This is a genomic window from Halobacillus locisalis, assembly GCF_013694105.1.
Classification (GTDB): domain Bacteria; phylum Bacillota; class Bacilli; order Bacillales; family Halobacillaceae; genus Halobacillus; species Halobacillus locisalis.
The window spans coordinates 1,151,229-1,207,298 of sequence record NZ_JACEFG010000002.1; the positions used below are offsets into that span (position 1 = coordinate 1,151,229).

Annotated in this window: 61 protein-coding genes, 2 riboswitches and 1 other annotated feature (1 of these 64 cut by a window edge); of the genes, 36 read left to right on the forward strand and 25 right to left on the reverse strand. The window is 43.4% G+C overall.

Features of this window, described 5'->3' with window-relative positions; translation table 11 throughout:
• On the forward strand, positions 1 to 79 hold the 3' portion of the coding sequence (locus H0266_RS12680; RefSeq protein ID WP_181472739.1) for a methionine/alanine import family NSS transporter small subunit. It extends 20 nt beyond the left edge of the window; only the last 79 of its 99 coding nucleotides appear in the window; its start codon lies beyond the left edge, outside the window; the stop codon is at positions 77 to 79.
• 44 nt (positions 80 to 123) lie between these two features.
• Here the strand turns inward: H0266_RS12680 and H0266_RS12685 are convergent, their stop codons facing one another.
• On the reverse strand, positions 124 to 1,041 hold the full coding sequence (locus H0266_RS12685; protein WP_246363892.1) for a M23 family metallopeptidase: 918 nt from the start codon (positions 1,039 to 1,041) through the stop codon (positions 124 to 126).
• Positions 1,042 to 1,142: 101 nt separating this feature from the next.
• On the reverse strand, positions 1,143 to 1,739 hold the full coding sequence (locus H0266_RS12690) for a YhcN/YlaJ family sporulation lipoprotein (RefSeq protein WP_181472741.1): 597 nt from the start codon (positions 1,737 to 1,739) through the stop codon (positions 1,143 to 1,145).
• Positions 1,740 to 1,880: 141 nt separating this feature from the next.
• On the opposite strand from H0266_RS12690, the gene H0266_RS12695 reads away from it, so the two are divergent.
• Positions 1,881 to 2,156, forward strand: a complete 276-nt coding sequence (locus H0266_RS12695) for a YutD-like domain-containing protein (protein ID WP_181472867.1) — start codon at positions 1,881 to 1,883, stop codon at positions 2,154 to 2,156.
• A gap of 74 nt (positions 2,157 to 2,230) precedes the next feature.
• On the opposite strand, the gene H0266_RS12700 is transcribed toward H0266_RS12695, so the two are convergent.
• Positions 2,231 to 2,524 (reverse strand): cytosolic protein, encoded by a 294-nt coding sequence (locus H0266_RS12700; protein WP_181472742.1) that lies wholly within the window; start codon positions 2,522 to 2,524, stop codon positions 2,231 to 2,233.
• Positions 2,525 to 2,588: 64 nt separating this feature from the next.
• Positions 2,589 to 2,855 (reverse strand): DUF3055 domain-containing protein, encoded by a 267-nt coding sequence (locus H0266_RS12705; protein WP_181472743.1) that lies wholly within the window; start codon positions 2,853 to 2,855, stop codon positions 2,589 to 2,591.
• Between the two features lie 309 nt (positions 2,856 to 3,164).
• Here H0266_RS12705 and H0266_RS12710 point away from each other — a divergent pair, with 309 nt between their 5' ends.
• Positions 3,165 to 3,608 carry a DUF86 domain-containing protein gene (locus H0266_RS12710; RefSeq protein WP_181472744.1) on the forward strand — a complete coding sequence of 148 codons (444 nt, stop codon included), beginning with the start codon at positions 3,165 to 3,167 and terminating at the stop codon, positions 3,606 to 3,608.
• Positions 3,609 to 3,617: 9 nt separating this feature from the next.
• Positions 3,618 to 4,397, forward strand: coding sequence for a TIGR01457 family HAD-type hydrolase (locus H0266_RS12715; protein WP_181472745.1), 780 nt, complete (start codon positions 3,618 to 3,620; stop codon positions 4,395 to 4,397).
• Positions 4,398 to 4,503: 106 nt separating this feature from the next.
• Here H0266_RS12715 and H0266_RS12720 read toward each other — a convergent pair whose 3' ends face one another.
• Together H0266_RS12720 and H0266_RS12725 are read right to left on the reverse strand one after the other, a co-directional pair.
• Entirely contained in the window at positions 4,504 to 6,069 is a 1,566-nt protein-coding gene (locus tag H0266_RS12720) for a hypothetical protein (protein WP_181472746.1), read from the reverse strand.
• Positions 6,070 to 6,177: 108 nt separating this feature from the next.
• Positions 6,178 to 6,684 carry a phosphatidylglycerophosphatase A family protein gene (locus tag H0266_RS12725; RefSeq protein ID WP_181472747.1) on the reverse strand — a complete coding sequence of 169 codons (507 nt, stop codon included), beginning with the start codon at positions 6,682 to 6,684 and terminating at the stop codon, positions 6,178 to 6,180.
• A 155-nt stretch (positions 6,685 to 6,839) separates the two neighbouring features.
• Here H0266_RS12725 and H0266_RS12730 point away from each other — a divergent pair, with 155 nt between their 5' ends.
• On the forward strand, positions 6,840 to 7,811 hold the full coding sequence (locus H0266_RS12730) for an NAD(P)-dependent oxidoreductase (RefSeq protein WP_181472748.1): 972 nt from the start codon (positions 6,840 to 6,842) through the stop codon (positions 7,809 to 7,811).
• Positions 7,812 to 7,891: 80 nt separating this feature from the next.
• Here H0266_RS12730 and H0266_RS12735 read toward each other — a convergent pair whose 3' ends face one another.
• Entirely contained in the window at positions 7,892 to 8,113 is a 222-nt protein-coding gene (locus H0266_RS12735; protein WP_014644140.1) for a NifU family protein, read from the reverse strand.
• Between the two features lie 231 nt (positions 8,114 to 8,344).
• Here H0266_RS12735 and H0266_RS12740 point away from each other — a divergent pair, with 231 nt between their 5' ends.
• Positions 8,345 to 8,683: a YuzD family protein gene (locus tag H0266_RS12740; RefSeq protein WP_181472749.1), complete on the forward strand. Its 339-nt coding sequence runs from the start codon at positions 8,345 to 8,347 to the stop codon at positions 8,681 to 8,683.
• 73 nt (positions 8,684 to 8,756) lie between these two features.
• Positions 8,757 to 8,987, forward strand: coding sequence for a YuzB family protein (locus tag H0266_RS12745; RefSeq protein WP_181472750.1), 231 nt, complete (start codon positions 8,757 to 8,759; stop codon positions 8,985 to 8,987).
• Between the two features lie 13 nt (positions 8,988 to 9,000).
• Here the strand turns inward: H0266_RS12745 and H0266_RS12750 are convergent, their stop codons facing one another.
• Positions 9,001 to 9,711, reverse strand: a complete 711-nt coding sequence (locus tag H0266_RS12750; protein WP_181472751.1) for a DUF2225 domain-containing protein — start codon at positions 9,709 to 9,711, stop codon at positions 9,001 to 9,003.
• Between the two features lie 148 nt (positions 9,712 to 9,859).
• Here H0266_RS12750 and H0266_RS12755 point away from each other — a divergent pair, with 148 nt between their 5' ends.
• Positions 9,860 to 10,222: a HesB/IscA family protein gene (locus H0266_RS12755; RefSeq protein WP_181472752.1), complete on the forward strand. Its 363-nt coding sequence runs from the start codon at positions 9,860 to 9,862 to the stop codon at positions 10,220 to 10,222.
• 512 nt (positions 10,223 to 10,734) lie between these two features.
• Here H0266_RS12755 and H0266_RS12760 read toward each other — a convergent pair.
• Positions 10,735 to 11,724, reverse strand: coding sequence for an NAD(P)/FAD-dependent oxidoreductase (locus H0266_RS12760; RefSeq protein ID WP_181472753.1), 990 nt, complete (start codon positions 11,722 to 11,724; stop codon positions 10,735 to 10,737).
• A gap of 295 nt (positions 11,725 to 12,019) precedes the next feature.
• Between H0266_RS12760 and H0266_RS12765 the strand changes: the two genes are divergently transcribed.
• The 3 genes from H0266_RS12765 (at position 12,020) to H0266_RS12775 (ending at position 14,480) form a co-directional block, all read left to right on the forward strand.
• Positions 12,020 to 13,243 (forward strand): NAD(P)/FAD-dependent oxidoreductase, encoded by a 1,224-nt coding sequence (locus H0266_RS12765; RefSeq protein WP_181472754.1) that lies wholly within the window; start codon positions 12,020 to 12,022, stop codon positions 13,241 to 13,243.
• Between the two features lie 151 nt (positions 13,244 to 13,394).
• The gene (locus tag H0266_RS12770; protein ID WP_181472755.1) at positions 13,395 to 13,712 is read left to right on the forward strand and encodes a YuiB family protein; all 318 of its coding nucleotides are present in this window, start codon (positions 13,395 to 13,397) and stop codon (positions 13,710 to 13,712) included.
• 84 nt (positions 13,713 to 13,796) lie between these two features.
• Positions 13,797 to 14,480: a 3D domain-containing protein gene (locus H0266_RS12775; protein WP_181472756.1), complete on the forward strand. Its 684-nt coding sequence runs from the start codon at positions 13,797 to 13,799 to the stop codon at positions 14,478 to 14,480.
• A gap of 45 nt (positions 14,481 to 14,525) precedes the next feature.
• Here the strand turns inward: H0266_RS12775 and H0266_RS12780 are convergent, their stop codons facing one another.
• Positions 14,526 to 15,008 (reverse strand): divergent PAP2 family protein, encoded by a 483-nt coding sequence (locus H0266_RS12780; protein ID WP_181472757.1) that lies wholly within the window; start codon positions 15,006 to 15,008, stop codon positions 14,526 to 14,528.
• Positions 15,009 to 15,170: 162 nt separating this feature from the next.
• Here H0266_RS12780 and H0266_RS12785 point away from each other — a divergent pair, with 162 nt between their 5' ends.
• Positions 15,171 to 16,631: a leucyl aminopeptidase gene (locus H0266_RS12785; RefSeq protein WP_181472758.1), complete on the forward strand. Its 1,461-nt coding sequence runs from the start codon at positions 15,171 to 15,173 to the stop codon at positions 16,629 to 16,631.
• Positions 16,632 to 17,206: 575 nt separating this feature from the next.
• On the opposite strand, the gene deoD is transcribed toward H0266_RS12785, so the two are convergent.
• Complete coding sequence (deoD, locus tag H0266_RS12790) at positions 17,207 to 17,917, reverse strand: purine-nucleoside phosphorylase (protein WP_079478362.1); 711 nt, start codon at positions 17,915 to 17,917, stop codon at positions 17,207 to 17,209.
• A 129-nt stretch (positions 17,918 to 18,046) separates the two neighbouring features.
• Here deoD and H0266_RS12795 point away from each other — a divergent pair, with 129 nt between their 5' ends.
• From H0266_RS12795 to H0266_RS12805, 3 genes are read left to right on the forward strand one after another with little or no spacing between them, the layout of a single operon-like run.
• Positions 18,047 to 19,072, forward strand: a complete 1,026-nt coding sequence (locus tag H0266_RS12795; RefSeq protein ID WP_181472759.1) for an HD-GYP domain-containing protein — start codon at positions 18,047 to 18,049, stop codon at positions 19,070 to 19,072.
• A 39-nt stretch (positions 19,073 to 19,111) separates the two neighbouring features.
• A complete protein-coding gene (locus tag H0266_RS12800; RefSeq protein WP_181472760.1) occupies positions 19,112 to 19,600 on the forward strand; it encodes a cation:proton antiporter regulatory subunit in 489 nt (162 codons plus the stop codon).
• 6 nt (positions 19,601 to 19,606) lie between these two features.
• Positions 19,607 to 20,785 carry a cation:proton antiporter domain-containing protein gene (locus tag H0266_RS12805; protein WP_181472761.1) on the forward strand — a complete coding sequence of 393 codons (1,179 nt, stop codon included), beginning with the start codon at positions 19,607 to 19,609 and terminating at the stop codon, positions 20,783 to 20,785.
• A 68-nt stretch (positions 20,786 to 20,853) separates the two neighbouring features.
• Here H0266_RS12805 and kapB read toward each other — a convergent pair whose 3' ends face one another.
• Entirely contained in the window at positions 20,854 to 21,234 is a 381-nt protein-coding gene (kapB, locus tag H0266_RS12810) for a kinase-associated lipoprotein KapB (RefSeq protein ID WP_181472762.1), read from the reverse strand.
• A gap of 91 nt (positions 21,235 to 21,325) precedes the next feature.
• Between kapB and H0266_RS12815 the strand changes: the two genes are divergently transcribed.
• Both H0266_RS12815 and H0266_RS12820 read left to right on the forward strand, forming a co-directional pair.
• A complete protein-coding gene (locus tag H0266_RS12815; RefSeq protein ID WP_425484302.1) occupies positions 21,326 to 21,538 on the forward strand; it encodes a hypothetical protein in 213 nt (70 codons plus the stop codon).
• A gap of 92 nt (positions 21,539 to 21,630) precedes the next feature.
• Positions 21,631 to 22,200: a superoxide dismutase family protein gene (locus H0266_RS12820; RefSeq protein WP_181472763.1), complete on the forward strand. Its 570-nt coding sequence runs from the start codon at positions 21,631 to 21,633 to the stop codon at positions 22,198 to 22,200.
• Positions 22,201 to 22,721: 521 nt separating this feature from the next.
• On the opposite strand, the gene H0266_RS12825 is transcribed toward H0266_RS12820, so the two are convergent.
• Together H0266_RS12825 and H0266_RS12830 are read right to left on the reverse strand one after the other, a co-directional pair.
• Complete coding sequence (locus tag H0266_RS12825) at positions 22,722 to 23,894, reverse strand: MalY/PatB family protein (protein ID WP_181472764.1); 1,173 nt, start codon at positions 23,892 to 23,894, stop codon at positions 22,722 to 22,724.
• A 230-nt stretch (positions 23,895 to 24,124) separates the two neighbouring features.
• The gene (locus H0266_RS12830) at positions 24,125 to 24,481 is read right to left on the reverse strand and encodes a helix-turn-helix domain-containing protein (RefSeq protein WP_181472765.1); all 357 of its coding nucleotides are present in this window, start codon (positions 24,479 to 24,481) and stop codon (positions 24,125 to 24,127) included.
• Positions 24,482 to 24,685: 204 nt separating this feature from the next.
• Here H0266_RS12830 and yugI point away from each other — a divergent pair, with 204 nt between their 5' ends.
• Positions 24,686 to 25,075, forward strand: coding sequence for a S1 domain-containing post-transcriptional regulator GSP13 (gene yugI / locus H0266_RS12835; protein WP_181472766.1), 390 nt, complete (start codon positions 24,686 to 24,688; stop codon positions 25,073 to 25,075).
• A gap of 594 nt (positions 25,076 to 25,669) precedes the next feature.
• Here yugI and H0266_RS12840 read toward each other — a convergent pair.
• The gene (locus tag H0266_RS12840; RefSeq protein ID WP_181472767.1) at positions 25,670 to 25,909 is read right to left on the reverse strand and encodes a DUF378 domain-containing protein; all 240 of its coding nucleotides are present in this window, start codon (positions 25,907 to 25,909) and stop codon (positions 25,670 to 25,672) included.
• Positions 25,910 to 26,059: 150 nt separating this feature from the next.
• Here H0266_RS12840 and H0266_RS12845 point away from each other — a divergent pair, with 150 nt between their 5' ends.
• The 3 genes from H0266_RS12845 to H0266_RS12855 all read left to right on the forward strand — a co-directional run bounded on the left by H0266_RS12845 (position 26,060) and on the right by H0266_RS12855 (position 29,239).
• Positions 26,060 to 27,226: an iron-containing alcohol dehydrogenase gene (locus H0266_RS12845; RefSeq protein WP_181472768.1), complete on the forward strand. Its 1,167-nt coding sequence runs from the start codon at positions 26,060 to 26,062 to the stop codon at positions 27,224 to 27,226.
• Positions 27,227 to 27,375: 149 nt separating this feature from the next.
• Entirely contained in the window at positions 27,376 to 28,725 is a 1,350-nt protein-coding gene (locus H0266_RS12850; RefSeq protein ID WP_181472769.1) for a glucose-6-phosphate isomerase, read from the forward strand.
• 88 nt (positions 28,726 to 28,813) lie between these two features.
• Positions 28,814 to 29,239 carry a YugN-like family protein gene (locus H0266_RS12855; RefSeq protein ID WP_181472770.1) on the forward strand — a complete coding sequence of 142 codons (426 nt, stop codon included), beginning with the start codon at positions 28,814 to 28,816 and terminating at the stop codon, positions 29,237 to 29,239.
• Here the strand turns inward: H0266_RS12855 and H0266_RS12860 are convergent.
• Both H0266_RS12860 and H0266_RS12865 read right to left on the reverse strand, forming a co-directional pair.
• A complete protein-coding gene (locus H0266_RS12860) occupies positions 29,213 to 30,211 on the reverse strand; it encodes a potassium channel family protein (protein ID WP_181472771.1) in 999 nt (332 codons plus the stop codon). The two genes, H0266_RS12855 and H0266_RS12860, sit on opposite strands and share 27 nt — an antisense overlap.
• Positions 30,212 to 30,300: 89 nt before the next feature.
• Positions 30,301 to 30,852 carry a thioredoxin family protein gene (locus H0266_RS12865; protein WP_181472772.1) on the reverse strand — a complete coding sequence of 184 codons (552 nt, stop codon included), beginning with the start codon at positions 30,850 to 30,852 and terminating at the stop codon, positions 30,301 to 30,303.
• A 784-nt stretch (positions 30,853 to 31,636) separates the two neighbouring features.
• Between H0266_RS12865 and H0266_RS12870 the strand changes: the two genes are divergently transcribed.
• Complete coding sequence (locus H0266_RS12870; RefSeq protein WP_181472773.1) at positions 31,637 to 32,695, forward strand: M20/M25/M40 family metallo-hydrolase; 1,059 nt, start codon at positions 31,637 to 31,639, stop codon at positions 32,693 to 32,695.
• Positions 32,696 to 32,766: 71 nt separating this feature from the next.
• Positions 32,767 to 32,913, forward strand: a riboswitch (FMN riboswitch).
• A gap of 166 nt (positions 32,914 to 33,079) precedes the next feature.
• On the forward strand, positions 33,080 to 33,667 hold the full coding sequence (locus H0266_RS12875) for an ECF transporter S component (protein ID WP_181472774.1): 588 nt from the start codon (positions 33,080 to 33,082) through the stop codon (positions 33,665 to 33,667).
• 112 nt (positions 33,668 to 33,779) lie between these two features.
• Here the strand turns inward: H0266_RS12875 and H0266_RS12880 are convergent, their stop codons facing one another.
• The 3 genes from H0266_RS12880 to H0266_RS12890 all read right to left on the reverse strand — a co-directional run bounded on the left by H0266_RS12880 (position 33,780) and on the right by H0266_RS12890 (position 35,675).
• The gene (locus tag H0266_RS12880; RefSeq protein WP_181472775.1) at positions 33,780 to 34,154 is read right to left on the reverse strand and encodes a TraR/DksA C4-type zinc finger protein; all 375 of its coding nucleotides are present in this window, start codon (positions 34,152 to 34,154) and stop codon (positions 33,780 to 33,782) included.
• A gap of 27 nt (positions 34,155 to 34,181) precedes the next feature.
• Positions 34,182 to 34,574 (reverse strand): hotdog fold thioesterase, encoded by a 393-nt coding sequence (locus H0266_RS12885; RefSeq protein WP_425484303.1) that lies wholly within the window; start codon positions 34,572 to 34,574, stop codon positions 34,182 to 34,184.
• A gap of 156 nt (positions 34,575 to 34,730) precedes the next feature.
• Positions 34,731 to 35,675 carry a 1,4-dihydroxy-2-naphthoate polyprenyltransferase gene (locus H0266_RS12890; protein ID WP_181472776.1) on the reverse strand — a complete coding sequence of 315 codons (945 nt, stop codon included), beginning with the start codon at positions 35,673 to 35,675 and terminating at the stop codon, positions 34,731 to 34,733.
• Between the two features lie 314 nt (positions 35,676 to 35,989).
• On the opposite strand from H0266_RS12890, the gene H0266_RS12895 reads away from it, so the two are divergent.
• The 7 genes from H0266_RS12895 (at position 35,990) to H0266_RS12925 (ending at position 43,776) form a co-directional block, all read left to right on the forward strand.
• Entirely contained in the window at positions 35,990 to 37,381 is a 1,392-nt protein-coding gene (locus H0266_RS12895) for an isochorismate synthase (protein ID WP_181472777.1), read from the forward strand.
• Positions 37,381 to 39,117 carry a 2-succinyl-5-enolpyruvyl-6-hydroxy-3-cyclohexene-1-carboxylic-acid synthase gene (gene menD, locus H0266_RS12900; protein WP_181472778.1) on the forward strand — a complete coding sequence of 579 codons (1,737 nt, stop codon included), beginning with the start codon at positions 37,381 to 37,383 and terminating at the stop codon, positions 39,115 to 39,117. The genes H0266_RS12895 and menD overlap by 1 nt, the downstream gene beginning before the upstream one ends.
• Positions 39,077 to 39,907, forward strand: coding sequence for a 2-succinyl-6-hydroxy-2,4-cyclohexadiene-1-carboxylate synthase (gene menH, locus H0266_RS12905; protein WP_246363894.1), 831 nt, complete (start codon positions 39,077 to 39,079; stop codon positions 39,905 to 39,907). Before menD ends, menH begins: the two co-directional genes overlap by 41 nt.
• Positions 39,908 to 39,954: 47 nt before the next feature.
• Positions 39,955 to 40,773: a 1,4-dihydroxy-2-naphthoyl-CoA synthase gene (gene menB / locus H0266_RS12910; RefSeq protein WP_181472779.1), complete on the forward strand. Its 819-nt coding sequence runs from the start codon at positions 39,955 to 39,957 to the stop codon at positions 40,771 to 40,773.
• Positions 40,774 to 40,852: 79 nt separating this feature from the next.
• Positions 40,853 to 42,322 carry an o-succinylbenzoate--CoA ligase gene (locus tag H0266_RS12915; protein WP_181472780.1) on the forward strand — a complete coding sequence of 490 codons (1,470 nt, stop codon included), beginning with the start codon at positions 40,853 to 40,855 and terminating at the stop codon, positions 42,320 to 42,322.
• A complete protein-coding gene (gene menC / locus H0266_RS12920) occupies positions 42,312 to 43,412 on the forward strand; it encodes an o-succinylbenzoate synthase (protein ID WP_181472781.1) in 1,101 nt (366 codons plus the stop codon). Before H0266_RS12915 ends, menC begins: the two co-directional genes overlap by 11 nt.
• A gap of 52 nt (positions 43,413 to 43,464) precedes the next feature.
• Entirely contained in the window at positions 43,465 to 43,776 is a 312-nt protein-coding gene (locus H0266_RS12925; RefSeq protein WP_181472782.1) for a hydrolase, read from the forward strand.
• A gap of 554 nt (positions 43,777 to 44,330) precedes the next feature.
• On the opposite strand, the gene H0266_RS12930 is transcribed toward H0266_RS12925, so the two are convergent.
• The gene (locus H0266_RS12930) at positions 44,331 to 45,158 is read right to left on the reverse strand and encodes a DUF6612 family protein (RefSeq protein ID WP_181472783.1); all 828 of its coding nucleotides are present in this window, start codon (positions 45,156 to 45,158) and stop codon (positions 44,331 to 44,333) included.
• Positions 45,159 to 45,406: 248 nt separating this feature from the next.
• On the opposite strand from H0266_RS12930, the gene ytkD reads away from it, so the two are divergent.
• Entirely contained in the window at positions 45,407 to 45,880 is a 474-nt protein-coding gene (ytkD, locus tag H0266_RS12935) for an RNA deprotection pyrophosphohydrolase (RefSeq protein WP_181472784.1), read from the forward strand.
• Positions 45,881 to 45,950: 70 nt separating this feature from the next.
• Here ytkD and pckA read toward each other — a convergent pair whose 3' ends face one another.
• On the reverse strand, positions 45,951 to 47,540 hold the full coding sequence (pckA, locus tag H0266_RS12940; protein WP_181472785.1) for a phosphoenolpyruvate carboxykinase (ATP): 1,590 nt from the start codon (positions 47,538 to 47,540) through the stop codon (positions 45,951 to 45,953).
• Between the two features lie 329 nt (positions 47,541 to 47,869).
• Positions 47,870 to 47,984, forward strand: a riboswitch (SAM riboswitch).
• Positions 47,985 to 48,186: 202 nt separating this feature from the next.
• Here pckA and metK point away from each other — a divergent pair.
• Entirely contained in the window at positions 48,187 to 49,383 is a 1,197-nt protein-coding gene (metK, locus tag H0266_RS12945) for a methionine adenosyltransferase (protein WP_181472786.1), read from the forward strand.
• An 81-nt stretch (positions 49,384 to 49,464) separates the two neighbouring features.
• Here the strand turns inward: metK and H0266_RS12950 are convergent, their stop codons facing one another.
• Positions 49,465 to 49,977, reverse strand: coding sequence for a gamma carbonic anhydrase (locus tag H0266_RS12950; protein ID WP_181472787.1), 513 nt, complete (start codon positions 49,975 to 49,977; stop codon positions 49,465 to 49,467).
• A 58-nt stretch (positions 49,978 to 50,035) separates the two neighbouring features.
• Here H0266_RS12950 and H0266_RS12955 point away from each other — a divergent pair, with 58 nt between their 5' ends.
• Both H0266_RS12955 and H0266_RS12960 read left to right on the forward strand, forming a co-directional pair.
• On the forward strand, positions 50,036 to 50,809 hold the full coding sequence (locus H0266_RS12955; RefSeq protein WP_181472788.1) for an alpha/beta hydrolase: 774 nt from the start codon (positions 50,036 to 50,038) through the stop codon (positions 50,807 to 50,809).
• A 51-nt stretch (positions 50,810 to 50,860) separates the two neighbouring features.
• A complete protein-coding gene (locus H0266_RS12960) occupies positions 50,861 to 51,901 on the forward strand; it encodes a tetraprenyl-beta-curcumene synthase family protein (protein WP_181472871.1) in 1,041 nt (346 codons plus the stop codon).
• 10 nt (positions 51,902 to 51,911) lie between these two features.
• On the opposite strand, the gene mnmM is transcribed toward H0266_RS12960, so the two are convergent.
• The gene (mnmM, locus tag H0266_RS12965) at positions 51,912 to 52,484 is read right to left on the reverse strand and encodes a tRNA 5-(aminomethyl)-2-thiouridylate-methyltransferase MnmM (protein ID WP_181472789.1); all 573 of its coding nucleotides are present in this window, start codon (positions 52,482 to 52,484) and stop codon (positions 51,912 to 51,914) included.
• Between the two features lie 81 nt (positions 52,485 to 52,565).
• Entirely contained in the window at positions 52,566 to 52,697 is a 132-nt protein-coding gene (locus H0266_RS19620; RefSeq protein ID WP_281374317.1) for a hypothetical protein, read from the reverse strand.
• A 112-nt stretch (positions 52,698 to 52,809) separates the two neighbouring features.
• Positions 52,810 to 53,037, forward strand: a binding site (T-box leader).
• A gap of 53 nt (positions 53,038 to 53,090) precedes the next feature.
• Here H0266_RS19620 and leuS point away from each other — a divergent pair.
• Together leuS and H0266_RS12975 are read left to right on the forward strand one after the other, a co-directional pair.
• Entirely contained in the window at positions 53,091 to 55,505 is a 2,415-nt protein-coding gene (gene leuS, locus H0266_RS12970; protein WP_181472790.1) for a leucine--tRNA ligase, read from the forward strand.
• Positions 55,506 to 55,812: 307 nt separating this feature from the next.
• On the forward strand, positions 55,813 to 56,016 hold the full coding sequence (locus H0266_RS12975) for a hypothetical protein (protein WP_181472791.1): 204 nt from the start codon (positions 55,813 to 55,815) through the stop codon (positions 56,014 to 56,016).
• The last annotated feature ends 54 nt before the right edge of the window (positions 56,017 to 56,070 follow it).

The window sequence follows — 56,070 nt, forward strand, 5'->3', positions numbered from 1 at the left end:
TATGATGCTTATCGGAATCGTGATTATTTGGGGAGGCCTTGCCGCAAGTATCGGCAATGCAGTGAAAAAATCCAAATAATCTATATGGTAAAAAAGCGTCGCTTCTTTCAAGCGACGCTTTTCTTATTTGTTCTTTTCCATTCGCTCCCAACGCTTCAAGTAAGGATATGGATCAAAAGACCATTCATTATTTCCGTTATCCTGATACATTCCATAGTGTAAGTGAGGAGGGAACTTACCGGAGGTTCCAGGAGGACCGTAACCGGAAGCTCCTACACCACCAATCACATCACCAGGTTGAACGACATCACCGACTTTCAAATCTTCAGAGAAGTTCTGAAGATGAGCGTAATAGTGGTAAATGTTATAAATGTCTCGAATACCGACACGCCATCCTCCGTATCGATTCCACCCTTTCATTTCAATTACGCCATAAGTGGTCGATTTAACAGGTACACCGTAATTGGCGAAGATATCCGTTCCTTCATGAATTCTACGGCCACCGAATCCTCTTGCATCCCCCCACGTTGTCCGATAGCTATAATTGGCCTCAATAGGAACAGGGAAAGATCGATCCGTCAGCGAGACGGTTTGAAACTTCTGAAATACTTTAGCTGTGTTCATAATCGTTTGAACCGTTAAATCACGCTTGTAGTAATTCCATAATGCAATCTTAATATCCTCTTTAGTAGTCCCGTAACTATTGATATATTGCCCCAGAGACCAGAGAACATCTTCATCATTATTGATGTCTGTCTTGCCGTCTCCGTTTCCATCCCCTCCCCAACCTTCAGGGAAGAAATCAGTCGGCATTTCTCCAGCAGTTCCGGTCCAGAACATAGGGTCTGCTTCCAAAGCTGTGAGTCGTCCTTCTTTAGGGTTGTCATGAATCTGTCTCTCATATTGGTCAACAGCTGCCAAGTACTCCCATGGAATACCTGTCACAGCTTCCGTTTTTTGATATAACGCCATACGGGCTTGACTGTCATCCTTTTTCTCTGCGTAAACCGGATGGCTTACTCCGAGTAATACGGATAACATAACTAGCATCACACGAATCATTTTCATCTTATCACCTACAAGGATTTGATACCTTTAGGATGAGCACTGTAGATAAGGTTATGTTTGGGAATCAAAGGGAATTAAGATCCAGTACTCATTCCATGGTCGCCCATTTGGTCATCATTTTGCTGAACTTTACCTTGAGGTGCTTCTTTCATTTTGTTAATGATACTATCAATCACTTCGCGGTATTGATCGTCGTACACGGTTGAAGTACTTACGCTCTGGATATCGGTGAAAGCGGCTGACTTATCAGAAGTATAGACGCGATAAAAAGCGGGTACCATCGAGTAGGCTGTCTTTTGAACCATATCGGCTGCTTCTTCACGATCGTGATTTTCCGGCGCCTGGTAGGCAACAAGAACTTCATAATCCGTAACTAGCGTTGCGACATCTTCAAACCCATCGTAGCGTAGAATCATGCGTGAAATCATATCCGCCATCTGTTCCTTATTTACTTTAATCTGACGTTTCTGCTCAACCTCTTGGTCCAATTGATCTTTCTTGAATCGGACATAACCTACTTGTCCATCTAACGGTTCCTCATTATAACTATCCATGGCATTCCCGTTCAACGTGTCTTCATTTTTACTTGTTTCTTGTTTATTCTCGTTTTCCATGCATCCAGCCATCATGATTAAAACGATAAACAAGGGAATGAACAACGATTTGTACATCGTATTTTCCTCCTTTTAACGTATAGTTTTTTCATATTTAGTTTTGTCTGTTTTATGAGATTCATTCGACATTTAGTTACTTGGCATTCATTGTCAGGATGAAAATATGGTACACTATGTAGAAGAGTAGAGGTGATGAAGGTGATCGAATTTTTCGGGAAAACATATGAGATCGTTGAAGATTATCGTGAAGGTTTTCAGCAAGAAGATGTGGAAAGCCGCTTCAGCGATATTTTAAGCAAGTATGATTTTATCGTAGGCGATTGGGGATATGGCCAGCTTCGTCTGAAAGGGTTCTATGATGATCAAAATTCTAAATCAAGCTTTGATACGAAGATCAGTACGTTAGAGGATTACTTATACGAATATTGTAACTTTGGGTGCGCTTATTTCGTCATGAAAAAAGTGCAGAAATAAAACCGGTGTGCTTTCACTAAAGCACACCGGTTTTTTAGTAGAAACAAGCGCCATTTCATGATGAGGCAACTTATTTATTCCATTTCTTCTTCATTAGGTTTCACATCTTCGCCTGGTTCATCATGCGTTGGATGTGCTCCGTCCTCTTGCCTGGGGAGGTCCTGGTGTAAAGTTTTGTACTCATAATTGAACGCACTGTAATAACGCTGTTTTTTTGTCCATGGAGCACTCTTTTCATTGGAAACGGGCTTCTCTTTGTTGCGTGGTGAACCATAAGCTCCTTCTGGGAGTTGCTCAGGAGTTAAATAGTTCCTTTGTGCCTCCACATTGGCAAAATCGGAATAATTCTTCTTATCTTTTGACCCCATAACGAAACCTCCTTTAGCTTCTGACAATGAGAAATCATGGTGGCATGTTGAGGAATGATGGATGTTACAAAAGGTCCGGTAGATAGTTCCTTAATTCCTCTGCTTCCATAGCGCTCAACTGAAATAAATGCTCTAAGTGGCCATCTTGGTTAATCGTGTCATGGTCAAGCAATGCTTGTCTGTTCTTTGGCAAATTAATGACCATGGTTTGATTGTTGAAGCGCTCTGCTTTCATTAAAGCTAGTTCAAAGCGATGACTCCCAGCTGTAAAGGACACGAATCGTGTACGTGTTTCAAGTGTATGGTCCTCTAAAAGTGGACGTTCTCCCATTTCAGTATCATCTCCTTTTCTAAATGATTTGTAGCCGTATGATGAATTTCGTTAAATCTACACGCTCAGAATGGGAACACACTTATTGTTTCCTATCTTGTGTGTATTAGTCTTATTTTTGCAGTTTTTAATCATGTTTTGACACTCGAGTGGGGTGATGTCTTAAAATTGTGATCTTCAGTAGAGCGTGATACATTATTGCATACGCTTTGACCACATAATATGTCGCGTCAGCTGAGTCTAGATTTGGTTGAATTATGTTATCATTATGGTTAGATTTATGTAATAACGTCCTTTGGAGGGTGAACAATGTATTTTGTAAATCGAGAAAAGATGGAAGAGATCTTAAACTATATGGAAACGGTTATGGATGAGCTGAATAAACATTCGTATCAATCTTTTGCTGATCAATTATTATTGGAGCGCTTGATTCATGTCAGTATTGAATGCATCCTTGATGTTGGAAATATGATGATTGATGGATTTATTATGCGTGACCCTGGCAGTTATGATGATATTATCGATATACTGACTGATGAGCGTGTGCTTCCTGAAGAGGAACAGGAAGGGTATAAAGAATTTGTCCGATTACGTAAGTCAGTCGTTCAACAATACACTATTATTAACCACGAACATTTAGTAGCGGTTTGGAACAAAGAAAAGTCTTCACTAAAACAATTCCCAGTCAAGGTTCGTACATACCTTGAACAAGAATTGGGGCCAGTGTCTGCTTTTTCCAGAAAAGATGAGTAGGGTGAACAAATGAAGGAATATAAAGGATATTTAATTGATTTAGATGGAACGATGTATAGAGGTGAAGTCGAAATTGAGGGAGCAGCCTCCTTTGTTCACTACTTAAAGAAGCAACACCTTCCTTACTTATTTTTGACTAATAATTCCTCCAAAACAGCAAATCAAATTGCAGAGAAGCTTGTTGGTTTAGGCATACCGGCAGATGAGAAGCAAGTCTTCACCAGCAGTATGGCCACCACCTCCTATATAAGTGATCGAAATGAGAAGGCAAGGGTATTCGCTATCGGAGAGTATGGACTGATCGATGCCCTGGAAGAAGAAGGACACACGTTGGTAGAGGAAGACGCTGATTATGTCGTGATGGGCATTGACCGTGACATTTCGTATGAAAAATTGACGAAAGCTTGCTTGAATGTGAGAGCGGGAGCTACGCTCATCAGTACGAACGGGGATATTGCCATCCCGACTGAACGTGGGATGGTCCCTGGAAATGGAGCACTTACTTCTGTTGTTTCCGTCAGTACAGGTGTTGAGCCGATTTTTATCGGAAAGCCCGAGCCCGTTATCATGAGTCAAGCGCTTGAGGCAATAGGAATGGATAAGGAAGACGTGCTGATGGTGGGAGATAATTATCTTACAGACATTACGGCAGGTATGAAGGCGGGACTTGATACGTTAATGGTTGAAACAGGGGTCAGTACCTTCGAGGGGATCAAAGGCTACAACCATCAACCAACGTATACGTATAATAACCTCACCGATGTCATAGCAGCATTAAAAAGCGAATAGACCACTTAATAAGTAAAAAAAACAAACCGTCCTGGTCATATATGGACGGTTTGTTTTGATTTTTATTGGATTAATGAACATTTCAAATGAGATTTTTTATGAAAACCTATAGAAGATAAGGCCCGAAGAAAATGGTGATACATATGACATGTATGCCGATAAAGTAGGTCAACTGAATCGAAGGGGACCATTTTCTGATGGATAACCCTGCCTTTAATATGGCGTAAGACAATAGAGCAAAACCGAGCAAGTAAATGAAAGCACTTCCTGTAAAGTTCAGGTATGCTGGAGCATTTAACATACCTCGGCTAGAGAACATGAGGTCGTTCAATATGACAGCCGCACCAATATAAATCAATGCACCGATATAAAATACCCACGACCGGTCCTGATCCATAGCCCGACTGTTGGTGAACATGACGACACAAAGAAATAGAAGCGGCCAAATAAACCAGAGTAGCGATATTACGACGGCAAACATTCCTGTAGAAAGCATACCCATAGTCTTCCCTAGCGATTGCAAGAATGCTGGCATCGTGAGTTGTTTGGCTTCTGCAATAATAGTTGAGTTACTTGATGAAACGAGTACTCGGTGTTCTTCACTATTGCCTCGATCAATCCATAGGACGGTGTTCGGGTTGATCCAATTAGGTTCGACTGACGAGCTTGGGGTATTGCTTAGTCGCTTTACATCCAAGGGTCCTGACGACGAGAGAGTCGCGGTGTAGATGTTGAACTGTAAGGGTTCACGAAAACGGGTGTTGGTCGACCCGAAAGCTTTAAATAGGATGCTTGCTCCTTGTTCAGTCCACTGCATCTCTACATCAGAAATCTCTTGAAGAGCCATACCTCCATGTGGATCTTGGAATTGAATCCTTTGCAGATCAGGTGCATCTCCTAAAGTGGCTTCTGAATAGTAATATTGATTCGATACTTTACCAGACATGCTCTGCTTTTGTAGCGTTTTTACGAGTAAAGCATAGGAATTGTCATCTAAGGCAAACTGTATATCCTGTACTTCCTCTGTTCCGGTCAAAGTGAAAACGGCTGCTCCTTTCTCAGTAGCCTCGTTTCCAGACACTGTATAAAAGGTTAAGTGGTTGCCGGTTTGGTCAATAGTGTTAGTTAAAATATGAGTTTCTTCATTTTTCTGTTCGATGATGACTTCAGTGTTTTCACTATCCACTGTCAAAATTTGTTCTGACCCAAGCGTCGAAGGATCTAAATGATAAATGACATTATCCTTCCGGTAGTAGGCTGTATCTGCTAAAGGGTAAAACTTTTGAATATCCGTAATTTCTTCACTGTTATCCCCGTTATACAAAGCGTAGTAATCACTATAAATGAACGCATCCTCACCAAGAAATATTTGGGTGTACTGATTGACGGGAATGTCAAAGCTTGTTTCACTTATTTGTTCGAACTGTCGGTCATATGTATGCTGCCTGACACCATCCTCTGTAATATAAGCGATGGACCAGTTTCCTGAATCATCTGCTGATAGATAAGGCTCGCTTACATTCGGTGTCATACCCACTTGTAATTCTCGACTCCATCCATCTGATGGAGGCTCTGTCACTTGTGCGTAATTCTCCATAAAGAGAATGCCTATTCCGATGAGAATGATGATAACAGGGGCAAGCCACACGGAACTCTTCTTCAATTGCTTCAATCCATCCAACTCCTTCCATTTAACTAGTCTATCTTATGTACGAATAAAAAAGAAGAAGGATTCAAAATAATAAAAAAAGCCACTATAATAGTGACTTTTCGGCTTTCGTCAGTCTTCCGTGTCTCCTGCTGCGCTGTGCGCAAGGCGACTGGAAGCGGCAGCGGCAATAGCTCCGACAATATCGTCTAAAAACGTATGGCACGCTCCGGATGATTTATCATTTAGTTTTTCAAGGATACCTGGTTTCTGCTTATCGATGTATCCGTAGTTTGTAAAGCCGATGGAACCATATACGTTTACGATGGAGAAGGCGATAATTTCATCTACACCATATAAACTCTCATCCACTTCAATGGTGGATTGCAGTGGTTCAGCTAGCTGTTTATCTTCAGCTAATTTGTCTAACTGAATACCAGTAAGGATAGCGTTTTGAACTTCACGTTTCTGAAGGACTTTGTTTACATTATGTCGGCAATCCTCCATCGTCAACTCCTCATGATATTTAGATTGTAAGTAATGAACGAGCTCAGCTATGTCCTCAATGGTAACGCCGCGCTCAATCAACCATTCTCTTGCCACTTTTTCGAGTGCTGTCACTTTATGTTCTTTTGCCATGTACGTAACCTCCTTCTTCAACTACCTTCTCTCCCTATTCCCGTCTTTATTATTTCACAAACGATAGGGCTTACTCCCATTATACCAGAACCATAGTAAAACGTTACAAAAGCACGCGTGTGGTACACTGAAAAAAAGACTGAGGAGGGAAGATCGTGACAAAGCCGAGGATATATATTACGCGTCGATTACCAGAGGACGTTGTCGCACCTTATCGTAAAGATTTGGACATTGAAATGTGGAGCGAAACAGACGTTCCAGTAGATCACACGCATTTACAAAAGGAAGCGGTGACAGCGGACGGATTAGTAACGATGCTCACTGAGAATGTGGATGAAGAACTCTTGGGCAAAGCTGAAAACTTGAAAATTGTTGCCAACTTGGCTGTAGGTTACGACAACATTGACGTACAAGCGGCTAAGCGTCGTGATATACAAGTCACCAACACACCGGATGTTTTGACAGATACGACAGCCGATTTGATCTTTGGATTAGTATTGGCTACCGCGCGCCGTTTAACTGAAGCAGAGCGTTATATAAAAGAAGGAAAGTGGGAGAACTGGTCGCCTTTATTGATGGCGGGTACAGATGTTCATCATAAAACGATGGGAATCGTCGGAATGGGGCGAATAGGTAAAATGATCGCCAAAAGAGCGAGGGGTTTTGATATGAACGTCTTGTATCACAATCGTTCTAGGGATGAGGAAGCAGAGGATCAATTCAATGCTTCTTATGCGACGTTTGATGATCTCTTAACTAAAGCCGATTATGTCGTATGTATGGTGCCTTTGACGAGGGAAACAGAAGGCATGTTTAATAAGAACACGTTTAGAAAAATGAAAAACACAGCCATCTTCATCAATGGTTCTAGAGGACAGACTGTCATTGAAGCGGATTTATATGAGGCTTTGATTCATGAAGACATTGCTGGTGCAGGACTTGATGTATTTGCAGAGGAGCCGATTTCTAAAGACCACCCGCTCTTACAGTTGGATCAAGTCGTGGCTCTTCCGCATATTGGTTCTGCTTCTAAAGAAACACGCTATAAGATGATGGATTTATGCTTGGAGAATATTGATCGGTACTTTAAAGGGAAGAGTGTGAAAACCCCTGTCAGCAATCGATGAAAAAGCACTCAAACAGATAAAAAGAGCTGTACGTTACGTCTATAATAGACATCCCGTACAGCTCTGTTGGAGTTTATAATCTAAAATACCTGCTCTACCTCGTAAATGCCAGGTACTTCTTGAGCTAAAGCGCGCTCAATACCGGCTTTAAGTGTGATCGTTGAACTTGGGCAGTTCCCGCAAGCTCCCATCAGTCGAAGTCGTACGATGCCATCTTCTACATCAACGAGTTCAACGTCTCCTCCGTCACGAAGTAAAAATGGGCGAAGTTTATTAAGTACTTCTTGAACTTGTTCATTCATGTTCAATCGTCCCCTTTCTATATTCTTTATTATAAAACGAATACCAGAAAAAATCTATACTATATCTTACCTTCAACAAAGCGTTATAGCACTGTTCCCTACGCGAAGCCTTTGTCATCAAGCGGCTAAAGCCTCTTTTAAAGTGATTGAGAACTATTTTCATTTTATCTTTTTTAGGATCTTTTGTAAAATGAAATAAAGAATAAATATGGGGAAGGTGGAGGGTGTTGTATGGCATCTCAAACAATTCATTTAACGGTCTACGGGGCAGAAGTGAAATGTGCAAGCTGCGTAAATGCTCCTGGTGCTAAAGAGACGTATGAATGGTTGCAAGCAGCCATTGCGAGAAAGTATGACGACCAGCAAGTAACTTATCAGTACGTAGATATTCATTCCCCCGAAAACAAGGAGGGGGCAGATGAAGGCATCCTTCAGCAACTGCTGGATGATGAGCTTTTCTATCCTTTAGTGACGATCCAGGGAGAAATAGTGGCAGAAGGAAACCCACGATTAAAGACGATCTATAAAGCTTTAGAATCAAAAGGGTTGCCTTTAGCAGAAGGGGCATAATCATATTCTTCTTGTTCGTGTTATGATAAAATAACGGTGATTAGGGTTTCATCCAGTAAATGAGGTGAGACGGATGAATCCATTGATTGAATTCTGTGTAAACAATTTAATAAACGGTTCCCAAGAAGCGTTTGAAACACTTGATAAAGACCCAGATTTAGATGTAGTAGACTATGGCTGTCTTCGTAATTGCGGTCTCTGTTCACAAATGCTTTATGCACTGGTTGATGGTGAACGCATAATCGCTGATACCCCGAAGGAACTTGTAGATAATATATATGATCATCTGGACGAAACCCTATAACGAATGAAAGACTTCACGACATGGTGAAGTCTTTTTTCATTTCTGTTCGGATATTCTGCCATTGATCGCGTGCCATCTCAACAATTTTCGGGTCGAATACAGCGTTCTTCTTCTCCACGACTTTTGCAAAATTTTTAAGGGCATTGTTCTGATCACCCAAGCGATGATACAACGCTCCAATTAAGTACAATACTTTTAGCGGAGTCATATCGGGTTGATCCAGTCGGTCTTCAATATACGCTTTTTCGTATTGTTCAACAGCTAAGCGCATGAACCGTTCTTCTTGGTCTTTCCGGTCCATATGTTGATACAACCATAGCGTACGTATATACAGCCCAGCTAAGACGACCGGTTTCTCTTCCTTTAATGTGGCTGTGTAGATGCAGAGCTTTAATGAACGGACCGCATCCGAATAAGTTCGCACACCTGTTAAATCTTGTCCAGACCATTTATTGGTCAGATTCTTCTCAATTTCATGTTTTGTGTGCGGAGGAAAGCTTGTGGAGAATTGATCATTGAAGGAATAACCGCATTCAGGGCAGACGTGGACGTGATAAAGCAGAGGATTACATGAATCATCCTCGTAGGTTGTATAAAAAAGGGAGTCGGTTGTTACTGGCTTCACGAAACGGGACCGGACTTTTGTCGTGGTGTAAGAATGATGGCAGAAGGTACATTGAGTCTTTTTGCTGAAAGTAGGTTCGATATTTGTATTCATTCCCATGTTCACCTCCTATATAACTACTACCATTATCCTATAAGGGTTCATGGAATTCAACAATAATGGATTGAGAAAGAAGCTGTCCTGAAAGTTGATTATCGAAAACAAGGTGAGTATACTGAAAATAGGAAGAAGAAAGGAGAGGCTCGGGATGATTCTGAATATTACAGAAGCCGCTAGTCACCAAATTAAAGAAATGATGAAGGAAGAAGAGTCTGAAGGTATTCGTCTGCGCTTCGGTGTTAAAGGTGGGGGCTGTAGTGGATTATCTTATGCTATGGGCTTCGAGGAAGACATTAATGAAGAATTAGATTTGACAGAGGAATCAAACGGTATTCCTGTTGTGATCCATAGACAAGATGCTCCTATTATAGAAGGTACGACTATAGACTTTAAACAAAACATGATGGGCGGAGGATTTACGATCGATAACCCAAACGCCATAGTATCCTGCGGTTGTGGTTCTTCGTTCAAAACAGCGACAAATGCTGGAACGCCTGATCCAAACTGCTAATAGACGACAGAATAACTCTCCACCTAGTGGAGGGTTATTTTTTACCTATTGATAGTGGTTATACTAGGTCCTCCTCGAAGTAAAGACTAGGGTGTGGTGGGAAATAACTCGCTTTCCTGTGGGGGAACCGCCGAGCCTCCTCGGTCGTTGACACTCCCTGTGGGGTCTCGCCTGAGTCCTTCTCCCACGGGAGTCTCGCCATTTCCCACCACACCCATCAAAATGTAGATTGTCGGACCATTTTTTTCAGAAGAATGTAGTCTGCCTGCTGATGGAGTGTTGATGTCCGGAAAAGCGTGCAATCTGTCCGAATCGGCTGAATAGATGTCCGATTTATTGCATTTCTTGTCCGATATAGAAGGTCGCTTGTCCGAATTGAGCAAATGGATGTCTGATATAGTGCATCAGTTGTCCGGATTCAGTTCCGTTCATCCAACATCGAACTGCTTTTTTTCTCTCCCATAGATCTCAGGTAGACAAAATAAGGAAGGAGCTGGGTAGCTCCTTCCTTATTAATTATCAAACATGCTTGTGGAATGTTTCGGTTGAACTCGAGCATCTGGATCAATATAGGCTTTAGCATTGTTGACAGCGGTTGGACCTTCGCCGAAGCCTGAGGCGATGAGTTTGACTTTACCAGGATATGTGCAAATATCTCCTGCAGCGTAAATGCCTTCAATATTCGTCTCCATTTTAGAGTTGACGACGATACTGTTCTTGTCGATTTCCAGCTCCCAGTCTTTAATAGGTCCAAGAGATGAAATGAAGCCGTAATTAATGATTACATCGTCCACTTCAATCAATTCTTCTTTATCCCCTTTAACCTCATTGATTCTAACTTGCTCAATGCGTTCTTCTCCAATAAGTTCTTCTGGGGCATAAGGAGTGTACACGTTCACAGTAGAATTTCTTAGTTGTTCGACGCTGTGCTCATGGGCTCTGAATTTACCGCGACGGTGAACGATTGAAACTTGTTTGGCTATCGGTTCCAACATTAAAGCCCAGTCCACAGCCGAGTCTCCTCCACCTGCGATCAAGACGTTCTTATCTTTGAATTGGTCCATGTCGCTCACATGATAATGAAGGTTAGTATCTTCAAATTTTTCTGTGTTGTCGATTTTCAGCTTTCTCGGTGCAAAGGCACCGTTCCCAGCTGTAATGACCATTGTTCTTGTATAATGCACATCTTTATTCGTCGTTAGTTTAAGTACATTGTCCTCGACTCGTTCTACATGCTTCACTTCTTCTTGAAGTGCGACGGTCGGGTCAAAAGCCATTGCTTGTTCTTCAAGGCTGTCTACAAGTTCTTGAGCACGTACTTTAGGGAATCCAGCTACATCGTAAATGAATTTTTCTGGATACAATGCGCTCAGTTGGCCACCTAAATGAGGAAGACTTTCAATTATTTTTACACTTGCTTGACGCATGCCACCGTAGAAAGCGGTGAACAACCCTACAGGACCAGCACCAATAACGGTTATATCATATATTTTGTCACTCATAATGAACCTCCTGTTGAAAAATGTCACTAAACAACATTCTATCATAAAATTTTTCTAGATGGGAATTCTACGTGATGTAAGCATTTTCAAAAAGCGTAATTATTCCATTATTTCGATAACTGTTTTATGGGTTGAAAATATTAATCAAAAGGTCTAAGATGGGACTAGATAACTTATTACGAAATTGTGACAACTTCTTCTATAAGTCGTCAGGCTTTTTTTTATTTCATAATGTGAAAGTAGTCACAAACAATAGTCTTCGGATAAAAATACTACGAGATGGAAGTGATTGATCATGAAAAACCCTAACATCGTCATCCTTGGTGCTGGTTACGGAGGAATTATGACCGCTGTTAAGCTACAAAAAAGTTTAGGTGCCAATGATGCTAAGATTACTTTGGTGAACAAGCACGATTACCATTACCAAACGACTTGGCTACACGAAAACGCAGCAGGTACCCTACACCACGATCGTACACGCATTCAGATCAAAGATGTTGTCAATACGAGCCGAGTGAACTTTGTTCAAGACACTGTGACTGAAATCAAGCCTGATGAGAAAAAAGTCATCCTTGAAAACGGAGATCTTTCTTACGACTATTTAGTCATTGCTTTAGGCTTTGAAGCAGCGACATTCGGAATCCCTGGATTAGAAGAGCACGCTTATACGATTAACAACATTAACAGCTCCCGTTTGATTCGTCAGCATATTGAATACAACTTTGCTAAGTACAACAACGAAGCCGAAACAAAACAAGAGCGCTTGAATATCGTTGTCGGTGGTGCTGGTTTCACTGGAATCGAATTTGTCGGTGAACTTGCGAATCGTATTCCAGAACTATGTAAAGAATACGACGTCCCACGTGAGAACGTTCGAATCATCAACGTCGAAGCTGCGCCGACGGCCCTACCTGGATTTGACCCTGCTCTTGTGGAGTATGCAATGAACTCTCTTGAAGCGAGAGGTGTTGAATTCAAAATCGGCGCGATGATCAAAGAAGTAACAGCGGACAAGCTTGTGTTCGAAAAAGACGAAGAGCGTGAGGAAATCCCGACAAACACAGTCGTTTGGGCTGCTGGTGTACGTGGTAATTCACTAGTCGAAAATGCTGGCTTCGAATCGAACCGTGGTCGTACGCCTGTAAGCGATGAACTGCGTCCAAAAGGATACGATGATGTATTCATCGTAGGTGATTGTGCCTTGATCATGAATGAAGAGACAGGCCGTCCTTATCCTCCAACTGCGCAAATCGCCATTCAGCAAGCGGAACAGCTAGCGGCTAACCTGAAGAGCATTATTCGTGGCGAAGGTCATGTGGAGCCGTTTGAACCGAACATTCAAGGTACAGTTGCATCACTAGGTGATGACGATGCGATTGGTGTCATCTTTGATGGCAAGAAGCTATTCGGTTGGCAAGCGACTGCCATGAAGAAGATCATTGATAACCGTTACCTTCTGAAACTTGGTGGCGTTCCACTTGTACTGAAAAAAGGAAAATTGAATTTCTTTAACTTCTAATATCTTTTAAAAAGCAAAGGCCCCATGCCTTTGCTTTTTTTTGCGAGCGCTTGGAAGGAAAAGAGTCCAGGCCTCAATTCTCACTAGCTTGCGATTTTGAGTAAACAGATATAAAATGTGTTTTGGTGATGTTTTTTTAGGGGGAAATGTGTTGAATATCGTACAGTTTATTGTATCTATGTTACTATTTTTCGTGTTGTTTTTCGGTATTTCTTTTCTTTTAAATATGATTTTGCGTTCATCCTGGATCATGTCCATCGTTTATCCAATCATAGTGTTGTTCATCGTTGACGATTTTCCATGGACAGATTACTTCTCACAACCAGGGGAAGCCTTTCCGGTGGTGTTTGAACAAATAGGCAATTTGAAAATCGTTGATATCATCATTTTGGCAAGTGGGTTTGCTGGAACAATTGTGGCTGGACTCGTTATACGATGGTTAAGAAAAAATGGATATCAAATGTTCTAATACATACGCTGTCGCCTATTGGTGATGGCGTTTTTCTATGAATAAATTCACAACGTTTGGACATGATGACACCTAGAGGTGATTATGATGAACAACCGTTACTGGAACATCGGTTTAGGACTCTTATTCGTATTCGCTCTTTATAGTACGATCAGTAATATATCGAACCTATCGCTGTCTGATTTCGATGAGTGGATCGCTTCAAAGTTTGAAGAAACAACATTCGAAGGGACTCCTGTAGATAGAAGTCTGGTGGATTTGAATGACAAATCATTGAACGTGAAGAATGCTCAACAGACATATGTTTCAACTTCCGCGATAGAAGCGGTCAAAACACTAGAGGAAGCGATTGACGTAAGCCACTACCCAAGCCATACCGTTGTAGCCACTGGATACACAGCAGGAATCGAATCGACTGGGAAAACTCCGGATCATCCAGAGTATGGCATAACGTTTTCTGGTGTGGAGGTGAAACGGGATCTTTATTCGACAATTGCCGCTGACTTGGATGTCTTTCCTCTTGGAACGGTTCTGTTTATCCCTGGCTACGGTTACGGGGTAGTTGCAGACAAGGGAAGCGCAATCAAAGGAGACAAGCTGGACTTGTATTTTTCTACGGTGGATGATGTGTATGAACAATGGGGTAAAAAGACAGTGGATGTTTATGTAGTTGAAGAAGGAAACGGACAACTGACGGAAGATGAGCTGAAGGCTTTGAATGAGACCGAGGCATTACAGGTTTTTCGTTCACAAATGTTAGAGCAGTAAAAACAAAAGATCACCTTCCCTAAATGGACAGGTGATCTTTTGTTTTTAATAAATAAGTGTGTGTAATAAGAAGGTGAGAAGGATTCCGGTCAGACCTCCAAAGAATACTTCAATGGGCTGGTGACCTAGGAGTTCTTTCAATTCCTCTTTCTTCTGGTATTCTTCTTTATTGCCCCAATCCCTGGCTTCATGGACAATGCGGTTGAAGTCTTTAACTAAGATATTAAGCATAATGGCTTGTTCACCTGTTTGGCGACGCACTCCAGTAGAGTCGAACATGACGATAATGGTGAAGACACAAGCAACAGCAAAAATAGATGAGTCGAATCCTTGCTCAATTCCTACGCCTGTAGCAAGGGCTGTGACCGCAGCAGAGTGACTGCTGGGCATGCCACCTGTACTAAAGGCTAAGGTCGGATTGAAATGACGTGAGGCGATGAATTGGATCGGTACCTTCACTGCTTGAGCGAAAAAAATGGAGGCGATCGACGCCCATAAGGGGAAGTTATGTAGTAAATCGAACAACATGGTGACATCCTTTCCGGCTACATGAGGTTGATGAATGGTTCTTTTTTGTGTATTTTATCCAAGCAAGAACAAGGCTATTATATCATAATTCATAGAAACTTGATCCTCTTCACAAGGCAAAGATTACATTTTTTTGTATACTGAGGAAGGAGGTGCTTGATCATGTTTACCATTCAATCGATTAATCAGAGCGTTACAAAAACCGTATTGGTCGGTTTATTTGAAGACGAAAAGGAAGTTAGGCTCTCATTTGAAGTAGGTGAGGAGCTACATACGTATGTGAACAGAGGTGATGTTTCGGCAAAATTCAAAGCCGTTACGCCCATTTTGCTTGCGAATGAACAGTCCCTTGAGCAGATTTATGTAGTCGGGTTAGGGAAAAAGGAACATATCACAAGTGACCGGTTTAGAAAAGTGCTTGGTCATGCGTTTCAACGTGTCCAAAAAGATGGCATTCAAGAATTGACCGTCGATTTGGACGGGTTCATCGGTCATCTTGATTTTGAAACAAGCGTCCCGCAATTGGCTGAATCATTCGTGGTGTCCACGTATGCATTGCCAACATTGAAGTCAAAAGAGGCCAAGTCTAACAAGATTGAGAAACTGCATGTGAGAACAGAGCGCGAGAGTGGAGATGTGTTATCTCTTTTAGAAAAAGGGGATGCATTTGCTAGAGGCGTGAACGCGGCGAGGAACCTTGTTCACCTGCCAGCCAATATCGTGACAGCAACAAAACTTGCTGAACATGCAAAGCAACTGGCTGCGAAGTACGGGATGGATGTTCAAATCCTTGATAAGAAAGAAATGGAAGACTTAGGTATGGGGGCATTACTAGCCGTGAATCAAGGCTCTACAGAACCCCCGAAAATGATCGTCCTGAAATATCAAGGTCTTGAGGAATGGTCGGATGTAACCGCATTTGTCGGAAAAGGCATTACGTATGATACAGGAGGCTACTCCATTAAACCGAAAACCGGCATGCCTGGAATGAAAGGTGACATGGGAGGAGCGGCCGCTGTTCTTGGTGCCATGGAAACCATTGGTATGCAAAAGCCGAAGAAGAATGTGATTGCCGTCATCCCGTCTTCTGATAATATGATTTCAGGGGATGCCTTCAAGCCAGACGATGTGATTACGTCTATGAGTGGCCAGACAATCGAAGTGTTGAATACAGATGCTGAAGGTCGCTTAGCCTTAGCAGACGGTGTGACCTATGCGAAAGAAGAGGGAGCGGAACGCATCATAAACGTTGCTACCCTGACTGGAGGTGTGGTCACTGCCTTGGGTTCATGGATGACGGGAGCTATGACTAATGATGCGCCGCTTTACTCTGACCTTGAGGAAAGAGCTTCTTTGATGGGAGAGCCGATTTGGCAGCTTCCTTATAATGAGGATTACAAGGCGCAAGTGAGGAAGAGTGACATTGCTGATTTAAATAATTCTCCGACAAGGAAGGCGCACGCGATCATGGGTGGGGCCTTCGTCGGAGCTTTTGTAGGCAAAACGCCGTGGGTACACTTAGATATCGCCGGAACGTCGGTAGCAGAAGGACCTCATGAACTAGGTCCAAAAGGTCCAACAGGAGTCATGTCTAAGACATTAGCGAGCTATATCATCAGATAAATGAAATCCCTGAGTGCTGAAGACACTCAGGGATTTTTTGTGTGGCCATTTTCTTCAAGGAACGGATAAAGCCCGCGGGTATTTCGGACACAGGGCTATAATTCGGACAAATGAAATGTTAATCCGGACATCGGCTAGTGTGATTCGGACACAGTCTCGCGTATTCCGGACATTTGGCAATGATTCGGACATAAGAAAGTCTATACCGGACATCGGTTCGTGTAATTCGGACAAAGCTGACCGTAATTCGGACACCACAATTTCATCCTGATTTAGTGAAAAACACGAACAAAGCCTAAACAAAAAAAGTAAGAGGTGTATAAGATATAGGAAGTCTATCGGAGGGGCGGATGAGTATGTCCCACTTTTTGTATCCATCATCTCGGCTTGCGGATAGGTTGGGTACCTATATCAATGCCGGTACACATGAATATTCGGTCCTTGGAGTGTTGTATGGCTGGGATGATTCAGTGATTTATATCCAGGTCGGAGATCGAGTGATTTGGCTCGATTTGGGGGAGGTAATAAGTATTGAGTAAAAGACACCCCCTACCGAGTAGAGGGTGTCTAGGTGATTAATCTTGAATAGCAGCTTCTAGTGCAACTTCAATCATATCATTGAACGTGGTTTGACGTTCTTCGGCAGTCGTTTCTTCACCAGTCAGAATATGATCGCTGACGGTTAAGACCGATAGAGCCTGACGATTATATTTCGCTGCCAATGTGTACAATGCTGTTGTTTCCATTTCTACAGCTAACACATTGTATTTAGCTAATAGGTTGAACATGTCCATCGCGTTATCCCGGTAGAAACTATCACTCGTGAATACGTTACCGACGCGTAGATTCAAGCCTTTTGCTTCACCAGCATCGTAAGCATTTTTGAGTAGACCGAAGTCTGCTGTTGGAGCAAAATCGATTCCGCCGAATACCATGCGGTTCATTTGGGAATCTGTTGTAGACGTAGAAGCAAGAATGACGTCACGGACTTTTACATCACTTTGAAGTGCGCCGCATGACCCAACTCGGATCAATTTCTTAACATCAAAGCCTTCAATGAGTTCATTCACATAAATAGAGATAGATGGAACGCCCATTCCTGTACCTTGAACGGAAATACGTTCTCCTTTGTAAGTACCTGTATAGCCGTACATGCCACGTACTTCGTTATAGCATGTCACGTCTTCTAGGAAGTTTTCAGCAATATATTTTGCGCGTAGTGGATCACCTGGTAGAAGGATTTTATCTGCAATATCTCCAGGATTTGCACCGATGTGTGTTGTCATGGGTATGACCTCCTCCGTATCTTTAGACTATTTTAAAGTACCACACAGAATCTTAGAAGACAAATGATGTTGTATTCATGTGTGGGGCTGATAAAATAGGATTACAGAACAATGCTGGGAGAGGGACTTATGCGCTATGCTTCGATTGAAAATATCAAACAAAATGATCAACTAGGAAAAAATATATACGCCAACGACGGACGCGTACTTTTAAGTAAAGGTGTGACGTTCACTGTCGGCTTAATCTCTCGTCTCAAAAATATGGGGGTCGAAGCTGTTTACTTAATGGATGGGGAAGGAATAGTAGAACAGGAAGAAGATTCCTTCGATGAGCAAACAAAACGCGAAGTGATGGCGAATTTGTCGAGTTCGTTCGATTATATTCAATCGGGCAAAGACTTTAACCCTCAAAGAATCGGGAAATCCGCTCAAAAAATCATGGAAGAGCTCATGTCTTCGAAAGATGTATTGCTTCACCTCAGTGATATACGGACGAAAGGGAATCAACTCTTCGTCCATTCTACACACGTCGCGATTATGTCTGTATTGATTGGCATGAAGCTCGGTTATCCTCCTCGAGATTTGCAAGAATTAGGTACAGGGGCATTGCTTCATGATGTAGGTAAGTCACTGCCTCGTCAGCCCGGAAAAGAGCAGCACCACACATGGAGAGGTTTCAATGTACTTCGTCAGAGTAGAGAGCTGAGTACGTTAGTGGCTCACGTGGCTTTCCAGCATCATGAACGATTGGATGGGAGTGGCGAGCCAAGGGGGATTACGAAAGAGAAGCTACATCCCTATGCGAAGATTGTGAGCATTGCCAATGACTTTGACAATCTTGTGGCTCCGGTAGATGGATCGGAAGCGTTAATGCCTTATGAAGCCTGTGAAAAGATACTTAGTTTAACAGGAACCTGGTATGAACATGATATGGTGTGGCAATTCTTAAGAAGTATTGCCATCTATCCGAATGGTTCGAATGTCCGGCTGTCCAATGGGAAGTATGGAACCATTACAGCTCAAAACAAAGGATTACCTCAAAGGCCGGTTGTCCGTGCTTTTGCCAATAATGAGCTCATGAATGACTATGATGTAGAAATTATCGATTTATCGAAACACACAACCGTATTCATCACCAAAATGATGAATGATTAAGCTTCTAATTTCAAGGAGCGAGTAAGGAGTGCAGAGAACGTGAATATTTCCATTTCAAAATTACCTGGAATCGGACAGAAAATCTCTTTGAAAACAGGTGAAGATAGCATGCTGGTTCTCATCGTTCATCATACAGGGAAGCGAGAGCTTTACTTTTTTGATGATGCGGATAGTGAGGAAGCGGACTTTGCTATGGACTTGACTTCAGATGAAACGAGAGAGCTTGGTGCTCAGTTATTAGGGGCGACGTATCAACCTGTTGATGCTGATAAGTTGAAAGTCTTCCAAAATCAAATCGTCATTGATTGGGTAGAGTTGCTAGAGAAGTCCAGCCTTGCCTATAAGACGATTGAAGAATCTGAAGTGAGGAATAAAACAGGGGCCACGATTATAGGAATCGTAAAAGGGGATGAAACGATCGCCATTCCGGAAGCAGATACGAAGTTACAACCAGGAGATGTCATCATGACCATAGGAAAACAAGATCAAATCGATACCTTGTCTGACTTGTGTAAAGGAGAGGAATGATGACTGGTGCATAATGAATTCCCAGCCTTGCTTGGGGCGGGGCTTATTTTGCTATTTATTTTTTACTTAGGATATTTAGCAATCAAAATCAAACTCCCCAACGTCATTCTATATATCATACTTGGAATTATTCTTGCCGATGTCGTGCATGATAGTGAATTGCTTCATTTTGCAAGTGAAATAGGAATCGTTCTATTGTTCTTCTTATTGGGGCTGGAGTTCAACATTGACAGACTCGGTGGAATCGCTAAACGCATTTGGCCGTCAGGTTTACTGGATGTATTTCTAAGTCTTGGGGTCACGACGGGTATTGCTCTTTTATTTGGCTTGGACCTCTTCTCCAGCTTCTTAGTGGGAGGAATTGTCTATGCGACGAGTTCATCTATTACCGCAAAGTTATTGGATGATCGTGGTCGGATGGCCAATACGGAAACCGAATTCATTCTTGCCATTCTCATTTTTGAGGATTTAGTCGCTCCGATTGTTGTGGCTATCCTGTTTGGCGTAAGCTCAGGGGAAAGTTTCACGTCAGTCAATTTTCTCATCCTAGTCGGAAAAATTGTCGGACTTACTGGATTTGCGATTATTCTTGGGAAAACGTTGTTCAAACGGTTTGAGAAGTTTCTCGACAAGATTGATGATGAGGACTTTAAGATTGCCTTACTGATTGGAATTGCCTTGTCTTATGGAGGACTAGCTTTATTCTTAGGGCTGTCAGAAGTGCTGGGTGCTTTTCTTGCTGGCATGATGCTTGCTGAGATCGGCAAGATTGAAAAAGTAGAGCAAACGGTTTATCCCGTTCGTGACTTGATGTTGCCTACATTCTTTATTTACTTCGGGACAACCATCAACCTAGGAGATGGTGTACCGATGGCAGGTCTGCTGGTCACCATCATTGTATGGTCTGTCTTTTCGAAGGTGTTACTGGGTATCATTGGTGGTCCGCTATATGGTTTGTCCAAACGGGCATCGATGAGAGCAGGTTTTTCTTTATGCGCCAGGGGCGAATTCTCTGTTGTTATCGCAAGTGTCGCTACGGGGATGTTGAAGATTTTTAGTGGTTTATACATCGTTATTGCTGCTTTTGTGGGGATGTTGCTCTTTGAGCAAGCGGGTAAGATTGCCAATAAAGTTTACGGTAAGCCTGTGAAGAAGAAAAAGAATTTAAAAGTACCAGGAAGTTAGGCGATGTGGTAGACCTTTTAGATAGTAAGAGGACGCAGTGCAGTATAGCCCTGCGTCTCTTCATGGATTCAGCTAAAGTATTGCTTTTCTAAATCTTCCAGCTGTTGCTTGGCATTTACGTTGAATTCTGTTTCCCGTCGTTCCAATTTTTTTCGTAATTGCTCCACCGATTGTTTAAGCGACTCCGTATAATCGGGGATGGATTCTTCATAGGGGTGGACAGCCTCTTTTTGGATATTGGCCTTTTCCAAGTAACTCAGGGCTTTCCGTTGATGAAAGAACACGTTTTCGGTTTTGCCTGGGTTATGCAAGTCCCCTTGCATCGGGTGCTTTTCTACGGCTAAGATTTGGACAAGATAAAAGCGGTCACGGTCTTCTATGACTTTGCCTACATAGATGCCAGTTTTATAATGAGCTTTAACGATATCACCAGAATTAAATTCTTCCATGATCATCCTCCTCTTAGAACAGTGTATCAAAGAATCTAATTGTGAAGAAATCGTGAAGAGGATGCTTGATGGGCAAAAAATTTGCTATACTATGAGAAGCAAAGAAAGGAATGATGCGTGTATGATGGAGTTCCTGTACTTCCCGGAAGACAAGTCTGAATATATTCCTGCTATCATTACGTTGTTATTTTTTATCGTCCTTGCCTGTGTAGCGATGATATTCATAATAAAAGCTTCTCGAAAAGAAGAAGAGAAAACCGATCATGCCCATTCACAAATTGAACAACATGAGAAGGAATATTGACCAAAGCCGTGCCAATGAGCACGGCTTTGTTATATTTTTCATGAAAAAAGGAGAGACTAACCGTAGGAAACTAGGATGAACGGAGGTTCGTTATGTTGAAATGGATAGGTATATTCGTTCTTGCTACAGTCGTGTTAAGTGGTTGCATGGACGAGAAAAGATCTCCTTTGGAAACATCAATCTATAATACAAACGATGATAAAATAGGGACAGCAACATTCAAAGAGCGCCCAGAGGGTATTGAAGTGGCACTGAAAGTAGAAGGACTGGAACCGGGTCCACATGGGGTTCACATTCATGAATTTGCTAAGTGTGACACTCCTGATTTTAAATCGGCAGGCAATCACTTCAACCCGATGTCTAAAGATCACGGACTTATGAATTCAGAGGGTGCCCATGCTGGAGATATGCCGAATGTTGAAGCGGATGGAAGCGGATTAGTCGATACAGAGCTGATGCTTCCGGAGGCTACGTTGAAAGAAGGACAAAAATCGTTGCTTCGTAAAGAAGGGACTTCGATTGTGATTCATAGTGGTCCGGATGACGGAATGACGCAGCCTGCAGGGGATTCAGGGGATCGGATTGCCTGCGGGGAAATCACACTAAAAGCTGACGATGATGAAACGAGTGATCCAACAGAACCGGATAAGAAACAAGAATAAACAAGCAGGCTTCTCAGAAATGAGAAGCCTGCTTGTTTAGGCTGTTGAAGAAGTCAGTTGAACGGTTCTGTTAGATCATATAAGAATACCGTGGGATGGAAAACGACTCGCTTTCCTGCGGGGGAGCCGGCAAGCCTCCTCGGTCGTTGACACTCCCTGTGGGGTCTCGCCTAGGTCCTTCTCCCGCGGGAGTCTCCCCGTTTTCCATCCCACTATGCTCAAATCAGCTGAAACAGAACCTACCAAGTATTGTGCTGTCATCAGTAGAGCCCCACATTGTAGTTGAATCTCTAGAGGTTCAGCCTTCCTGTAGTAAGGTGGCGTGGAAACGGCGACACACCTTCAGTCCTGAGGCTTGGGTGAGATCCCGCAGAGCGCGAAGCGGCCTGAGAAGCTCACCGCCTCCTGCGGAAAGGGAGTCGTTTCCACGCCACCGGCCCCTTTTCATCTTGAAGAACCGAAAGTGACTTTCGCGGGTACTCTAAAAAAGCAGGCCTCTCGGAAATAAAAAGCCTGTTTTTTTACAATTGATGCACGGCGTTGATGATACGCGTGACACCTTCCTCTACAATCGAGAAGGGCGCGGCGATGTTGATGCGCATGAATCCTTCTCCTTCATCACCAAAGGAAGCGCCGTCATTCAGTCCCACCTTCGCTTTTTCTTGCATAAAGGTTTTCAAATCTTCATGAGCCATTCCGAGGTCACGACAATCCAACCAAAGCAAATACGTGCCTTCTGCGTGAATCACTTGAACGGTATCCGTCTCTTCATGGAAGCGTGCTTCCACATAGTCTCTGTTCGTCTCTAAGGTTTCTAAAAGTTCATCCAACCAATCAGCGCCGCATTTGTAAGCGGACTCTAAGGCTGTCAAACCCAGAGTGTTCAACATCATCATTCCTTGGTTATGGAACTGTTTGTCCAATTTCTTCCGCATCTCCTCATTAGATGTAATGACGTAGGATGCTTGTAAGCCAGCCAAATTGAACGTTTTTGTTGGGGAGAGGCATGTGATTGTCTGGTTGTTCGCTTCTTCAGACAAGGAAGCCATAGGGATGTGTTTATGATTTTTATATACTAAATCCGCGTGTATTTCATCTGCCACAATCAATACATCATGGGCTACACAAATATCTTTCATCTTAGTAAGCTCATCCTGGGTCCACACTCTACCGACAGGGTTGTGTGGATTACATAGGATGAACATTTTCACATCGTTCTCTTTTATTTTCTCCTCGAAATCCTCAAAATCAATGGTGTACTGTCCATTAGAGAATTGTAGTGGATTCTTTACGATATGACGACCGTGATCTTTGACTACACTGTAAAAAGGGGGGTAAACGGGTGTTTGAATTAAGACATGATCGGCAATGTCAGTCAATGATTGGACGATCATATGCAGGGAAGGGATGACTCCTGGGCTATATGTAATCCAAGAGGGTTGTACTTCCCAATCATGGCGCTTCTGAATCCAATCTTTAATCTGAGCTTTCACATCTTCATCTGGCCATGTATATCCGAAAATACCATGCTCCACGCGTTTGCTGATCGCCTCTGTGACAGCTTCAGGTGTTTTAAAGTCCATATCCGCTACCCACATAGGGAGAACCTCTTCATCTTTGTACATATATTTCAGCAAGTCCCATTTTACAGATCTCGTTCCTTTTCTTGGTGTCACTTGTTCAAACCGATTCAACTTTATCCCTCCATCGCATTTTATATAGGTTTATCTTAACCGATTCTGAAGAATGGATGAAAATAATATGTACTCAGCACTAGGAAAAATAATTGTTCATGGATTAAGTTAATATAAAATAAGACAAAAAAAAGCAAAGCGAACGTTCGCTTTGCTTACACAGGGGGAATACGAGAAAGTCTTACGTTAATCAGTATAACCTCATTTCATAGTTTCTAAACCTTCTATTTTTATTTTTTTTGCTGATTTAATTCGTATAGCAGATTCATGGCTTTCAACACGTCTTGTTCAGAGAAGTCTCTGGCCTTCTTCAGTATTAATTTGGAACTTTTTGAACCTATCTCTTTTATCAAGGCTTCAAGTTCCTCGTCTATTTTGGCATCATCAACATCCTTATATTCTAATAGTTCAGATGCTGGGATATCGAGTACAGTCGATAGCTTTAAAGCGGTATCGAGTTCGGGGGCTCGTTCATCGGATTCATAGCTCTCAAGTGTGTGGACGCCGATCCGTGCTTTTAAAGCTAACTCCTCTTTCGTTAACTGCTTAAGTTCACGATAATTGCGAATGTTCTTTCCAACAGACATAACGACTCCTCCTTACACTTTTATCTTATTATACCATGTGGAGGGGACGTGGTAGGGCCCGAAATACCGACATTCTGTTGACAAAATGCGATCAGATACAACATTACATCGCAATAAGGGGTTTTGCTAAATCGGCTGAACTGTGGTAGAATCATTAATTGCGTGAAAAGAAGCGAATAATATAAATATCAGGAGTTGTATAGCATGTCAGAGAAGTTTCAAGAAGGTCAAGTATTAGAAGGTAAAGTCACAGGAATTCAGCCTTATGGTGCGTTCGTCGCTCTAGACGAAAAAGTACAAGGGTTGGTACACATTTCAGAAGTGACTCACGGATATGTGAAAGACATCAACGAGCACCTTTCAGAAGGCGACGAAGTTCAAGTTAAAATTTTGAACATCGACGAAGCGAAGAATAAGTACTCTCTTTCTATTCGTGCGACACAAGAAGCACCGAAAGCTCGTCGTCCACGTAAACAAGCTGCAGCTGCACCAAAGCAACAGCAAGAAGATGCGCAAGCTGGTTTCAATACGTTAAAAGACAAATTGGAAGACTGGATCAAGCAGTCTGACGATCGTGAAAAATTCCGTAAATAATCGGAGTTTTCATAAACCCGGCTATGCCGGGTTTTTTTATTGCCTGAAATTCTCTCTTATCAGAAAACTCCACGTATGTAGAACACAAAAACGGACTCATTAAGTAGTCCGTTTTTTTTCAGGCTGTTGAAGAAGGTTCTGTTAGATCATATAAGAATGCAGTGGGATGGAAAACGACTCGCTTTCCTGCGGGGGAGCCGGCAAGCCTCCTCGTTCGTTGACACTCCCTGTGGGGTCTCGCCTAGGTCCATCTCCCGCGGGAGTCTCCCCGTTTTCCATCCCACTATGCGATAAACAGTGGGAACAGAACCTTGCCAAGAATGGTGCTGTCGGCAGTAAAGGTCCTCATTGTAGTTGAATCTCTAAAGGTTCAGCCTTCCTTTGTTGAGGTGGCGTGGAAACGGCGACACTCCTGCAGGATCCTGAGGATTGGGTGAGATCCCGCAGGTCGCGAAGCGATCCGAGGAAGCTCACCGCCTCCTGCGGAAAGGGAGTCGTTTCCACGCCACCGGTGCCTTCTCATCTTGGAAGAACCGAAAGTGGCTTTCGAGGGCACACTGAAAAAAACGGACTCATTTACGAGTCCGTTTTTTTTTAAGCTTCAGGCGCTTTTTCGGTTGTATCGCTATATTCTGCTGCTGGGGAGAAGTATAGGGAGATGGCAATAAGTCCACTGATCCCAACCAACGAATAAATAACGCGTGCAAATGCTCCGCTCTGCTCACCACCACCGAATAAACCTGCAACAAGGTCATACTGGAAAAGCCCAATCAAGCCCCAGTTGATTGCTCCGACGATGATCAGTAAAAGAGCTGTACGTTGAATCCAACTCATGATGATTCCCCTCCTGTCTGTATGTTTTTTTACTTTCGGTTATAGCTTGAACGTTGAAGAGGATAATATGCATGGTGCATATTCTTTGAGAAATGAATCTGAATTAGAGATAATATGAACCGTTAGTCAAAAAAAGGAGGAGTTTTAGAAATGGATGCATTTACGTTTTATAACCCTACAAAATTAATTTTTGGTAAGGACCAAATTCAACAATTGCCTGACCAACTTCCTGCTGATACAAAGAAAGTACTGATGGTGTACGGAGGAGGAAGTATTAAGAAGAACGGAGTCTATGACCAAGTCATGGAACAACTGAATAAGGCTGGCGTTGAAGTGCTGGAACTTTCTGGCGTTGAGCCGAACCCTAAATTGACAACTGTTCACGAAGGTGTACAGATTTGCAAAGAACAAAATGTAGACTTTCTATTAGCTGTCGGAGGCGGTAGTGTCATTGACTGCACAAAAACGATTGCAGCTGGTGCTAAATACGATGGTGATGCTTGGGACCTTGTAACGAGACAAGCGACTCCTACAGATGCAGTTCCATTCGGGACGGTTCTCACGTTAGCGGCGACAGGATCAGAAATGAACGCTGGAGCGGTTATCACGAACTGGGAAACGAATGAAAAGTATGGATGGGGATACCCTCCATTCACGAACCCGAATTTCTCTATTCTAGATCCGCAATACACGATGACAGTCCCTCGTGACCAGACGATTTACGGGATTGTAGATATGATGACACATTTATTTGAACAATACTTCCACAACCCTACAGCTTCACCTGTCCAAGATGAGATGGTGGAAGGAGTATTGCGTACTGTAATCGATACTGCGCCTAAGCTGCTTGACGATATGGAATCCTTTGAACACCGAGAAACGATTCTGTATTCTGGTACGGTTGCGTTGAATGGTATGCTTCAAATGGGGTACCGTGGGGATTGGGCGAGTCACAACATCGAGCATGCCGTTTCAGCTGTTTATGATATCCCTCATGCGGGTGGACTAGCTATTTTGTTCCCGAACTGGATGCGTCATAACCTTCATGTCAATGAAGAACGGTTTGTTCAATTAGCAACGAAAGTGTTTGGTGTTGATCCAGAAGGCAAGTCTAATGAAGATGTTGCCATCGAAGGGATTGAAGCATTGCGTTCCTTCTGGTCATCCTTAGGTGCTCCGGAAACACTTCGTTACTACGATATTTCCGATGAGAAGTTCGATACGATTGTCGACCGTGCCATGAAGCGTGGTCCATTCGGAAACTTCAACAAGTTGCATGAAGAAGATGTGCAAAAAATTCTAGAAATGTCAAAGTAAGTCACATGTTATAAAGAGAGCCCGAGAATTTTCTCGGCTCTTTTTTTAGTTGTATCCGTTTACAATTGTAGGATTGCTTGATTTGATGGTGTGGTTTCGATAAAGTGAAAATGGTCTAAGTAAAAAATAAAGCAATGGAGGTCGAAATTATGACGCACGTTCGTTTTGATTATGAGAAGGCGTTGCCGTTCTTTAGTGAACATGAACTTGATTATATGCAAGACTCTGTTTCTCTTGCCCATAAAGCGTTACATGAGAAAACAGGTGCTGGGAATGAATTCTTAGGTTGGTTGGACCTTCCTGAGAATTATGACCGTGAAGAATTCGGTCGCATTAAACAATCAGCTGAAAAAATCAAATCCGATTCAGATGTCCTGTTAGTCGTCGGAATTGGTGGATCATACTTAGGAGCGCGTGCTGCGCTAGAAATGTTGAATCACAGCTTTTATAATGAGCTCTCTTCTGGTGATCGCAATACTCCACAAGTTTTCTTTGTAGGGAATAGTATAAGTGCACCATATATGAATGAGTTGTTTGACGTATTGAAAGATAAAGATGTATCCATCAATGTCATTTCTAAAAGTGGAACGACGACGGAACCGGCTATTGCCTTCCGTTTATTCCGTAAGTTCTTAGAAGACAAATATGGCGTTGAAGAAGCGAAGGGGCGCATTTATGCAACAACGGATAAGGAAAAAGGTGCACTTAAAACTCTAGCTTCTGAACAAGGATATGAAACGTTCGTCGTCCCGGATGATGTCGGTGGACGATTCTCTGTTCTGACAGCAGTTGGACTTCTTCCGATTGCAGCGAGCGGCATTGATATCGATCAGATGATGGAAGGTGCTTACGCGGCACAAAAGGAGCTCTCTTCTGACCAATTGTCCGATAACCCTGCTTACCAATATGCAGCGGTTCGTAACGTTCTTTACAACAAGGGGAAAACAATCGAGATGTTAGTGAACTATGAACCATCCTTGCAGTATTTCTCTGAGTGGTGGAAGCAGCTATTTGGTGAGAGTGAAGGAAAGGACCAGAAAGGTATTTTCCCTGCCTCTGCGAACTTCTCGACAGATCTTCACTCACTAGGTCAGTATGTTCAAGATGGTCGCAGAGACTTATTTGAAACCGTTCTGAACGTGGAGACTCCTGATTCTGACATTACCATCGAAGAAGATGAACAGAACTTGGATGGGTTAAACTACTTGGCAGGAAAAACGGTCGACCAAGTGAACGAAAAAGCGTATCTGGGTACGATGCTTGCTCATACAGACGGACAAGTTCCAAACTTGATTGTTCATTTGCCAAAACGTGATGCATATACATTTGGTTATCTTGTGTACTTTTTCGAAAAAGCGTGTGCGATCAGCGGCTACTTACTTGGGGTCAATCCATTTGACCAACCAGGCGTAGAAGCGTATAAGAAGAACATGTTTGCTCTTCTGGGTAAGCCAGGATTCGAAAAAGAGAAAGAAGAATTAGAAAACCGATTGAAATAAAATGAAAGAAACCTCTGCTCTCCAAAAAATGGATGAGCAGAGGTTTTTTTATTGGGCATAGTAAGAAAAAGAAAGGAGTGGAGCAGCGATGATACCATTATCTTCTGCCATTACAGAACAACAGTTTACTTTAGAAGAGGTAGAACAAGGATTAACTCCAATCGGGTTTAAATTATCTGATAACTGGGATTATGAGCATGGTTACTTTGACTATAAAATAGATGATCATGTAGGGTATCAGTTTCTTCGTTTACCGTTTGTTGTCATTTCGGGCTCTTTAGATTCTCCTAGTGATTATGCTACCGTTCAGATGAAGGAACCATTTTTGCTCTCTCATAAATATAACCCTGGACTTGATGACAATGTGAAAGAGGGAAACTTCCGTGCGATTTTCGACCAGTTTCAGGAACCTGTCGACAAAGATGCATCATTTCCTGAAGAGCATATCGGCACCGGGAGAGAAATTCTTGCTCAAGCAGAACAACAATTACTGGCGCAGAGGGGAAAAGAGTAACAAGTCATCCCCCTCCTCCAGTTTGACATCTGCATGCAAATCAAAAGAAATTCTCTCATCCTTACGTATTCCGATCACTTGGCAATTCTGCTTAAGAAAATATTCCAGTGCTTTTATTATGGGCTCATTGATGAATCGGACAGGGACTTTTTCTTCGTGGAATTGTCTTGCAGTCAGTAACTCCAAGAGTAACTCGAACGGCTGTACGGGGTCATTTCGATAAAGTTCATGAAAGAATAAGCTGCTCATGAAATCATTGGAACGAATGACTGTATTGGCGCCCGCACGCTCGGCATTGATCCGCTGGCGGTCGGTCAAAACTTCAGCGATGATAAACAAATCAGGTTGGTGTCCTTTTAAAGCAACAATCTGATGAATGACGGATTGATCTGACTGTGCTTCGCTTTTCGACGGATCAGCAGTAATGACAGCCATGCGTGCCTCGCAGACATTGGCTTTCATTAAGGTTTCTTCTTCCGTTGCATCTCCCTTAATGAAATGAACAGTAGATAACCTTTGATAAAAGCTGTTCATCGTTCGGTCGATTAGAACCATCCTATCTTGGAGTTGTTGTTGGCCCATCATATCTATTAATTGTCTCGTCCGCTCATTCCATCCAATAAAAATGAAGTGGTTGTTTCCGCGGAAGTCGACTTTGCCCTCAGTGAGTGCTTCTTCGTGTTTTACGGTTGATGCTGATAACATGGCCATATAAAAGGTAACGAGTCCACCACCTGTTAAGATCAGAATAATTGCCGTAACCTTGCCCCATAAACTTAATGGTACATAATCGCCATACCCGACAGTAGCTCCTGTCACAAAGGCCCACCAAATACCGTCAAAGACGGTGGGGAAACTTTGCGGTTCAATGCTATGGATAATCATCCCGAACAAACTCATCATGATGAGGACTGTTCCGAGAAGCCGGAGAAACAAAGGTACTTGAAAATACAGGCGAATCCAGTGTTGCATAGTGTACGCCCCTTTTTATTCTCATTATGTCTTAACGACTAACAATTCAAACATAAAAAACTTGCCTCAGGGGCAAGTTTTTTTAGAGATTATTTCAATGTTTCCTTCAAATCCACATACACATGGTTCCAAAAATCTTGATGATCACGATAGGCTTTTGTAATGAAGGTTAACATCTGTCTTTGTTTATCCGTATAATCTGGAGCCTCTTTACTAGGTAAATTAGCTAAGGAGTCGTCGAGGAATTGTTGGATTTCGGGAGCTCGTGGTCCCCACGTACCAATTTCATCTCCGTTTGAAGCAAGAAATATAATTTTTGGAATGGATCTTGATTCTCCATTTGTTAAGTATTGGTCCATCAACTCAAGGTTTTCATCTCTTCTTAAGAAGTGAGTTTGAATGTGTGCGGCTTCGGCAAATCGTAAGTAGATGGGGATGTTAAGCATCGCATCACCACACCAGTCTTCCGTCAGAATAATGGCTCTTAGATCTCTTTTTTGTAGGGATTCAAAAAAAGGATAATCATCTGTTGCTATAGAGAAATTCTCATATATATAAATAAGGTTTTCTTGATGTGTCTCCATTGAGTCGACGTATTCTTGTGCTGTCATGCCCTTGTGGAACCACTCGTCTAAATTCATCGTAATCCTCCTCATTAACGTCGTACATGGGCATGTTCCCTAATCAATCATGTATTAAGCGTCATTTCCCAAAACTCTTGAATTCTTTTTATTCTATAATAGGGCAGTAACCTTGAACACTCGATTTCGAGATTTTTGTAGTGAGGAAGAGGGAGATGGGGAACGAGTCTCTTTCCGTGGGGCGGGCGCTGATCCTCCTCGAGCTAAAAGAGCGTGCGCCTGCGTCTGCTCGTATCGCTCTGTAGCAAGCTTTCTCGACGCAAGGGAGCAAGGAAGTATATTCAAGTAGTCCCCTCTCTATGGGGTCTCAGCTGTCCCACTTAATCCCACAGGAGTCTCCCCGTTCCCCATCTCCCCTTGCCAAAATAGTCTCTCGAAATCACACCCCGAAAAGTGGGGACGTTAACAATGCGACTCCAGCGGGATGTATTGGATGAACACATCCCAATTCGGACATTTACTCAGCCTATTCAGACAGACGTGCTTCTTTTCATCAATGAATGGTCCGACCAACTATTTGGGATGGGTGTGGTGGGAAATGGCGAGACTCCCGCGGGAGAAGGACTCAGGCGAGACCCCACAGGGAGTGTCAACGACCGAGGAGGCTTGCCGGTTCCCCCGCAGGAAAGCGAGTCATTTCCCGCCACACCCTCTACCTAATTTCGAAGAGGGCCATAAGTCTCCATTTCGAGTCTTCAAGATATGGGGGATTATGTTCAACAATACGATTTTCAAGGTTGTTTTTGTTATGATAGGTAAAGATACATATAGAGGAGGAAGAACAATGGAAGAACAACGACTGGACTTTTTATTAGAACTATTGAATACCCCGTCACCATCAAGTATGGAGATGGAAATACAGAAAAGATGGATGAAAGAAATGAATCCATACGCAGATGAGATTCGTACGGACCACGCTGGGAATGTCATTGCGGTATTGAATCCAGAGGCTGAGTTCAAAGTATTACTTGCTGGTCACTGTGATGAAATCGCCTTGATCGTGAATCGCATAGATGAACAAGGTTACTTACATATCGATAAGATGGGTGGTATTAACCCTAAAGCAGCAGTCGGTATGAAAGTAACCGTTCTCGGTTACGGAAAGACCATCACGGGTGTCATAGGAGTGAATGCACAGCACCACGGCGGTCTGAAAGGTGATTTTGGTTTGGAAGATTTGTTTATTGATTGTGGAGCCAAAACGAAAGAAGAGATGGAAGAGTTTGTCCAAATTGGTGACCTTGCTGTCTACAAGCGAGAGCCGGAAGTGATGATGGACCGCTATATCTCTGGTCGTGGTCTGGATAATCGTACAGGGCAGTTTATTGTAGGTGAAGTGCTGCGTAGATTATCAGATAAGAATTTGAACGTCGGCGTATATGCAGCGAGCACAGTAAACGAAGAGACCAACATGGGTGGTGCATACTTTGCGGCCGCTGGAGTGGAACCTACGATGGCCATCGCATGTGACGTTACGTTTGCAACGGATTATCCGGGAGTCAACAAACAGAAGCACGGGGATATCAAAGTCGATGGTGGACCGGTACTTGCGAAAGGTGCGCCCATCAATCGTAATATCAATGACATGCTAGAAAAAGCAGCGAAACGCCTAGATATGGATGTTCAATATGAATTGACGCCTCGTTTAACGGGAACAGATGCAGACAAAATGCGCTTGACTGGAAAGGGGGTACCCGTCAGCCTTGTTTCTTTGCCTTTACGTTACATGCACTCACCTGTTGAAACAGTCGGCATCAAAGATATCGAGGAAGAAATAGACTTATTAGTCGACATGATTGCGAACATGTCAGGTAACGAAAGTTTGAATCCGTTAGATTTGTAAATTAATTTGAAATCAAAGTAGTTGCCAACTTTTCAATTTTTGTATAAACTATCAGTACAACATTATATCGATTCCATCTTCGGGGCAGGGTGCAATTCCCGACCGACGGTAAGGAGCGAGTTTCGTTCTAAGTCCGTGACCCGCAAGGCGTATGCCGAGCGGTGGACCTGGTGAAAGTCCAGGACCGACAGTTAAAGTCTGGATGGGAGAAGATGTCGAGCGAAGCAGGTAGGATGTATGCAATTTCTACCTCTAGTTTCCTATGGACTGATTATCCCCCCCTGAACGCCCACCGGCATTCAGGGGTTTGTTTTGGTATCTATAGGGACACCGTTCACCTTCATCTGGGATGTGAATCGATGAAAAGGATGAAGGAGGAGATGGATGATGAACCAATCATCTAAATTGTTCAGACTGATTATTTTAGCTTTATTCGGAAGTATTTCTATGGTATTGATGCTGGTGAATTTCCCGCTACCGATGCTGCCACCTTACTTGAAGATTGACTTCAGTGAGATTCCGGCCTTAATTGCAGCGATTCTCTTTACACCTGTAGCTGGTATTGTCGTTGAAGGATTAAAGAATACGTTGTATTTGATTTACACAGGTGCTGCCGATCCGGTAGGTGTCGTGGCAAACTTTACGGCAGGGGTACTATTCGTTGTTCCTGTAGCCATGATCTATCACAAGTTTAAATCTACAAAATCACTGGTATCTGGCTTAGTGATTGGCTCGATCATCATGACTGTCGCAATGAGTGTACTCAACTACTTCTTGGTTTTACCCGCCTACAGCTGGTTTATGGGGTGGGAAACGATGAGTGCGAGTGTGAAATGGACAACAATCATTGCAGGGATTTTACCTTTCAATGCGTTAAAAGGAATTATTGTAGGGACTCTCTTTGTCCTGTTATTTGCGAAGATGGAACCATGGCTGAAACAAAAACGCGTGCGGTCTTCCACCGCAGCATAAATATATTTACTGAAGCTGTCACTCTAGTGGCGGCTTCTTTTTTTGACTTTCTATTTGATCATTCATTCAATAAAAAGAAGCTGCCTATAGGAGGCAACTTCTGTATGTTCGATTATTGTGAGCTATCTTCCTGTTCATCAACACGATATCTCGCTGTAGGCATAGCCTCTAAACGCTCGACAGGAATCGGCTCACCAGACATTTCACTTTTACCATAGCGTCCTTCCTCAATTCGTTGCAGGGCATCATTTACTTCCATTAGTTTCTCTCGTGCTTGCTCATAGAAGGTTTGTTCTTTGGCGCGTTCGTGTTGATCTGTTCCCAAGTTAGCGGGATGGTCCGCTACACTGGAAATCTCACCGGTGTCGTCATTAGGATAATCTTCTTTTGCCCGGTCATCCCGGTATTCCTCTAAGTTCTCTTCAGCTTCTTTCTTCATATCCAATAATTGCTTTTTAAAGTGTTCAATTTGTTTATCTGTTAACATGAAAATTTCTCCTTTCGAACAAGCGGGTTATTTTTTTAAAGGGACAACACCGATGGTACACCTCGAAACAGAGATCTTTTCACCCGTTTCAGACATGATTTCTATATGCCAGACCATCGTGTTTTTACCGATGTGGACTGGAGTAGCTTTGCCGATGACGGTACCTTCTCGGATGCTTTTAATATGGTTGGCGTTTATTTCGATGCCGAAGATCTGGTACTGGTTCGGATCGACATTCAAATATGCGCCTATGCTGGCCGCGCTCTCAGCTAGAGCGACGCTTGCTCCACCATGAAGGAATCCCATCGGTTGTCTCGTCCGGTTTTCAACGGGCATATGAATTTCTACAATATCTCGTTCGGCTTGCTTGATCTCCATTCCTAGTGCTTCCATCAACGTATTCGTCATCATTTCATTCATTATTCATTCATCCTTTCATTTATAATTCCCACTATGTAAAGGTTCAAACCTGCGGGTTGGAACCGAGTGAAATTACACCCTCATTTGTCCTTAATACAGACAAAGAAGGATGGTTAGTCCCATCCTTCTTTGTGCGTCACTCGTGTTGTGTTGTTTTTATCCGATTGGAATGTACAGCTGTAGAAGAAGTGACAGACCAAGGAGCATTCCATAAATGGTGTTCGTCTGAGCGGTAGCTTTCATCGCTGGGAGCATTTCAAGAGGTTCCCGCTTCCCGCGAAATCCTTGTATGGCTTGGCTTGCTTTATAAATACTAATGAGAGTGATCAGCGACCAATAAGGAAGTAGTCCACTTAGTACAAAAGCGATGGTTAACAAGTATGCGCTCGCCATTAAAGTCGTCAAGAAAATAATCGACCCTTTGTGACCGAAAAGGATGGCAAGGGTTCGTCTACCATTTTCCCTATCCCCGACACGGTCTCGGATGTTGTTCGCAAGTAAGATTGTCCCCACGAAAATCGCAACAGGAACAGAAATCAATATGACCTCCCAAGACACGGTCATTTGTTGGATGAAATAACTGATGGCAATAATGATGGTTCCCATAAACACACCAGCTGTTAATTCACCGAATGGAGTGTAAGCGATCGGGTAAGGTCCACCTGTATAAAGGTAACCGAATAACATCGAGACAAGTCCGATTGCAGCTACCCACCAACTGGAAGCTATGCAAATATAAACGCCTAGCAAGCCTGCTATGAAGAAAAAGGCAAGGGCAAGCGTCAATACGGTGCGTGGATTGACACCATCTCGGACGATGGTTCCGCCGATTCCAACAGAGTTTTCATTATCCAATCCTCTTTTGTAGTCATAGTATTCATTAAACATATTGGTTGCTGCTTGAATGAGAATGGATGCCAGTAACATGGCGGCAAATAACCAAAAATCAATGGTTTGTTCCATCGCCGCGAGCATTGTTCCGACAAATACGGGTACGAATGCTGCTGTTAACGTATGTGGGCGTAAGAGTCGCCACCATACTTGAAAACCTTCACGTTCATTCAAGGAAGCTTTCATGTTTTGATTAGGCACTGAGCTCATAGGTGTTCTCTCCCTTGTTCTAAATCTTTAATTAATGATAACATCTTAAGTTTAGGGAAACACTCGTGTGGTGTCAATCAATGTAAGAATATGCAAAAGGAAAGGGAGAATCCTTGAGTCAAGGGAAAAAAGAGAATAAAATAGAAAGTGACGCCTAATTACATTTATTTATGATGGAAACATCATTTTGCTTTATATAAGAAAAGGGTAAAAGGATAAATGACGAGTGGTCTGATATTTAATTTTTAATAAAACATCGTCATCAAACTCCTGCTCTGTTAAAAACGTCCCTTAAAGAATGGGAGGAAATCTGGATGCTTCATACAAAAGTACCTCATATAGAAGAGATTATTGGGGATGCCATCAAGAAAGCTCAACAACAAGAAAAACCTCAGATGGTCAGTGTCGTTGAACGAATGGATCAAATGGATCCGTTCCAATTTTTATATGCTGGTCAGAGTATTGACCGTCACCGTCATTTTTGGCGCAGTGCGGAAGGGAACTTCACGATGGTTGGAATCGGATCGGCTCGAACGATGCGTTCTTCCGGTTCATATAGATTTACTGAATTACAGCAGTCATGGAACACATTCCTAGAAGGCGCCGTGACTTATGATGAATATGGGGAAAAAGGAACGGGCATTGTCGCCTTAGGTGGGTTCAGTTTTGATCCTGAACAAAAGAATCATCATCCTTGGGAGTCGTTTCCTGCAAGTCAGCTGACGATTCCAGCGTATCTTCTAACGAATAAAGGATCCCTTTCCTATCTGACGTCCAATTTCATCATTTTTCCTGAAGATCATCAGAAACAAATCATCCGGAACTGGGGCGACCAAAAAGAACAATTATTTATGGAGAAACCTTATTCTTCAAGTGTGCCCGTTCGAGTAGATGAAAAAGAAATTGAGCCAGAACAGTGGAAACAAACTGTACAGCAAGCAACGGAGGACATCAAGCGTGGAGTCCTCGAGAAGGTCGTATTGGCTCGTGAGCTAAGAATTACATTCGATAATACGGTCGAAATCGAGCCTGTATTGAAGGCGCTGAGTGAAACCCAACAGAATAGCTACATTTTCGCTTTTGAAAGCGAAGGGGAATATTTTGTCGGTGCAACCCCTGAACGCTTGGCGAAATTAGAGAATCAACAACTGATTTCAACTTGTCTGGCTGGTACGATTCCTAGGGGCGATACCGAGGAAGAGGACAAGCGTCTAGGCATGGAACTAATGTATGATCCTAAAAACCGTCAAGAGCATCAATTTGTGGTCGAGATGATTAAAGAAGCGGTGGAAGCTTGTAGTCATCACGTTGAGGTACCGGACGCACCCGTTCTATATCCATTACGGAATTTGCAGCACTTGTATACGCCGGTAAAAGCGGTTTTAGACGAAGGGTTTACTTTGATTGATGTAATTGAACGCCTGCACCCTACACCGGCATTAGGTGGATTGCCCCAGAAAAAATCCGTCGAATATATTCGTTATCACGAAACGTTGAACAGAGGCTGGTATGCTGGTCCCGTTGGTTGGTTAGATGATCGGAACAACGGTGAATTTGCCGTTGCGATCCGTTCTGCATTAATTCAGGGGGATGAAGCCTCTTTGTTTGCCGGCTGTGGAGTCGTCGAAGATTCAGATCCGCAAGCTGAATATGAAGAAACGGCGGTGAAGTTAAAGCCGATGCTTTCCGTTTTAGGAGGATACTAATGGAACATGTGGAGTCATTAACGAAATATGTTACGCATTTCGCCGATCAACTCGCCTTTTCGGGGGTTGAAGATGTCGTCATCTCACCGGGGTCGCGCTCTACTCCGCTTGCGATGACGATGGCTGAGTATGAAGGTCTTCGTCACTGGGTTCACCTAGATGAACGTTCTGCGGCGTTTTTCGCTTTAGGAATCGCAAAGAGTAAACAAAAACCGGTGGCGCTTGTTTGTACCTCCGGAACGGCTGCCGCTAATTATTATCCAGCGGTTGTTGAAGCTTACTATAGTCGCGTACCCTTAATTGTGCTTACCGCCGACCGGCCACACGAGCTTCGGGAAGTGGGGGCTCCTCAAGCCATCAATCAAATCAAGATGTTCGGGGAGTACGTTCTTTGGTATCAGGACCTTGCCTTACCTGAACCTAATATGCACCTCTATGCCAGGCGCCAAGCGGCAAGAGCGGTGGAAGAAGCGACTGGAGAGCGACTAGGACCGGTTCATTTGAATCTTCCGTTTCGTGAACCGTTGATTCCTGACTTTCAACTAGATGGATTGTGGAGAGAGGGAGCTAAACCGATTCCTCGCTCAATCGCAAGTGGAGCCGTCCCATCCCATGAACAAATGGATGAGCTTGTCTCAGAATGGAAGCAGAAAGAAAAAGGGGTGATCGTTGTCGGACCTCAAGTTGATGAGAATTTGAGAGAAGCGGCAACTCAACTCGCCCATCGTCTAGGTGTTCCCATTTTAGCAGACCCGTTATCTCAATTGCGCGCCGGGGTTCATGATAAAAGGAATGTCATTGAAAATTATGATGCGTTATTAAAATCAGAACTTGTCAGAGAACAGCTTTTACCTGACTACATCATCCGTTTCGGAGCTATGCCAGTGTCCAAAGCCTATTTGAAATGGGTGCGAGATTTAGATGTAGATCATTATATTGTCGACGCTGAGAAGAGCTACCGGGAACCTGCAGGGGTTGCCGCTCAGTTCGTATGGGGGGATCCCGTGTCGTTTTGTGAGCGAGCTGCATCACTCCTAGCAGATGAAGGGAAAGAATCAGAGTGGTTAGGTCATTGGCAACAAATTAACCGAATGGCTAAAAACCTTATGCTGACAGAACCTGACGAAGATTTGAACGAAGGACATGCGGTGGTGTACTTATCTGAAACGCTGCCCCATGATTCATCTTTCTTCGTCGGGAACAGCATGCCGATTCGAGATGTCGACAGTTTCTTTATGGGGACCCCAAAAGATGTACAAGTGATGGCAAATCGAGGAGCGAACGGGATTGATGGAGTCGTTTCAACGGCGATTGGTGTAGCTGCAACTGGTCGGCGGACGACGTTATTGCTTGGAGATGTATCGTTCTTTCATGACTTGAATGGACTATGGATGGCTAAGCAGCATAGAATCCCACTGACCATTGTTTGTATCAATAACGATGGGGGTGGCATTTTCTCTTATTTACCACAAGTCCAACACCCTGACCATTTCGAGCAGCTTTTTGGAACCCCCGTCGGGATCGATTTCTCTAAGGCTGTAGAGATGTATGGAGGAATTCATTCGAGAGTAACGTCATGGTCCGGTTACAAAGAAGCGCTGAGGAAGAGTTATGAATCTTCTGGCTTCACGGTTATTGAAGTGGTGACGAATCGGGAAGACCATGTAGCCTTTCATAAGTCGAAGTGGAAAAGCATTGAAGAAGCGGTTTTACATGGACGTGACACCGATGTATAAACAACTTGGAGAACGAAGGTATTGGGTAGAGGACCTAGGAAACGGTGCTCCTCTACTTCTACTTCATGGGTTTACTGGCACCACGCACACATTTAATGGTATGATCGATGAGTTGACCGAGGAGTATCGACTGATTAAGATTGATTTGCCAGGGCATGGTCAAACTGGTCCTATCGGTGTGGTCACCATGGAAGAGTTCTGCGGGGATCTATCAGCTCTTTTAGAAGAACTGGGTTTACCCGAGGTCTCGATCCTAGGATATTCTCTTGGTGGACGAACGGCACTTTCTTTTGCCAACTTATTTCCTGAAAAAGTCACGCGTCTATTTTTGGAGAGTTCTTCCCCGGGACTTGCTACATCTGAAGAACAGCTGGCACGTCAAGTGAAAGATCAGGCGCTTGCGACCATGTTGGACGAACAAGGACTGACTGCCTTTGTCGACTATTGGGAGCGTATCCCTCTATTTGATTCACAGGTGACATTGCCTGAATCAACAAAAAAACAGATAAGAGATGAACGCCTTCAACATCAGGCTCTTGGATTACAAGAATCTCTGATGGGGATGGGGACGGGGGCTCAACCTTCTTGGTGGGATCAATTGAATGATATACATGTACCTGTCATTTTAATTACCGGTAAGCTTGATCAAAAGTTTCAGAACATCAACCAATTGATGGAACAAAAGCTGCGCCAAGTGGAGTGGATTGAGGTCGATGATGCCGGTCATGCAATTCACCTTGAGAAACCACGAATTTTTGCTAAAATTGTAGATACGTTCATGATACAATAAAACATGAATGAAAGCGGTTTTCCGTTAATGAATAAGGAGGAAATAGTATGTCTTTTGAATGGGTTCGCGAACGCGAATACGAAGATATCTTATATGATACATTTGAAGGTATCGCGAAAATTACAATCAACCGTCCAGAGGTGCGCAATGCATTCCGCCCTCAAACGGTACATGAGTTGATCGACGCATTTGCTTATGCGCGTGACGATTCTAAAATCGGAGTCATCGTACTTGCGGGTGCTGGTGATGATGCTTTCTGCGCAGGTGGAGATCAAAGAGTCCGAGGTCATGGAGGATATGTTGGCGATGATCACATCCCTCGTTTGAATGTGTTGGACTTACAACGTCTGATTCGTGTCATTCCAAAACCTGTAGTGGCAATGGTTTCTGGTTATGCGATTGGTGGAGGTCACGTTTTACATATCGTGTGTGACCTTACGATCGCTGCTGACAACGCAATCTTCGGTCAAACTGGACCGAAAGTAGGCAGCTTTGACGCTGGATATGGAGCTGGATTGTTAGCTCGTATCGTTGGTCATAAGAAAGCTCGTGAAATCTGGTATCTATGCCGCCAATATAGTGCTAAAGAAGCGGAAGACATGGGTCTTGTCAACACGGTTGTACCTTTAGATCAATTAGAAGCAGAAGTTGTCCAGTGGGGTAGAGAAATGCTTGAGAAGTCCCCGACAGCTCTTCGCTTCCTGAAGGCATCCTTCAACGCTGATACGGATGGTCTTGCAGGACTTCAGCAAATGGGTGGAGATGCAACACTGCTTTATTACACAACGGAAGAAGCGAAAGAGGGCCGCGATGCCTTCAAGGAAAAGAGAAAACCTGACTTCGGTCAGTTCCCTCGTTTCCCATGATTTGATAAATTTTACGATAAGAAAGAAAGGGGCATCCCACTTCAGGGTTGCCCCTTTCTTTACAGTAGGAGGTTTCATTATGGGTGAGAAAATCCCTCATTGGTTAGAGAAACAAGCCCAATTAAACCCAAGTAAAACGGCGATACGATTCGAAAGAGGAGCTACTCTCGCGTTTTCTGAACTACGAATCGAAAGTAGGCGAGTAGCCACATCTTTACAAAGCAAAGGAATAGGTAAAGGGTCTCATATTGCTTTATTAGCGAATAACCAAGCGGATGTGCCCGTTTTCATACATGCTGCAAGTTACGTAGGGGCCGTCTTGGTTCTACTCAATACACGATTGACATCATCTGAAATCGCCTATCAATTGAGAGATGCAGAAGTAACGGACGTCTTTGTAAGTCAAGAATGGATGGATAAGGCTACGGAGGCACGATCAACTTTACCTGATTGTCGTCAATATGTTTTGGAGGAATTGAATCAATCGAAAGATGATGGTGAATCCTTAATCGAAGAAATAGACCTTGATGAAGTGTTTACGATGATGTACACCTCTGGAACCACGGGGCGCCCGAAAGCCGTTATGCATACGTACGGCAACCATTGGTATAGCGCGGTTGCTTCTGCGCTCAATTTAGGACTTCATAAAGACGATCAGTGGTTGTTATGTTTACCGCTTTTTCATGTAGGCGGCTTTTCTATCTTGATGAAAAGCGTCGTCTATGGAATGACGGTGGAATGTTTAGAGTCATTTGATGAGCAAACCATTGAAGAAGCGATTTATCAACGCGGGGTGACGCATGTATCCGTTGTTACCGTCATGTTACAGAGGCTGATTGAAAAGTTAGGACATGGTCAGTACCCTGATCATTTCCGATGTATGTTACTTGGTGGCGGTCCTGTACCTAGACATCTCCTTGAACAGGCAGCAGAACGAAATATTCCTGTTTTTCAGTCTTACGGCATGACGGAGACCTCCTCACAAATCGCCACCTTGAGCCCAGGGTCTGCCCTTCGTAAACTAGGTTCTGCTGGAAAAGCTCTCAGCCCTGCATCATTAGTCATTGACTCGGAGGAGGATGGTGAAGTGGGGGAGATTCTAGTTCGTGGACCTATGGTAGCCAAAAGCTATTACAATCACCCGCCTAGTGAAGAGCCATTCTTTCGGACGGGAGACTTAGGATACAAGGATTGTGAGGGATTCCTCTATGTCGTCGACCGAGTGAAGGATGTGATCATTTCTGGTGGGGAAAACATTTATCCAGCAGAGATTGAGAGTGTTCTGGCCGGCTTGCCTGGAGTTATTGAAGCAGGTGTGACAAGTCGAACTCACGAAAAATGGGGGGAAGTACCTGTCGCTTTCCTCGTCACCGAGGATGAGGCAGTGTGGAGTAAGGAAACAATCAACAATCTTATTAAAGAACAGGTAGCAAAGTATAAGCTTCCTCACGCCTATTTCTTTGTCAAAGAGTTACCGCGAAACGCCTCCAACAAATTGCTGAGGCGACAATTGACTTCTCTTATCGAGGGGGAAGAGTATGGAGATTGACCACTTTTCTTTCAAGCAAGTAGAACTACCATTGAAGGCTCCTTTTCGTACTCACCAAGGTACAGTAACAACGCGGAAGTTGATCATCGTTGAAGTGGTGGACCGTCATGGTATGAAGGGGTACGGAGAAGTGACGGCATTCGAGACTCCCTTTTACACATATGAGACACTTTCGACCGCCTGGCATGTAATCAAGGATGTTCTTCTTCCAGCCCTAGACTGGTCAAGCATTGAACACCCTTCGACTTTTGCTGGAAAGACATCTTTCGTTCAAGGTCATCCAATGGCGAAAGCGGGAATCGAAGGGGCTCTTTGGGATTTGTACAGCAAAAGGCTCGGAAAAAGTTTGAGTGAAGTAATTGGTGGAGGAAGGCAAAGGGTAAAGGCGGGAGCGGTTTTAAGCTTGAGTGACTCCTTGGAAGAAGACCTTTCTCGATTGAAAAGGGAAGGGTACGAACGGTTTAAATTGAAAGTTGAAAAAGGTAAAGAGTTGGCTGCTGTTCAATCCGTGCAACAGATTGATGACAGCTTACCCATCATGATAGATGCCAATGGACAGTATTCTAAAAACGATATGGACCACTTAGTATCGATGGATCCGCTAGGGTTAACCATGATCGAGCAACCTTTTCAACCAGGAGATTTTTATTTGCACCAACAACTCCAACAGCAGATCTCGACGCCTATCTGTCTTGATGAATCGATTATGAATGTTCATGATGCGGTACAGGCCGTTCAGTTTAATAGTTGTCACGTTATCAATATAAAAATCAGCCGAGTCGGTGGTTTGACGGCAGCGAAATCTATCCATGACTATTGTTTGCACCATCAGATTCCTGTTTGGTGTGGAGGAATGGTGGAGTCAGGGATTTCAAAAGCTCACAATTTAGCATTGGCTTCACTAAAGAACTTCTCCATCCCTGGTGACTTATCCAGTTCAACACGTTATTTCGAGCGTGACATCATTTCGCCAGGAATCACACTAGAAAATGGAAGTATCGAGGTACCTACAAATCCTGGCATCGGGGTCGTCGTCGATGAAGAGTTTTTACAGCATGTAACCACTCAAACATATGTCTACTCCATTTAAATTCATAAGCCCTCCGTTTATGGTTCAAACTAACAATAAAGGAGGGCTTGTTTTGGACAAAAATAAATATTACGTGAATATCGGTACAAAGGAAATCTCAATTAATAAAGATGGGAATAATGACGAATTCATCGTGCATGCAACAGAAGATGAAATCATTAACTTACGCGAGCTTTTTGACGAAATTGAACAAGCGGACAACCGATCTTTTTGGCGCTCGCATGTTCCTTTTCAACCTTACCATCAAGACCAAGCGAACGATGACTTTGATGCAAGTATGAAAGAGGCGTTCCAGAAGATTTATGATTTTGGTGATGAAGAAACAAAGGGATTGATCAAGCAGATGGGGGTTTTGGAACTATAGCATCCTCTTCATTTGCTGTATTCCTGAATAAAACAAACAAAAGCCGACCTTATTGTTAGGAGCGGCTTTTCAGGCTGTTGAAGAAGGTTCTGTTAGATCATATAAGAATGCCGTGGGATGGAAAACGACTCGCTTTCCTGCGGTGGAGCCGGCAAGCCTCCTCGTTCGTTAACACTCTCTGTGAGGTCTCGCCTAGATCCTTCTCCCGCGGGAGTCTCCCCGTTTTCCATCCCACTATGCTACAAGTAGTAGAAACAGACCCTTGCCAAACATTGTGCGTTCATCCGTAGCAGCCCTCTTTGTAGGTGATTTCAAGAGGTTCACACTTCCTATCGCAAGGTGGCGTGGAAACGGCGACACTCCTGCAGGATCCTGAGGCTTGGGTGAGATCCCGCAGGACGCGAAAGCGATCCGAGGAAGCTCACCGCCTCCTGCGGAAAGGGGGTCGTTTCCACGCCACCGGTCACTTCTCATTTTGAAAGAACCGAAATGAGCTTTCTCGACACTCAGAAAAGCCGCTCCTCTTTAGATAGGAGCGGCTTCTGTATTACGCCTCAGCCTTGGATATCGGGCATTTCTTTAGCTGTTTCGATGACTTCTTCAGGGATCGTGATTTCTTCGATTTCATTGAAACGACTGTACTCTCCATACATGGATTGTTGAATCGTGATGCTCTCTCCATTCTCCTCGACCGTCATATTCATATCCATGTTCATATTTTGTGGGTAGTAGGACTCCTTATCAATGGCAAAGCGATAGCTTAATTCATTGATTTCGACTCCTGCCATCATGTCTTCAGAGAACATACCCTCTGGCATGGTTTCCTTTACGCTATCTTCAATCAGTTTCTGGACATTCTCACCTTCTGAAGAGAAGGATAGAATATAAAGGGACCCTTCTGTTTCCAGGTCGAATTCATCTACATAATCTTTCAGTGTCTCCAATTGACTTGCAGGTGTTTGTTGCTGCGCAGAAACCGCGTTCATCTGATCAAGTAATTCTTTTGGAGCTTTCATCCAACCCTCTTCCATGGGAGATGTCATGTAAAATCCTTCTTTGGTGTAGTATTGTTCCATAGATTGTCCCATTGTCTCGATTGTCTGATGAAAGGCGACTGGATCCATCTGCATTTCGGATTCAATCGTGGATTGAATTGGGACGTCGGTCGGGAAAGGGGAGTTGGTTTCACCAGACCCATCTCCTCCTTCGACTTCAAAAGTTTGCTCCGACTCAATCGTCATGGCCAGACTTTCAAGGTTCTCGCTAGCTTCTGTTGCGTTTGCGTAGATTTCCTCTAATTTCTGACCCTCTGTACTGGAACAAGCACTAATGATGAATCCCATAGCCAGTAAACTAATAAAAATGAGCCATTTCTTATTCATAAAATTCCTCCTTCGTAGTGTCCTATCTTATTTACGGGAATAAATGGTAAATGGTTTCAATATCTAGTGAAAATTTTAGAAAGGTTTACCTAGGGTAAGGGAGAGGAATAATAGGGGAAATGAATCGAACGCACTGGTTTGTATTTCCGTTGGCTTGTGGTACGATTTAAGAAGGTCATTATCGGTGATGAAATACCAATCATCAGAAACATGCTCAAACATAAAGCTTTAAAGGCAGTTGATCAAACATGAAAACTTTTTATGATTTTTATCACAATCCTGTGAAATTATCCTTTGAAGACCATCCCTTTTCAAAGTCACCGAAACATGTGTGGGTCATTTGCCGTTATGAAGACCAATGGCTGCTCACAAAACACAAAGATCGAGGGCTAGAGTTTCCGGGTGGGAAAGTCGAAGAAGGAGAAAGTGCAGAGGACGCGGCTTTTCGCGAAGTGAAAGAAGAAACAGGAGCACAAATCGACGATCTTACTTATGTCGGTCAGTACTTTGTAGAAGGCAAAGGCGGCACTGTCATTAAAAATGTCTATTACGCAACGATTGCTTTGTTGAGTAATCAAGAACATTATTATGAGACTCATGGACCTGTGCTTTTGGACGAACTTCCGGATCAATTGAAAAGGAATAATCGTTTCAGCTTCATGATGAAAGATGAGGTCCTACCTCAATGCCTTCGAAGAATTGAACAGCATCATCAAAATTGATAGAAAATGAAAAGAACCGGTCGCAACATTGCGTCCGGTTCTTTTATCTCAATCAAGAGAGAGGAAGTCTTCAGTCCCCGTGATAGGCTGGACCGGCTCCTTTGATGACATCACTTGCGTACGAGAATTTCTTGAAGTTCGAGTGGAATTTGTGAGCTAGTTCTCTTGCTTGTCGATCATACTCTTCTGGATTCTCCCACGTATTCTTCGGAATAAGAACCTGTTCAGGAACACCTGGACATTTGGCCGGGATATTTAAACCGAAAATCGGGTCTTTATGGAATTGTTCATCATCCAAATCACCGTTCAGGGCTGCTTGAATCATGGAACGGGTATAGGAGAGTTTCATTCGTGAACCTTCCCCGTAAGCGCCACCCGTCCAACCTGTGTTGACAAGGTAGACGTTTGCGTTATATTCATCAATTTTGTCTCCCAACATCTCCGCATAAGTGGAGGGTGGTAAAGGGAGGAACGGAGATCCGAAACAAGCAGAAAATGTAGCTTGTGGTTCCGTAATGCCTCTTTCTGTTCCAGCTAGTTTACTTGTATATCCACTTAAGAAGTGGTACATAGCTTGTTCTTTAGTCAGCTTGCTGATCGGTGGCAAAACGCCTGTTGCATCAGCTGTTAAGAAAATAATGGCATGCGGATGCCCAGCGACACTTGGTTTGACGGATTGATCGATATGGTCGAGCGGATAAGCGGCTCGTGTATTTTCTGTCAGTGATGTATCGTCATAGTCGGGTGCTCTGTTCGAGTCTAGAACGACATTTTCCAACACTGAACCAAAACGAATGGCATCATAGATTTGAGGTTCTTTTTCTTTCGACAGGTTGATGCACTTGGCGTAGCATCCGCCTTCCATATTGAACACGCCTTGATCGGACCATCCGTGCTCATCATCGCCTATCAATCCCCGTTCAGGATCAGCTGAGAGTGTTGTTTTACCCGTTCCGGACAAACCGAAGAACAGAGCAACATCCCCTTTTGCACCGACGTTTGCCGAGCAGTGCATCGGCAGGACGTTCTTCTTCGGTAACAAATAATTCATAACAGAAAAAATCGATTTCTTAATCTCACCGGCATATTCCGTACCACCAATTAAAACGATGCGGTGCTTAAAGGAAATCATGACGAAAGCCTCTGAGTGGGTACCGTCTTCCTCTGGTTTGGCTTTGAAGGAAGGGGCCGAGATCACGGTGAATTCAGTTTCGTGCTCGTTCAGCTCTTCAGATTCTGGGCGAATGAACATCTGCTTTGCAAAAAGGTTATGCCAAGCGAATTCATTAATGACTTGTATCGGTAAGCGATAGTCTTGATCGGCTCCTGCGTACCCTTTGAATGAGAAAATCTCCTCTTTTGATTGTAAGTAATGTAAAACTTTGTGGTATAAGTTAATGAAAACATCTTCGTCTATAGGTTGATTTACAGATCCCCACTCGACGTCTTCAGAAGATTGATTGTCTTTCACAATGAATTTATCTTTCGGAGATCTTCCCGTGTACGTCCCCGTTGTGGAGCGAATCGCCCCTTTATCTGTTAATGTGCCTTCATCTCGATCTAAGATTTTTTCGACCAATTGTGAGACGGACAATTGGTGATGCACTTGTTCTTGAGCTAATAAAAGGTTCAACTCTGACATTTGGTTAATAGCACTCATCGTGTCTACCCGCCTTTATAATGAATTTTAGTGATCATGATTGACTGAATGTGAAATTAGTATAACACATTCAATTTAATAATCCATACTATTATTGAAAACGTTTTAATGAATTTTATTATCCTCTGAATGGACCAGTGTCTATTCCGTTTTTTCTTTTGTGTTCCCTGCAAAGGTGAGTCACAACCATGCTATGAATTATCATATGTCACAGGGGACACTTCTGTTTATGATTTCGAGAGAGTGTCTATAAAGATGGGGTATATAATGGACAGAGCAATCGTTGACATCAACATAGCTTTTCGGTACGATTATCAAGAACGGATACTCTCTTATCCAGAGTTGGTGGAGGGACAGGCCCTTTGAAGCCCAGCAACCGTCATGATCTTATGACATGGTGCTAACCTGAAGCAAGGAGTTTATGAGCTTCTTGGACGATAAGAGCGAAAGGAAGCAACCCCTTTCCTCAACGATTAGGAAGGGTTTTTCTTTTTGTAGGGGAGTGATTTTCACTCCCGGGCTGCCCATTAGGTTGTGACTAGATGACAGATCATATATATGGAAGCTTCTCTAGAGAGGCTTCTGCACATACTGGTAAAGAGTTCCGTCTAATACTTTGTACTTACAGAAGGAGGAGTTTTGAAGAATGCCTGCCAATCGCCGGTTATTCACATCAGAATCTGTTACAGAAGGTCACCCTGACAAGATTTGTGATCAGATTTCTGATGCTATTTTAGACGAAATTTTGAAAAATGACCCGAACGCAAGGGTTGCATGTGAGACAACAGTGACTACGGGACTTGTGCTCGTCTCTGGAGAAATCAGTACGAATACTTATGTAGATATTCCTTCAATCGTTCGCCAAACGATTAAAGATATCGGCTATACACGGGCGAAATACGGTTTCGATGCCGATACGTGCGCGGTGTTGACGGCTATTGATGAACAATCGCCAGATATTGCTGGTGGGGTAGATGTCGCTTATGAATCTCGTGAAGGTCAGATGAGTGAAGATGAAATTGAAGCGATTGGTGCTGGAGATCAAGGGTTGATGTTCGGTTTCGCTAACAACGAAACGAAGGAACTCATGCCGATGCCGATTGCGTTAGCTCATAAGCTATCTAAGCGTTTATCGGATGTACGCAATGACGGTACACTCGAGTACTTGCGTCCAGATGGTAAAACTCAAGTAACGATTGAATACGATGAGAATGACAAACCAGTGCGCGTCGATACCATTGTCATCTCTACCCAGCATTCAGAAGAGATCACGCTGAAAGAAATCCAGAGTGATTTGAAAAAGCATGTAATTGACCCAGTTGTACCTGCTGATTTTATTGATGATCAGACGAAATATTTTATTAATCCGACAGGCCGATTCGTGATTGGTGGTCCTCAAGGGGATGCTGGATTAACGGGGCGTAAAATCATTGTCGACACATACGGTGGTTATGCCCGTCATGGTGGAGGAGCCTTCAGTGGTAAGGATGCAACGAAAGTGGATCGTTCCGCTGCTTATGCGGCTCGCTATGTAGCGAAGAACATTGTGGCTGCTGGCTTAGCCGAACAAGTGGAAGTACAGCTTGCCTACGCGATTGGGGTCGCTCAACCTGTTTCGATTTCCATCAACACTAACGGTACAGGAACTGTTTCAGAGGAACAACTTGTTGACGCGATTCGTGAGCTCTTCGATTTACGTCCGGCTGGAATCATTAAAATGCTTGACTTACGTCGCCCTATTTACAGACAGACGGCTGCTTATGGACACTTCGGTCGTACGGATGTAGAGTTTCCGTGGGAAAGAACGGACAAAGCAGAAGAACTGAAAAGCCGATTTCAATAAATAGACAAAAAAAGCCGAGGAGGGAATTTAACTTGATTCCCTCCTCGGCTTCATTTGTATAAGGTACTAGGCAGTAGAAGGCTACTCTAATGTACTCTTATAGTATTGACCCTTTTCTACATAACTCTTTCTTATTCTGTTCATTTCCTTGAAATCATCTTCTGTCAATTCCCGTACTACCTGAGCAGGCCGACCAAATGCAAGTGTTCGAGGAGGTATCTTTTTGCCGGGAGGCACTAGGCTCCCCGCTCCGATGAAGGCTTCCTCTCCAATTTCTGCTCCGTCAAGAATAAGTGACCCCATTCCAATCAGTGCATTTTTTTCGATGATAGAAGAATGAAGCGTAACTTGGTGTCCGATGGTTACCCCGTCTTTGATGATCAATGGTTGATCTGGACTTTGATGTAAAAGGCTCAAGTCTTGAACGTTTACTTGATCTCCAATATGTACAGGTGCCACATCCCCGCGGATGACGGTTTTAAACCAGATGCTCGCTTCTTTACCTATGGTCACATCTCCTGTAATGACGGCATCTTCTGCCACAAAAGCACTAGAATCAATCACCGGCCGTTTTCCTTTATATTCGCAAATCATACTGAACCCCCTTATAATGTGATTATACTAAGTATAACAAAAGGGAAGAGGTGGATGGATGCAGAAGTGGGTTGCACAACCAAGTAAAGCGACAATTGTCATCGTTCATGGAGCTTTTGAACATGGTGGTAGGTACGAGGCTCTAGCGAAACAATTTCAGGCTGACGGATTCTCTGTCATTCATGGGGATCTTCCTGGCCAAGGTCACACGGTCGGTAAAGCAGGTCATATTCGTTCATTTGACCAGTACATATCAACCGTGGAAGCGTGGCTGCAAGAAGCAGGGACAGAACAGCCTGTATTTCTTCTCGGTCACAGCATGGGGGGCACGATCGTCATGCGTACAATGGAAACATTGAAACCTGAGGTAAGTGGCGTGATCTTGTCCTCACCAGCCGCAGGGATTTTGAACGGAGCAGGGAAACCTCTAGAAGCGGTATCGCGGGTACTGGATAAAGTGATGCCGACACTGCGCGTAAAATCCCCTATGAAGCCGGAAATGGTCACTCGGAATCAGGACATGATCGAAAAAGACCTTCAGGATACCTTAATCCTCGATAAGGTGTCCGTTCGTTGGTACCATGAATTCCGTAGGGCCATCAAAGCTGCCTTCAAGGATGTAAGCGAGTTTCCAAACGTACCGCTTCTTGTCATGCAAGCAGAGGAAGATCAGATGGTCGACGTTGATAAAACGAAGGAATGGTTCAATTTAGTAGATACGAGTGAAAAGAATTATAAGCAGTGGCCTTCGTTATATCATGAAATTTATAATGAACCTGAATGGAAAGACGTGTATCAATACACACTAGATTTTATAAACCGCCAATTATAAAAGGGAGGATTCGTCTTGTCTGGTCATGCACCGCAAAATGCTGTCCATTTAATGTTTCATGTGTACAAGCAAGTGTTTCCTTGTGTCCATAAAGAACTGAATCATTGGATTGAACGGGCAAAATCGATCCCAAATAACGAGCTCCGGGTCCAGGCACTTGCAAGTATTGAAGAAAAAACTTTCCATTGTGAGGGAGGTGGCATCTATAGTCTGCTAGCTGGTAAAAACAAAGACCGAGCCATTCGATTCATCGTCGCGTATCAGACAATCAGTGATTATCTAGATAATTTGTGCGACCGAAGCACGTCGATGAATCCTGATGATTTCCGTTTATTACACCAATCCATGACGGATGCACTGACGCCGGAAAACGATTTGAAAAATTACTATGCTTACCGAACAGACCAAGATGATGGTGGTTACCTTCATGATTTAGTTGAAACGTGTCAAACGATTCTCAGAGAGTCAAGGGATTACTCTTTGGTCCATCCCTATACAATCAAGTTGGGTTCTCTTTATAATGATCTTCAAGTACATAAGCATGTCATCGAAGAGGAAAGAATCCCTCGTTTGAAGCAGTGGTTTGATGACCATCAAAAAGAGTGGCCGCATTTGGAATGGTATGAATTTTCGGCGTGTTCAGGCTCTACTTTAGGGATTTTCTGTCTCGTGTCCTATATGTTAGGCGGAAAGATCGATGAGTCATTGGCTGAGCAAGTGGCAAGAAGTTATTTTCCTTTCATGCAAGGACTTCACATCCTGCTTGATTATTATATCGACCAACAAGAGGATGAAGAAGAAGGGGACCTCAACTTTTGTTCCTATTACTCTCATGAAGACGTAATGAAAGAGCGCTTCGCCTATTTCGTGAAGCAAACGCATGGGGAGATCCAAAAGCTTCCGGACCCCGCCTTTCACCAGATGATTCACGAAGGGTTAGTCGGCATGTATCTAGCCGACCGGAAAGTAGGAAAGTTAAACAATGGAAAGGCATTCGTCAAAGGGTTGTTGAAAGTAAGCGGCCACAAAGCGAAGTTCTTCTATTACAACACAAAAATGTACCATAAATTAAAGCCTGGTCGCTCTTTGTAAGATCCCAGGCTTATTGTTTTTCTAGAGCGATAATGAACGGGGGGGTATTCTTTTGATTGATGAACCCGTATTGGAGAGCTCGTACATTCTTCTGATCGAGTGATTCGACATATCGGAGAACAGCTTCCTTCTCTTCCTTACCACCGGGGTGGCCATGGTAAACGACGAGGACGATCAGCCCACCTTTTTTAACTTGATGTAAAAGCGATTCAATGGAGGCGATGGTTTCCTCAGGTTTTGTAACGACAGATTTGTCACTGCCTGGTAAGTAACCTAAATTGAAAATACCTGCCTGAATCTGATTATGATGATCGTTATGGATATGCTCACTGAGATTAGCGTGTGAATCATGGATCAAAGAAGTTTGGACATAAGCGTCGTGTTCTTCTAAGCGTGCTTTCGTGTTAGCAATGGCGTCAGGTTGAATATCGAATCCATACACGTGCCCTGTTTCACCTACAAGATTTGCTAAGAAAAGGGTGTCGTGTCCATTGCCGCACGTTCCATCAACCGCAATATCTCCTTCAGTCAAGCTATCTTCCATCAACGAGTGTGCATAGTCTAAAATGCGAAGTAACGTCATATTTTGATCCTCCTATTCTTTGAATTATTGTAGCACAAGTCGTTTCTATAGAAAAAAGCTTGCAACCCAAAAGGGCGCAAGCTAACGTTTAGTCGTTTTCGTTGATTTATTCTTGTACTTCTTAACAGTGTCAAAAGCTTTCTTCGCGTATCTCTTCGTTTCTTCCGGATTCTGCTTCGCGTATTGGATCCCTTTACGAATCAATTTCTTCACTTTGATCACCTCATGTCTCTATCATAATCGATCCGTAAACCATTGAAAAGTGTTTCGTTCTCCCGAGATGCTTGACAAAGATCATTCGTTTCATTAAGATACGAGTATATATAGCATGACGATGAAGAGGAGTAGTAATGAAGTTTCAAGCATAAAGAGAGGCAACGGGTGGTGTAAGTTGTCCTTGAACTTTGTGAACTCACCTTGGATGTCGCAGGAGCGAATGGATTCCACGAGCTTTTGCCGGTGAAGTCGCCGATATAGACCTTTTTTCGAGTGAACGTTTTACATAAACGTTAATTTGGGTGGTACCGCGGGAATCAAGCCTCTCGTCCCTTAGTGATATGGGATGAGGGGCTTTTTATATTCAGATAGATATGAGGAGGAAAAGACATGGCTTTTGATCATAAGACGATCGAGAAGAAATGGCAGAAACACTGGCTGCAAGAAAAAACATTCAAAACAGACAGTCAATCGAACAAAGAAAAATTCTACGCATTGGATATGTTTCCTTATCCGTCCGGAGCGGGTCTTCATGTAGGACATCCGGAAGGGTATACTGCGACCGATATCCTTTCAAGAATGAAGCGTATGCAGGGCTACGAAGTTCTTCATCCTATTGGTTGGGATGCATTTGGACTTCCGGCTGAACAATACGCCTTAGATACAGGGAACGACCCGGAAGAATTCACAAAGCATAATATCGACACGTTCCGTCGCCAAATCCAAGAGCTTGGGTTTTCATATGACTGGGACCGCGAAGTGAATACTACGGACCCGGGTTATTATAAATGGACGCAATGGATCTTTCTGAAGCTTTATGAAAAAGGGTTGGCCTACATTGACGAAGTGGCTGTTAATTGGTGCCCGGCACTTGGAACCGTCCTTGCGAATGAAGAGGTCATTGATGGAAAGAGTGAGCGAGGCGGACACCCGGTAGAACGTCGACCGATGAAACAATGGATGCTGAAGATCACGGCTTATGCCGATCGCCTGTTAGAAGATCTTGAGGATTTGGATTGGCCTGAAAGCATCAAAGACATGCAGAGAAACTGGATTGGTAAATCGGAAGGAGCAGAGGTTACGTTCGACATTGAGGGGGACCAGGGAACGTTCGATGTGTTTACAACAAGACCTGACACCTTATTCGGCGCAACGTATGCCGTACTTGCCCCTGAGCACCCATTAGTCAATCAAATTGTCACATCTGAACAAAAAGCAGCTGTCGAGGAGTACATCGAAAAAGCGCAGAATAAGAGCGATTTAGAGCGAACGGATTTAGCTAAAGACAAGTCAGGTGTATTCACCGGCTCTTATGCGGTCAACCCAATCAATGGTGAAAAACTACCGATCTGGGTGGCGGACTACGTGCTGATGAGTTACGGAAGCGGAGCGATTATGGCTGTTCCCGCTCACGATGAAAGAGACTACGAATTCGCTCAAACTTTCGATTTACCTATTGTACCTGTTCTTGAAGGCGGAGAGATTGATAAAGAAGCCTATACTGGAGATGGAAAACACATCAACTCTGATTTCTTGAATGGATTAGAGAAAGAAGAAGCCATGGAGAAAGCGATCCAGTGGCTAGAGGAAAACAATAAAGGTGAGAAGAAAACAACGTACCGTTTGCGTGACTGGCTATTCAGTCGCCAGCGTTATTGGGGAGAACCGATTCCTGTCATTCATTGGGAAGACGGTTCGATTACACCTGTTAAAGAAGAAGAACTACCTGTCGAACTTCCGAAGACAACGGAAATCAAGCCATCCGGTACTGGTGAGTCACCACTTGCAAATATCGACGAATGGGTGAACGTCGTAGATCCGGAAACGGGCATGAAAGGCCGTCGTGAAACGAACACAATGCCTCAATGGGCTGGTAGTTGCTGGTATTACTTGCGCTATATCGACGCAGACAACGACGAAACGTTTGCTGATTACGAGAAGTTGAAGAAGTGGCTACCTGTTGATGTGTACATCGGTGGAGCGGAGCATGCCGTCTTGCACCTATTGTATGCTCGCTTCTGGCATAAAGTATTGTACGATGCAGGTGTTGTACCAACGAAAGAACCTTTCCAAAAACTATTCAACCAAGGAATGATCCTAGGTGAGAATAATGAGAAGATGAGTAAATCAAAAGGAAATGTCGTGAACCCTGATGATATCGTTTATTCTCATGGAGCGGATACGCTTCGTTTATATGAAATGTTCATGGGACCATTAGACGCGTCCATCGCCTGGTCTACAAACGGACTGGATGGCGCACGCCGATTCTTGGATCGTGTATGGCGCCTATTTATCCAAGACGAACAACTATCTTCTTCTATTAAAGAGGATAGTAAAAATCAAGACCTAGAGAAGGTCTACCATGAGACCGTTAAAAAAGTTACTGAAAACTTCGAGGAGCTTCGCTTTAACACAGGGATCTCTCAAATGATGGTGTTCATTAATGAAGGGTACAAAGTCGAAGAACTTCCGAAAAGTTATGTAGAAGGTTTTGTGAAGCTATTATCCCCTGTAGCGCCACACCTAGCGGAAGAACTTTGGTCGAAGTTAGGACATGAGAGTACGATCAGTTACCAGCCTTGGCCTGAGTTCGATGAATCGAAACTTGTGGAAGATGAAGTAGAGATTGTCGTTCAAGTGCTAGGAAAGGTACGTGCTAAAATCATGGTGAACAAGGATGCTTCTAAGGAAGATTTAGAGAAGCAAGCGTTAGAAAATGACCAAGTTCAACCATGGCTAGAAGGTAAAACAGTGCGAAAGGTCATTGCTGTTCCTGGAAAACTTGTTAATATTGTAGCGAACTAAATGAATCATGAGCCGTCTCTTAACTAAGAGGCGGCTTTTTACATGAACATGAATTGTTCTATAATCGGGCAGTAATTTTGAACACTCAATTTCGAGACTTTTGTAGTGAGGAAGGGGGAGATGGGGAACGAGTCGCTTTCCGTTGGGCGGGCGCAGAGCCTCCTCTAGCTAAAGCTCTCCGGGGTCTCAGCTGTCCCACTTAATCCCACAGGAGTCTCCCCGTTCCCCATCTCCCCTTGCCAAAATAGTCCCTCGAAATCATCCCCCTGGAGTCCGTGAACAATGCGACTCCAGGGGGGTGTATTGGATGAACGCACCCCAATTCGGACATTTACCTAAGCAATCAGGACAACAGATGTACGATTTCAGACCTCTATCTGCTCAATCAGTACAAGTGATCCTCTATATCGGACATTTCCTTACGATTCGGACAAGAGTGGCAATTTACCGGACATTTACTCAGCCTACTCAGACAGACGTGCTTCTTTTCATCAATGAATGGTCCGACTAACTATTTTCGGTGGGTGTGGTGGGAAATGGCGAGACTCCCGCGGGAGAAGGACCA

Coding starts and splice junctions, on each gene's coding strand:
- H0266_RS12685 (WP_246363892.1), bottom strand. CDS start 1,041: ATGTTATCCGTATTACTCGGAGTAAGCCATCCGGTTTACGCAGAGAAA.
- H0266_RS12690 (WP_181472741.1), bottom strand. CDS start 1,739: ATGTACAAATCGTTGTTCATTCCCTTGTTTATCGTTTTAATCATGATG.
- H0266_RS12700 (WP_181472742.1), bottom strand. CDS start 2,524: ATGGGGTCAAAAGATAAGAAGAATTATTCCGATTTTGCCAATGTGGAG.
- H0266_RS12705 (WP_181472743.1), bottom strand. CDS start 2,855: ATGGGAGAACGTCCACTTTTAGAGGACCATACACTTGAAACACGTACA.
- H0266_RS12710 (WP_181472744.1), top strand. CDS start 3,165: ATGTATTTTGTAAATCGAGAAAAGATGGAAGAGATCTTAAACTATATG.
- H0266_RS12715 (WP_181472745.1), top strand. CDS start 3,618: ATGAAGGAATATAAAGGATATTTAATTGATTTAGATGGAACGATGTAT.
- H0266_RS12725 (WP_181472747.1), bottom strand. CDS start 6,684: ATGGCAAAAGAACATAAAGTGACAGCACTCGAAAAAGTGGCAAGAGAA.
- H0266_RS12735 (WP_014644140.1), bottom strand. CDS start 8,113: ATGAATGAACAAGTTCAAGAAGTACTTAATAAACTTCGCCCATTTTTA.
- H0266_RS12740 (WP_181472749.1), top strand. CDS start 8,345: ATGGCATCTCAAACAATTCATTTAACGGTCTACGGGGCAGAAGTGAAA.
- H0266_RS12745 (WP_181472750.1), top strand. CDS start 8,757: ATGAATCCATTGATTGAATTCTGTGTAAACAATTTAATAAACGGTTCC.
- H0266_RS12750 (WP_181472751.1), bottom strand. CDS start 9,711: ATGGGAATGAATACAAATATCGAACCTACTTTCAGCAAAAAGACTCAA.
- H0266_RS12755 (WP_181472752.1), top strand. CDS start 9,860: ATGATTCTGAATATTACAGAAGCCGCTAGTCACCAAATTAAAGAAATG.
- H0266_RS12760 (WP_181472753.1), bottom strand. CDS start 11,724: ATGAGTGACAAAATATATGATATAACCGTTATTGGTGCTGGTCCTGTA.
- H0266_RS12765 (WP_181472754.1), top strand. CDS start 12,020: ATGAAAAACCCTAACATCGTCATCCTTGGTGCTGGTTACGGAGGAATT.
- H0266_RS12775 (WP_181472756.1), top strand. CDS start 13,797: ATGATGAACAACCGTTACTGGAACATCGGTTTAGGACTCTTATTCGTA.
- H0266_RS12780 (WP_181472757.1), bottom strand. CDS start 15,008: ATGTTGTTCGATTTACTACATAACTTCCCCTTATGGGCGTCGATCGCC.
- H0266_RS12785 (WP_181472758.1), top strand. CDS start 15,171: ATGTTTACCATTCAATCGATTAATCAGAGCGTTACAAAAACCGTATTG.
- deoD (WP_079478362.1), bottom strand. CDS start 17,917: ATGACAACACACATCGGTGCAAATCCTGGAGATATTGCAGATAAAATC.
- H0266_RS12795 (WP_181472759.1), top strand. CDS start 18,047: ATGCGCTATGCTTCGATTGAAAATATCAAACAAAATGATCAACTAGGA.
- kapB (WP_181472762.1), bottom strand. CDS start 21,234: ATGGAAGAATTTAATTCTGGTGATATCGTTAAAGCTCATTATAAAACT.
- H0266_RS12815 (WP_425484302.1), top strand. CDS start 21,326: ATGAGAAGCAAAGAAAGGAATGATGCGTGTATGATGGAGTTCCTGTAC.
- H0266_RS12820 (WP_181472763.1), top strand. CDS start 21,631: ATGTTGAAATGGATAGGTATATTCGTTCTTGCTACAGTCGTGTTAAGT.
- H0266_RS12830 (WP_181472765.1), bottom strand. CDS start 24,481: ATGTCTGTTGGAAAGAACATTCGCAATTATCGTGAACTTAAGCAGTTA.
- yugI (WP_181472766.1), top strand. CDS start 24,686: ATGTCAGAGAAGTTTCAAGAAGGTCAAGTATTAGAAGGTAAAGTCACA.
- H0266_RS12840 (WP_181472767.1), bottom strand. CDS start 25,909: ATGAGTTGGATTCAACGTACAGCTCTTTTACTGATCATCGTCGGAGCA.
- H0266_RS12845 (WP_181472768.1), top strand. CDS start 26,060: ATGGATGCATTTACGTTTTATAACCCTACAAAATTAATTTTTGGTAAG.
- H0266_RS12850 (WP_181472769.1), top strand. CDS start 27,376: ATGACGCACGTTCGTTTTGATTATGAGAAGGCGTTGCCGTTCTTTAGT.
- H0266_RS12855 (WP_181472770.1), top strand. CDS start 28,814: ATGATACCATTATCTTCTGCCATTACAGAACAACAGTTTACTTTAGAA.
- H0266_RS12860 (WP_181472771.1), bottom strand. CDS start 30,211: ATGCAACACTGGATTCGCCTGTATTTTCAAGTACCTTTGTTTCTCCGG.
- H0266_RS12865 (WP_181472772.1), bottom strand. CDS start 30,852: ATGAATTTAGACGAGTGGTTCCACAAGGGCATGACAGCACAAGAATAC.
- H0266_RS12870 (WP_181472773.1), top strand. CDS start 31,637: ATGGAAGAACAACGACTGGACTTTTTATTAGAACTATTGAATACCCCG.
- H0266_RS12875 (WP_181472774.1), top strand. CDS start 33,080: ATGATGAACCAATCATCTAAATTGTTCAGACTGATTATTTTAGCTTTA.
- H0266_RS12880 (WP_181472775.1), bottom strand. CDS start 34,154: ATGTTAACAGATAAACAAATTGAACACTTTAAAAAGCAATTATTGGAT.
- H0266_RS12885 (WP_425484303.1), bottom strand. CDS start 34,574: ATGAATGAAATGATGACGAATACGTTGATGGAAGCACTAGGAATGGAG.
- H0266_RS12890 (WP_181472776.1), bottom strand. CDS start 35,675: ATGAGCTCAGTGCCTAATCAAAACATGAAAGCTTCCTTGAATGAACGT.
- H0266_RS12895 (WP_181472777.1), top strand. CDS start 35,990: ATGCTTCATACAAAAGTACCTCATATAGAAGAGATTATTGGGGATGCC.
- menD (WP_181472778.1), top strand. CDS start 37,381: ATGGAACATGTGGAGTCATTAACGAAATATGTTACGCATTTCGCCGAT.
- menB (WP_181472779.1), top strand. CDS start 39,955: ATGTCTTTTGAATGGGTTCGCGAACGCGAATACGAAGATATCTTATAT.
- H0266_RS12915 (WP_181472780.1), top strand. CDS start 40,853: ATGGGTGAGAAAATCCCTCATTGGTTAGAGAAACAAGCCCAATTAAAC.
- menC (WP_181472781.1), top strand. CDS start 42,312: ATGGAGATTGACCACTTTTCTTTCAAGCAAGTAGAACTACCATTGAAG.
- H0266_RS12930 (WP_181472783.1), bottom strand. CDS start 45,158: ATGAATAAGAAATGGCTCATTTTTATTAGTTTACTGGCTATGGGATTC.
- ytkD (WP_181472784.1), top strand. CDS start 45,407: ATGAAAACTTTTTATGATTTTTATCACAATCCTGTGAAATTATCCTTT.
- pckA (WP_181472785.1), bottom strand. CDS start 47,540: ATGAGTGCTATTAACCAAATGTCAGAGTTGAACCTTTTATTAGCTCAA.
- metK (WP_181472786.1), top strand. CDS start 48,187: ATGCCTGCCAATCGCCGGTTATTCACATCAGAATCTGTTACAGAAGGT.
- H0266_RS12950 (WP_181472787.1), bottom strand. CDS start 49,977: ATGATTTGCGAATATAAAGGAAAACGGCCGGTGATTGATTCTAGTGCT.
- H0266_RS12955 (WP_181472788.1), top strand. CDS start 50,036: ATGCAGAAGTGGGTTGCACAACCAAGTAAAGCGACAATTGTCATCGTT.
- H0266_RS12960 (WP_181472871.1), top strand. CDS start 50,861: ATGTTTCATGTGTACAAGCAAGTGTTTCCTTGTGTCCATAAAGAACTG.
- mnmM (WP_181472789.1), bottom strand. CDS start 52,484: ATGACGTTACTTCGCATTTTAGACTATGCACACTCGTTGATGGAAGAT.
- leuS (WP_181472790.1), top strand. CDS start 53,091: ATGGCTTTTGATCATAAGACGATCGAGAAGAAATGGCAGAAACACTGG.
- H0266_RS12975 (WP_181472791.1), top strand. CDS start 55,813: ATGAACGCACCCCAATTCGGACATTTACCTAAGCAATCAGGACAACAG.